At 59.1% G+C, this 56167-nt stretch carries 57 protein-coding genes, 5 tRNA genes, 2 pseudogenes and 1 other annotated feature (2 of these 65 only partly in view); of the genes and pseudogenes, 17 read left to right on the plus strand and 47 right to left on the minus strand.

What is annotated here, in order from left to right:
- From ACESY8_RS03550 to ACESY8_RS03560, 3 genes and pseudogenes are all read left to right on the plus strand, one after another.
- Nucleotides 1-140 carry the end of an RNA polymerase sigma factor gene (locus ACESY8_RS03550; protein ID WP_054338481.1) on the plus strand. It extends 418 nt beyond the left edge of the window, so the window shows 140 of its 558 coding nt (coding positions 419-558); its start codon lies off the left edge, out of view; the stop codon is at nt 138-140.
- A 551-nt stretch (nt 141-691) separates the two neighbouring features.
- Nucleotides 692-799 (plus strand): annotated as a pseudogene (locus ACESY8_RS03555) (RCC1-like domain-containing protein); the annotation flags it as partial.
- Between the two features lie 105 nt (nt 800-904).
- A complete protein-coding gene (locus tag ACESY8_RS03560) occupies nt 905-1597 on the plus strand; it encodes an RCC1 domain-containing protein (RefSeq protein ID WP_225123334.1) in 693 nt (230 codons plus the stop codon).
- Between the two features lie 56 nt (nt 1598-1653).
- Here ACESY8_RS03560 and ACESY8_RS03565 read toward each other — a convergent pair whose 3' ends face one another.
- Nucleotides 1654-2874 (minus strand): ricin-type beta-trefoil lectin domain protein, encoded by a 1221-nt coding sequence (locus ACESY8_RS03565; protein ID WP_165924373.1) that lies wholly within the window; start codon nt 2872-2874, stop codon nt 1654-1656.
- Nucleotides 2875-2956: 82 nt separating this feature from the next.
- On the opposite strand from ACESY8_RS03565, the pseudogene ACESY8_RS03570 reads away from it, so the two are divergent.
- Nucleotides 2957-3503, plus strand: a pseudogene (locus ACESY8_RS03570) (glycosyltransferase); the annotation flags it as partial.
- A 24-nt stretch (nt 3504-3527) separates the two neighbouring features.
- On the opposite strand, the gene ACESY8_RS03575 reads toward ACESY8_RS03570, so the two are convergent.
- Nucleotides 3528-3938, minus strand: coding sequence for a phage holin family protein (locus ACESY8_RS03575; protein ID WP_054338479.1), 411 nt, complete (start codon nt 3936-3938; stop codon nt 3528-3530).
- A 121-nt stretch (nt 3939-4059) separates the two neighbouring features.
- On the opposite strand from ACESY8_RS03575, the gene ACESY8_RS03580 reads away from it, so the two are divergent.
- Both ACESY8_RS03580 and ACESY8_RS03585 read left to right on the plus strand, forming a co-directional pair.
- Nucleotides 4060-5967 (plus strand): RCC1 domain-containing protein, encoded by a 1908-nt coding sequence (locus tag ACESY8_RS03580; RefSeq protein ID WP_434307973.1) that lies wholly within the window; start codon nt 4060-4062, stop codon nt 5965-5967.
- A 108-nt stretch (nt 5968-6075) separates the two neighbouring features.
- Nucleotides 6076-6822, plus strand: coding sequence for a hypothetical protein (locus ACESY8_RS03585; RefSeq protein WP_054338475.1), 747 nt, complete (start codon nt 6076-6078; stop codon nt 6820-6822).
- 141 nt (nt 6823-6963) lie between these two features.
- Here ACESY8_RS03585 and ACESY8_RS03590 read toward each other — a convergent pair whose 3' ends face one another.
- Complete coding sequence (locus ACESY8_RS03590) at nt 6964-7884, minus strand: RCC1 domain-containing protein (RefSeq protein WP_204681180.1); 921 nt, start codon at nt 7882-7884, stop codon at nt 6964-6966.
- Nucleotides 7885-8173: 289 nt separating this feature from the next.
- Here ACESY8_RS03590 and ACESY8_RS03595 point away from each other — a divergent pair, with 289 nt between their 5' ends.
- The 3 genes from ACESY8_RS03595 (at nt 8174) to ACESY8_RS03605 (ending at nt 10738) form a co-directional block, all read left to right on the plus strand.
- Entirely contained in the window at nt 8174-8887 is a 714-nt protein-coding gene (locus ACESY8_RS03595; RefSeq protein ID WP_009261353.1) for a hypothetical protein, read from the plus strand.
- 370 nt (nt 8888-9257) lie between these two features.
- Nucleotides 9258-9740 (plus strand): sigma-70 family RNA polymerase sigma factor, encoded by a 483-nt coding sequence (locus tag ACESY8_RS03600; protein ID WP_204681181.1) that lies wholly within the window; start codon nt 9258-9260, stop codon nt 9738-9740.
- 686 nt (nt 9741-10426) lie between these two features.
- Nucleotides 10427-10738 carry a hypothetical protein gene (locus ACESY8_RS03605; protein WP_498794622.1) on the plus strand — a complete coding sequence of 104 codons (312 nt, stop codon included), beginning with the start codon at nt 10427-10429 and terminating at the stop codon, nt 10736-10738.
- 30 nt (nt 10739-10768) lie between these two features.
- Here ACESY8_RS03605 and ACESY8_RS03610 read toward each other — a convergent pair whose 3' ends face one another.
- The 3 genes from ACESY8_RS03610 to ACESY8_RS03620 all read right to left on the minus strand — a co-directional run bounded on the left by ACESY8_RS03610 (nt 10769) and on the right by ACESY8_RS03620 (nt 13851).
- Nucleotides 10769-11047, minus strand: coding sequence for a helix-turn-helix domain-containing protein (locus tag ACESY8_RS03610; protein ID WP_054338469.1), 279 nt, complete (start codon nt 11045-11047; stop codon nt 10769-10771).
- Nucleotides 11044-12795, minus strand: coding sequence for a type IV secretory system conjugative DNA transfer family protein (locus tag ACESY8_RS03615; protein ID WP_204681183.1), 1752 nt, complete (start codon nt 12793-12795; stop codon nt 11044-11046). Before ACESY8_RS03615 ends, ACESY8_RS03610 begins: the two co-directional genes overlap by 4 nt.
- A gap of 132 nt (nt 12796-12927) precedes the next feature.
- On the minus strand, nt 12928-13851 hold the full coding sequence (locus ACESY8_RS03620) for a DUF3991 and toprim domain-containing protein (protein WP_054338468.1): 924 nt from the start codon (nt 13849-13851) through the stop codon (nt 12928-12930).
- A 76-nt stretch (nt 13852-13927) separates the two neighbouring features.
- Here ACESY8_RS03620 and ACESY8_RS03625 point away from each other — a divergent pair, with 76 nt between their 5' ends.
- Nucleotides 13928-14194 (plus strand): AbrB/MazE/SpoVT family DNA-binding domain-containing protein, encoded by a 267-nt coding sequence (locus ACESY8_RS03625; RefSeq protein ID WP_054338467.1) that lies wholly within the window; start codon nt 13928-13930, stop codon nt 14192-14194.
- Nucleotides 14188-14526: a type II toxin-antitoxin system PemK/MazF family toxin gene (locus ACESY8_RS03630; RefSeq protein ID WP_009261518.1), complete on the plus strand. Its 339-nt coding sequence runs from the start codon at nt 14188-14190 to the stop codon at nt 14524-14526. Before ACESY8_RS03625 ends, ACESY8_RS03630 begins: the two co-directional genes overlap by 7 nt.
- Before the next feature lie 46 nt (nt 14527-14572).
- Here ACESY8_RS03630 and mobP3 read toward each other — a convergent pair whose 3' ends face one another.
- Together mobP3 and ACESY8_RS03640 are read right to left on the minus strand one after the other, a co-directional pair.
- Nucleotides 14573-16015: a MobP3 family relaxase gene (gene mobP3, locus ACESY8_RS03635; RefSeq protein ID WP_434307972.1), complete on the minus strand. Its 1443-nt coding sequence runs from the start codon at nt 16013-16015 to the stop codon at nt 14573-14575.
- A 14-nt stretch (nt 16016-16029) separates the two neighbouring features.
- A complete protein-coding gene (locus tag ACESY8_RS03640; protein WP_371822961.1) occupies nt 16030-16389 on the minus strand; it encodes a hypothetical protein in 360 nt (119 codons plus the stop codon).
- 156 nt (nt 16390-16545) lie between these two features.
- Here ACESY8_RS03640 and ACESY8_RS03645 point away from each other — a divergent pair, with 156 nt between their 5' ends.
- Together ACESY8_RS03645 and ACESY8_RS03650 are read left to right on the plus strand one after the other, a co-directional pair.
- A complete protein-coding gene (locus ACESY8_RS03645; RefSeq protein WP_055180532.1) occupies nt 16546-16845 on the plus strand; it encodes a nucleotidyltransferase family protein in 300 nt (99 codons plus the stop codon).
- On the plus strand, nt 16835-17179 hold the full coding sequence (locus tag ACESY8_RS03650; RefSeq protein ID WP_054338463.1) for a HepT-like ribonuclease domain-containing protein: 345 nt from the start codon (nt 16835-16837) through the stop codon (nt 17177-17179). The genes ACESY8_RS03645 and ACESY8_RS03650 overlap by 11 nt, the downstream gene beginning before the upstream one ends.
- Nucleotides 17180-17544: 365 nt before the next feature.
- On the opposite strand, the gene ACESY8_RS03655 is transcribed toward ACESY8_RS03650, so the two are convergent.
- From ACESY8_RS03655 to ACESY8_RS03690, 8 genes are read right to left on the minus strand one after another with little or no spacing between them, the layout of a single operon-like run.
- Nucleotides 17545-18360, minus strand: a complete 816-nt coding sequence (locus ACESY8_RS03655; protein ID WP_498794623.1) for a hypothetical protein — start codon at nt 18358-18360, stop codon at nt 17545-17547.
- Nucleotides 18357-19814 (minus strand): ankyrin repeat domain-containing protein, encoded by a 1458-nt coding sequence (locus tag ACESY8_RS03660; protein WP_498794624.1) that lies wholly within the window; start codon nt 19812-19814, stop codon nt 18357-18359. Before ACESY8_RS03660 ends, ACESY8_RS03655 begins: the two co-directional genes overlap by 4 nt.
- The gene (locus tag ACESY8_RS03665) at nt 19801-20061 is read right to left on the minus strand and encodes a DUF6103 family protein (RefSeq protein ID WP_498794625.1); all 261 of its coding nucleotides are present in this window, start codon (nt 20059-20061) and stop codon (nt 19801-19803) included. Before ACESY8_RS03665 ends, ACESY8_RS03660 begins: the two co-directional genes overlap by 14 nt.
- Nucleotides 20062-20063: 2 nt before the next feature.
- Nucleotides 20064-20663, minus strand: coding sequence for a hypothetical protein (locus ACESY8_RS03670; RefSeq protein ID WP_498794626.1), 600 nt, complete (start codon nt 20661-20663; stop codon nt 20064-20066).
- A 16-nt stretch (nt 20664-20679) separates the two neighbouring features.
- Nucleotides 20680-21747, minus strand: coding sequence for a M23 family metallopeptidase (locus tag ACESY8_RS03675; RefSeq protein ID WP_498794627.1), 1068 nt, complete (start codon nt 21745-21747; stop codon nt 20680-20682).
- Nucleotides 21744-22535 carry an adenine nucleotide alpha hydrolase family protein gene (locus tag ACESY8_RS03680; RefSeq protein ID WP_498794628.1) on the minus strand — a complete coding sequence of 264 codons (792 nt, stop codon included), beginning with the start codon at nt 22533-22535 and terminating at the stop codon, nt 21744-21746. Before ACESY8_RS03680 ends, ACESY8_RS03675 begins: the two co-directional genes overlap by 4 nt.
- Nucleotides 22532-24373 (minus strand): VirB4 family type IV secretion system protein, encoded by a 1842-nt coding sequence (locus tag ACESY8_RS03685; protein WP_498794629.1) that lies wholly within the window; start codon nt 24371-24373, stop codon nt 22532-22534. The genes ACESY8_RS03680 and ACESY8_RS03685 overlap by 4 nt, the downstream gene beginning before the upstream one ends.
- Nucleotides 24366-24950, minus strand: coding sequence for a hypothetical protein (locus tag ACESY8_RS03690; protein ID WP_498794630.1), 585 nt, complete (start codon nt 24948-24950; stop codon nt 24366-24368). The genes ACESY8_RS03685 and ACESY8_RS03690 overlap by 8 nt, the downstream gene beginning before the upstream one ends.
- A gap of 309 nt (nt 24951-25259) precedes the next feature.
- Between ACESY8_RS03690 and ACESY8_RS03695 the strand changes: the two genes are divergently transcribed.
- On the plus strand, nt 25260-26504 hold the full coding sequence (locus tag ACESY8_RS03695) for an IS110 family RNA-guided transposase (protein ID WP_055271879.1): 1245 nt from the start codon (nt 25260-25262) through the stop codon (nt 26502-26504).
- Nucleotides 26505-26581: 77 nt separating this feature from the next.
- On the opposite strand, the gene ACESY8_RS03700 is transcribed toward ACESY8_RS03695, so the two are convergent.
- The 30 genes from ACESY8_RS03700 to ACESY8_RS03845 all read right to left on the minus strand — a co-directional run bounded on the left by ACESY8_RS03700 (nt 26582) and on the right by ACESY8_RS03845 (nt 51940).
- On the minus strand, nt 26582-26854 hold the full coding sequence (locus tag ACESY8_RS03700) for a hypothetical protein (protein WP_055271878.1): 273 nt from the start codon (nt 26852-26854) through the stop codon (nt 26582-26584).
- A gap of 60 nt (nt 26855-26914) precedes the next feature.
- On the minus strand, nt 26915-27313 hold the full coding sequence (locus ACESY8_RS03705) for a hypothetical protein (RefSeq protein ID WP_498794631.1): 399 nt from the start codon (nt 27311-27313) through the stop codon (nt 26915-26917).
- A 108-nt stretch (nt 27314-27421) separates the two neighbouring features.
- Complete coding sequence (locus ACESY8_RS03710) at nt 27422-28309, minus strand: conjugal transfer protein TrbL family protein (RefSeq protein ID WP_498794632.1); 888 nt, start codon at nt 28307-28309, stop codon at nt 27422-27424.
- 14 nt (nt 28310-28323) lie between these two features.
- Nucleotides 28324-28665, minus strand: coding sequence for a DUF3852 domain-containing protein (locus tag ACESY8_RS03715; RefSeq protein WP_498794633.1), 342 nt, complete (start codon nt 28663-28665; stop codon nt 28324-28326).
- Between the two features lie 71 nt (nt 28666-28736).
- Nucleotides 28737-34259, minus strand: coding sequence for a SpaA isopeptide-forming pilin-related protein (locus ACESY8_RS03720; protein WP_498794634.1), 5523 nt, complete (start codon nt 34257-34259; stop codon nt 28737-28739).
- 110 nt (nt 34260-34369) lie between these two features.
- Nucleotides 34370-35188 (minus strand): hypothetical protein, encoded by an 819-nt coding sequence (locus ACESY8_RS03725; RefSeq protein ID WP_186964064.1) that lies wholly within the window; start codon nt 35186-35188, stop codon nt 34370-34372.
- A gap of 130 nt (nt 35189-35318) precedes the next feature.
- The gene (locus ACESY8_RS03730; RefSeq protein ID WP_498794635.1) at nt 35319-36116 is read right to left on the minus strand and encodes a class D sortase; all 798 of its coding nucleotides are present in this window, start codon (nt 36114-36116) and stop codon (nt 35319-35321) included.
- Nucleotides 36113-37030: a cell wall anchor protein gene (locus ACESY8_RS03735; RefSeq protein WP_498794636.1), complete on the minus strand. Its 918-nt coding sequence runs from the start codon at nt 37028-37030 to the stop codon at nt 36113-36115. Before ACESY8_RS03735 ends, ACESY8_RS03730 begins: the two co-directional genes overlap by 4 nt.
- Nucleotides 37027-37692, minus strand: a complete 666-nt coding sequence (locus ACESY8_RS03740; protein ID WP_498794637.1) for a hypothetical protein — start codon at nt 37690-37692, stop codon at nt 37027-37029. The genes ACESY8_RS03735 and ACESY8_RS03740 overlap by 4 nt, the downstream gene beginning before the upstream one ends.
- Nucleotides 37689-38057, minus strand: coding sequence for a hypothetical protein (locus ACESY8_RS03745; RefSeq protein ID WP_498794638.1), 369 nt, complete (start codon nt 38055-38057; stop codon nt 37689-37691). The genes ACESY8_RS03740 and ACESY8_RS03745 overlap by 4 nt, the downstream gene beginning before the upstream one ends.
- 22 nt (nt 38058-38079) lie before the next feature.
- A complete protein-coding gene (locus ACESY8_RS03750; protein ID WP_498794639.1) occupies nt 38080-39093 on the minus strand; it encodes a DNA adenine methylase in 1014 nt (337 codons plus the stop codon).
- On the minus strand, nt 39077-39400 hold the full coding sequence (locus ACESY8_RS03755) for a hypothetical protein (RefSeq protein WP_087359992.1): 324 nt from the start codon (nt 39398-39400) through the stop codon (nt 39077-39079). The genes ACESY8_RS03750 and ACESY8_RS03755 overlap by 17 nt, the downstream gene beginning before the upstream one ends.
- Before the next feature lie 109 nt (nt 39401-39509).
- Nucleotides 39510-40508, minus strand: coding sequence for a hypothetical protein (locus ACESY8_RS03760; protein WP_186964071.1), 999 nt, complete (start codon nt 40506-40508; stop codon nt 39510-39512).
- A gap of 6 nt (nt 40509-40514) precedes the next feature.
- Nucleotides 40515-41684 carry an antirestriction protein ArdA gene (locus ACESY8_RS03765; protein ID WP_498794640.1) on the minus strand — a complete coding sequence of 390 codons (1170 nt, stop codon included), beginning with the start codon at nt 41682-41684 and terminating at the stop codon, nt 40515-40517.
- On the minus strand, nt 41677-42528 hold the full coding sequence (locus ACESY8_RS03770; RefSeq protein ID WP_186964073.1) for a DUF4314 domain-containing protein: 852 nt from the start codon (nt 42526-42528) through the stop codon (nt 41677-41679). Before ACESY8_RS03770 ends, ACESY8_RS03765 begins: the two co-directional genes overlap by 8 nt.
- Nucleotides 42529-42720: 192 nt before the next feature.
- Nucleotides 42721-43431 carry a hypothetical protein gene (locus ACESY8_RS03775; RefSeq protein WP_186964074.1) on the minus strand — a complete coding sequence of 237 codons (711 nt, stop codon included), beginning with the start codon at nt 43429-43431 and terminating at the stop codon, nt 42721-42723.
- Nucleotides 43432-43448: 17 nt separating this feature from the next.
- Nucleotides 43449-44384 (minus strand): hypothetical protein, encoded by a 936-nt coding sequence (locus ACESY8_RS03780; protein WP_498794641.1) that lies wholly within the window; start codon nt 44382-44384, stop codon nt 43449-43451.
- On the minus strand, nt 44381-45067 hold the full coding sequence (locus ACESY8_RS03785; RefSeq protein ID WP_186964076.1) for a hypothetical protein: 687 nt from the start codon (nt 45065-45067) through the stop codon (nt 44381-44383). Before ACESY8_RS03785 ends, ACESY8_RS03780 begins: the two co-directional genes overlap by 4 nt.
- A 7-nt stretch (nt 45068-45074) precedes the next feature.
- Nucleotides 45075-45350: a hypothetical protein gene (locus ACESY8_RS03790; protein WP_138308692.1), complete on the minus strand. Its 276-nt coding sequence runs from the start codon at nt 45348-45350 to the stop codon at nt 45075-45077.
- Between the two features lie 158 nt (nt 45351-45508).
- A complete protein-coding gene (locus ACESY8_RS03795; RefSeq protein WP_009261467.1) occupies nt 45509-45937 on the minus strand; it encodes a hypothetical protein in 429 nt (142 codons plus the stop codon).
- A gap of 161 nt (nt 45938-46098) precedes the next feature.
- A complete protein-coding gene (locus tag ACESY8_RS03800) occupies nt 46099-46761 on the minus strand; it encodes a hypothetical protein (RefSeq protein WP_186964077.1) in 663 nt (220 codons plus the stop codon).
- Between the two features lie 428 nt (nt 46762-47189).
- A tRNA-Lys gene (locus ACESY8_RS03805) sits at nt 47190-47265 on the minus strand.
- Between the two features lie 3 nt (nt 47266-47268).
- Nucleotides 47269-47343: transfer RNA gene (locus ACESY8_RS03810), tRNA-Gln, on the minus strand.
- Between the two features lie 65 nt (nt 47344-47408).
- Nucleotides 47409-47484: transfer RNA gene (locus tag ACESY8_RS03815), tRNA-His, on the minus strand.
- A 25-nt stretch (nt 47485-47509) separates the two neighbouring features.
- Nucleotides 47510-47586: transfer RNA gene (locus ACESY8_RS03820), tRNA-Arg, on the minus strand.
- Nucleotides 47587-47589: 3 nt separating this feature from the next.
- A tRNA-Gly gene (locus ACESY8_RS03825) sits at nt 47590-47663 on the minus strand.
- Nucleotides 47664-47848: 185 nt separating this feature from the next.
- Nucleotides 47849-48655: an ABC transporter ATP-binding protein gene (locus tag ACESY8_RS03830; protein ID WP_007489484.1), complete on the minus strand. Its 807-nt coding sequence runs from the start codon at nt 48653-48655 to the stop codon at nt 47849-47851.
- Nucleotides 48656-49570, minus strand: coding sequence for an ABC transporter permease (locus tag ACESY8_RS03835; protein ID WP_007489483.1), 915 nt, complete (start codon nt 49568-49570; stop codon nt 48656-48658).
- A gap of 66 nt (nt 49571-49636) precedes the next feature.
- Nucleotides 49637-50671 (minus strand): ABC transporter substrate-binding protein, encoded by a 1035-nt coding sequence (locus ACESY8_RS03840; protein WP_009260161.1) that lies wholly within the window; start codon nt 50669-50671, stop codon nt 49637-49639.
- A 70-nt stretch (nt 50672-50741) separates the two neighbouring features.
- Nucleotides 50742-50989 (minus strand) — a binding site (T-box leader).
- A gap of 45 nt (nt 50990-51034) precedes the next feature.
- Nucleotides 51035-51940, minus strand: coding sequence for a DMT family transporter (locus tag ACESY8_RS03845; RefSeq protein WP_007489479.1), 906 nt, complete (start codon nt 51938-51940; stop codon nt 51035-51037).
- Between the two features lie 70 nt (nt 51941-52010).
- Between ACESY8_RS03845 and ACESY8_RS03850 the strand changes: the two genes are divergently transcribed.
- Nucleotides 52011-52637: an HAD family hydrolase gene (locus ACESY8_RS03850; protein WP_009260160.1), complete on the plus strand. Its 627-nt coding sequence runs from the start codon at nt 52011-52013 to the stop codon at nt 52635-52637.
- A gap of 47 nt (nt 52638-52684) precedes the next feature.
- On the opposite strand, the gene ACESY8_RS03855 is transcribed toward ACESY8_RS03850, so the two are convergent.
- The gene (locus tag ACESY8_RS03855) at nt 52685-55144 is read right to left on the minus strand and encodes an ATP-dependent helicase (protein ID WP_434307924.1); all 2460 of its coding nucleotides are present in this window, start codon (nt 55142-55144) and stop codon (nt 52685-52687) included.
- A gap of 221 nt (nt 55145-55365) precedes the next feature.
- On the opposite strand from ACESY8_RS03855, the gene ACESY8_RS03860 reads away from it, so the two are divergent.
- Complete coding sequence (locus tag ACESY8_RS03860) at nt 55366-55929, plus strand: GNAT family N-acetyltransferase (protein ID WP_054338864.1); 564 nt, start codon at nt 55366-55368, stop codon at nt 55927-55929.
- On the plus strand, nt 55922-56167 hold the start of the coding sequence (locus ACESY8_RS03865; RefSeq protein ID WP_054338863.1) for a sodium-dependent transporter. Its footprint extends 1071 nt past the window's final position; 246 of the gene's 1317 nt are visible here — the first part of the coding sequence; it begins with the start codon at nt 55922-55924; the stop codon falls past the right edge of the window. Before ACESY8_RS03860 ends, ACESY8_RS03865 begins: the two co-directional genes overlap by 8 nt.

A 56167-nucleotide genomic window follows, 5' to 3' on the forward strand; every position in this document is an offset into this window, starting at 1 on the left:
TGGAAGGGCACTACATACTGAACCTGCCCGCTGCGGAGATGGCCCGGGAGTTGAACATAAAGCCGGCCAGCCTGCGTATGGCCCTCACCCGTGCCCGCAAAACCGCATATCAGCTCTTACAGGATAAAAGCAGACAGTGAAGGAGCGGTTCACGCTGATATGCTCCCTCCATGATTCACAGTGTTTTATTTCACTGCCCCTCATAGAGGGAGCATATCAGCGCAGGCGCTCCTTTTGCACTCTGGCGCGAGGCGGGTTGCCCTAAACAACCAAAATGCTGTTGCATTTTGTAAAGGATACAGTCTTACTAAATAGAAATGTTATCGTGAAATGGATGCCATTCCCGTGCACAGCCAACATTAGGATCAGGCGGAAATGAGAGAAACGGCTGACGGACTCAATTACAAGTATGCTGAACCGAGGTGATACGTGCGAGGCTATTTACTCTTCCATTCTACAGCTTCAGTTTTGAGATGACAAAAGACACGGCTTGCAGCCGTGTCTTAACCCGAAATTATATTGTAGTAGAGGTGATATGTATATGCTTCAGGAAAGCATGCGTACATCACAAAAATGGAGGTTGGGCACGCTCCTGCTCCTGGGTCCTCTGATCGCCCTGTTGCTCTCGTCCTGCACCCCACGTAGCCCCTTAGATGAGACGCCTATACCCATAGGCACAACAGAGCCGAGCATGGAAGTGCCTGCCCCCGTCACACCCCCGGCGGTTCCGCTCGCCTGTGGCTCTGAAACTTATTTTGCCATCAGAAAGGACGGAACTCTTATCGGATGGGGGAATAATGAGAACGGTACACTAGGCGGCTCTGATCTCCATATCCCAGTGACAGAACCGCGAGAGATTATGACAGATATCCGTGCGGTATCATCCGGGCAATGGGTTACGCTTATGATTGACAAAGAGAATACTCTTTGGGGAATAGGGATGGATTACTTCGGGCACCTTGGCCCGGATGAAGACAAACAGCAGCCAGTTCGCCTCATGGAAGATGTGGTTATGGCGTCCACTTCCGCATGGCATTGCCTTGCCTTGAAAGGCGACGGCAGTTTGTGGTGCTGGGGCATGGGCAGGAATGGTGTCCCTGGCGTATATGAGCTCGTTTCTCAAGAGTATACCCCGCCGGAAAAAATTATGGACGATGTGCTGTATGCGGTCTGCTACAGGAATGGCGGATATGCTATCAAGGCAGACCATACTTTGTGGGAGTGGGGGGTCGTATCATCGACCCCAGAAAAAATTCTTGAAGACGTTCAATATGTTCAGAACTGCATGGCGATTTTAACCAATGGGGATATGGTAACCTGGACATATACGGAAGATGGGGAGAGAACAGAGCCAGAGCTGCGTCTGCACGATGTAGCCTGCGGAATGACCGGCGTCGCGGTTCAGACAGACGGCACTCTTTATGTAGAAACAGTCAGCGATAGTGGAAGCACTTATGAAGCCGTAATAGAGGACGTGGAATATGCGGTTACTGGTGCTGAATATACGCTCGTGCTCAAACAAGACGGAACGCTTTGGACGTGGAATTCGGCTGGAGAAGGCGATGTGTCACAGATCATGGATGGGATAGGTTTCTAGCAACAGGGATGGTGCCCACATATTCTCGATATGCGGGCACCATCATCTTTTGGGCCTTAGTATTTAATGGAGACGATCTGGCAGAGAGGCCTAGGCGTATCAGGGCCAACCCGGCTTCCGGAAGAAGTGTACACTCTCAAACAGGAAGACCCACCGCCGTCCAGCATGATGCCAACGTAGTTCGTAGATTTTCCGTCCGTAATTCCGAGGTGCTGCTGAATAGCGGTTCGGAAATCACGGAGGTACTTGTTGTTGTTATCCTGGGTAACAAAGAGATAAACTTTCTTGGTAGACGTATTGGCAACCATGGCGGTCCAACCAGTGGAGAGCGCATCGGGAGCATGGGGGAAGTCCCATTTAGTTTCCCAGTTAGCGTCTCCAAGGTAAAGCATTCCGCCGCCCTGGGCCCATGTGGGCTTGCCGCCAAGGTAGCTGATCAGCTGGCTTTGCGTAGATGCGCTAATGCACTTGATCTGGCCGCCGATATAAGCGATATTGCCATGGCCGCAGGTATTGCGGGTTCCAGCAGCCCCCGGGCCTACCGCCGCCCCGTTATTCAGGGCAATGTTAAGGGTGTCACAATCCGTCTTGTCACCATTATTGTTGAAGAAGCCGCCATTGCAACCGCAGTAAGGCACAGGGATGCCCTGGTCTTTCTTCTTGACGTTGACAAGCTCGATCGTGCTCGCGGGGGTCTCGACAATATGGAGTTTGATCCCATTCTTTGTATTGGTGGAATAGGTATACGGATAGGAGGACGCCGTAGAGACGGATTTTAGAGTCCACTGCTGAGTCTTATCGGAAGTCCCCAGGTTCGGCTTGAAGTATACCTGGCTCCCGGAAGTGCCCGCGGCAGTCAGATAATAGTTCTTGGTGCTGGCACCGTTAAGCCGGATGCGGTACACGTTGCTTACGCTAGTCTTTTCGAATACCAGATAGGTGTCAGCATTGGTCGTGTAGAGGTCGCAGATCCAATGGTCGTAGCTCCAAGGGTCGTAGTTCCGGTTGGCATTCAGCTTATACGTCAGACCAGAATTGGAGGCAACCTCTTGCTGCGCCGTAGAATTTGGATTTGTAATGGACCAGACCTGATCATTGGAACTCGTTGCCGGATATACATTGATCTTCTTCCGAGCACCCGCCCCATAGCCATTGATGTTGAGGTAGAGCGAGGAGTTGACTCGGCTAATGATATTGTACAATCCCATAAATACTCTCCTTTTTTGTTTTCTACGAAAAGCAATCAACTGGGATATTGAAACAAACAGCTTCCCCACGCTGTATGCTCCAGATTCTTTCCGCGTACAAATGATAAAGAGTGCCCAGGGACTTTTAAGTAAACCGTGGTCCAAAATGTTTTTTGTTAAACGAGTTACTGTTGAAGCATTTTACCAGTTGATGAACTTCCTTGGGGCAGAGACGGTATTCAACCATGCCGATTACCGGCTAATGTCCAAGCGCGCTCTGGAGGGCCTGGCTCAGTTTCATGAGGTGAACCTATTCCTTCGAGGTATTGTACCCATGATCGGTTACCGTACTGGAACCGTGGAATATGAGCGTGGAGAACGCTTTGCCGTGAAGAACAAGTATCCCCTGAAAAAGATGCTCTCCTTCGCGCTAGAAGGTATTACCAGCCCTTCCACCAGGCCCATCCGGTACATCACCATCCTGGGCTTTTTGGTCTTTCTGGCAAATACCCTCATGCTGGCGTACTCTGTGATCCGCTGGGTTGCTGGAGATACCAATAGTTGGCTGGGTTAGCGTGATCTGCGCCGTATGGGCCATCGGGGGCCTGATCCTGCTCTCTCTAGGGATCATTGGCGAGTATATCGGCAAGATCTATTTAGAGGCTAAGGGGAGACCCCGCTTCTTGATCCAAGAGGTGCTAGAGGATTGTAGCGACTGAACGTATTGATAGCTGCCCGGGCCGTTACTCCTGCTTTGAACCATCCTTGTTGTCTCTGTATTTCTCAAAATGAGACAAGAAGTTCTGAAGCTTTTGCGGCAAAGGCAGTCCTACCTTTCCCACGTTTTCCATAATGCTCATTGCTTCGTTGGCCATATAGAACACGGTGGTAACAGTGCGCAGGACATCTTCGGAGCCCAGCAAAAAGCGGTCAATAATGTTGCTTAGGGACACCAGCGCAAAAATAGCGATCTTTTTGGCTATTCCATGGGTACCCACATCGCTGGACAGCCGTTTATTGTGGATGGCAACACAGACGCCGGTGATATAATCGATCACCACAAAGGCTACCAGCGTATAAAATAGGCCGTCCATGCTTCCAAATACACTCCTGCCAAGATTGCCGAGCCATGATAAGGCCATTTCTGTTTCCATTTCATGCACCCTTTCGTTGCTTTTCTTATACTGGTATGGTATATAAAGACTGGAAAAGGACGCAAAAGTAAATAGGCCCAAAGCTCATCGGATTACCTAACTGCCAAGGAGGCGTTTTCAAATGAAAAGATTTGTAAGCTCAAAGCGATTTGAAGCTGCCGCAGTCGCCGGCGCACTATTCCTGTCCCTGGCGTCAGGATGTGCGGCAGAGGCGCCCCAGCAGTCCCCGGATAAATCATCCTCCCTTTCGCTCCCGATATCCCCGGAGCTCTCCCTCATAGCCGGAAGCGGCGGGGACTGGTACACCATCGAGGACGGGAATCTGGCGGCCTGGGGAGAACTGCACGGCGGCACAGACTACAGCCAGCACGTCACCCTATTCCAAGGGGCCCAGTCGGTCTGGGGCTATCGGTTTGGCCAGATGGTTCTGGATGAAAACGGCGAGCTGTGGACAACAGGGGCTTCCGGCTACGACGAGCCGCGCACCAGAGACGGGTGGGAGTATGTGCTCTCCGATGTGGTGACGGCCAGCGGCAATGTCTGGAATGGTGCGGCCGTCTGTTCAGATGGGAGCCTGTGGACCTGGGGGAAAAACGACCAGGGACAGCTGGGGAATGGTGAGCTTTCTGAGGATGGCACGAACTACCCGCCCCAGCACATTATGGACGGTGTCCGCCTGATTCGCTTGGGCAGCTATGTCGTCACCACCGGCGGGGAGCTGTACGGAATCGGGCTATGGGGAGGCTGCACGGAGCCCAAACTGCTCTGCCGGAACGTGGCCGACGTGGCAGAGGCTGACCTAAATCGGATCCAGATACTTACCCAGGAGGGGGAACTGTACCTGGCCGAAGTCCCTGACCAGGCTGGACAGCCCATCCAGCTGCCGGACACCCCCGATGTGTACGATGTCAGCGAGGTTTTTGACTGGGGCTACCGCAGCGGGGACGGAACATGCTTTCTGTGGAACAACGATGCCACCGAGGCGCTTCGGATTGAGCTGGAGGTTGCACGGATTGCCTCCAACCTGGACGGCTTTCTGGTGCTGACCGAGGATGGAGACTATGTGAGTGTCAAGATGACGGATAACAGGCTGGCGCTTACCCCCTTGTTGGCGGCGGAATCGGCCGAGACTCCGGAGCCGCCCCCGGATGGGGCGCTGTCGGTGGCCCAGGTTCCGGTCTCCGGCCTGGCGGACTGCTTCGTGATCCGGGAGGATGGTACCCTGGTGAAGTTGGAGCGGGACGGCGGCGAAACGGAGCTCCTGCCGGGCATGGCGGCGGTCTACGCTGGCCAGTGGGCCACCTATGCCATCGACCGGCAGGGGACCCTTTGGGGAAAAACGGGGGAGTCGGGCTGCTGGTTGCCGGGGGCCTATCACGGCTCCTACGTCCCTGACTTTGTGCCCTTGATGGAGGGGGTGTCCTCCATCACCCAGTATTCGGAGACCTTTGTCATGGTCAAGCGGGACGGTACCCTGTGGGCCTGGGGAGATCCCTTGGGGGAGGAGAGCTGGCGGGAGCCGGTGCAGATCGCGGACCAGGTGCTGTCCACCGCCTGCGAGGTCGTTCCCGGCGGCCTGTTTGTGAAGGAGGACCACACCCTATGGGAGTGGCAGCCGGTTCAGCGGGAGGACGGCACGCACGACATTTCCCAGCGGCAGATCATGGAGGGGGTGCGGAACGTCTGCTGGGGGCCGGGGAATAGTTTCTTGGTGCAGAAGGAGGACGGCGCCGTCTGGCGGTACGGGACGGAGCTGGCCGAGGGCACGGGGACGCCCGTCCTGGAGGATGTCCGGAGCCTGAAGGGGCGGTTCCTGCTACAAAATGACGGCACTCTGTGGGAGGTGGCGGAGTCCCCGGACGGGGCGGACGACTATGAACTCCGCAGGCTCGCGGAGTATGTCTCCTCCGTGGAATGGATGTACGGCTGGAACTGCCTGCTCTATACAGACCGGGACGGGGTCCTGTGGATCATGGAACCGGATGGTTCCCAAAAAGAAATTGCAGAGAGGATATGGGTTCCAACATGAAATTAAATAGAATGGGTGCTTAACTTAAAAAAGCGTTTACTTTAGGGACTCATTTATATCTCTATGAAAGTAGACTTGGCCGAGTCAAAAAATATGGAGGTATGAAATATGTCCTTGAATTCCTATTACACCCCAAAACTGCCTGATGCAATGTATGTCTACGATACTCCGGCTACAAATATCCAGCTACTTACTCTAGACCAAAAGAAAAGCCTTGTTGATTCTACTTATTATGGGATTAACGGTGGATGGTTTAATTTAGGTGAGCCTGGAGAAATTGGTCGTGGACTACTCAACATTACCTACTGTGACGGCGGACCTGTTGGTAGTGCAACATATGGAGATCCACCCAGAGATGGAACCGCCCAGACCGTCGGTGATGCGGCAATCTTTTATAATGGGGTAAACAAGACGCTCAAGGAGGTTATCGCTGAAAGTGCGACTGACATTACCGGTGTCACAAATACGAAGTCCTGGGCCCAGGGTGGCATCGCACTGTCTCTTGGCAAACGGGAGTGGACGAATAGAAAAAGTGTATCCGCAAACCAGGCTGCAAATGCTTGGACAGCGCTAGTGGCAGATTTGACGACCACGAGAGTTCATCTAATTGTTACCAAAGATCCTTCTGCGAAGAAAACCATTACTCAGCAGGATTTCCGGGATGCAATTATGGAGTATTTCGATATTCCTGAGAGCTCTAGTGTGAGTTCGCGCTATAAAGGGATCCTTTTGGACGGAAGCGATTCTACCCAGATGAAGGTGCTGAACGATTACGGCAACAAGGTAACTATATATAACTCAAAAGCAAATCGTTCTCTTTGTAGCATTGTCGCTCTACGAAATAAGAATATTTAAGTGTATAAACGTAACAGCAGGAGGGGCACATTGCTCCTCCTGCTGTTCATTTATAGGTACTATAACACAACAAATGATCGATTTCTTTACGGCAATCCTTCAAGAAATAAATGCACACACCAGTTGCAGTAAGTAGTTTCCTTAATCTGTATTGCGGGATTGCTGCTGTGAATACCAAGACTCTGGAACCCAAATATCATCGCACAGATGTACCGCATCGGCAGAGCCGTCGCCCTCCTGGGGATGCATCCAAAGCCCGCCATCCCAGTCCAGGGCTAAAATTCCTTGTTCACCATTTACTGCGCAGGCCACATTGTTCATGAGCATGCTTGGGGTATCTGAGGCCAAGTACCAAAGTGTGTGGTCCCCGGTAACTGCGAGATCCGCAGTGAAGTAGACCACATTGTCCATCCACTTCTCCAGCGGCTGATATTGATACCCCTCCCACCAGCCCATCCGCCAGAGACTGGAATCCTCTTTCTGCACCAGAAGCCGGCGACCAGTGGAGGCCATGTCTGTGACGCCCTCCAAAATAGGCTGGGGAGTCAACCAGCATTCGTTCCGGTCTACTTCCAGAGGCAGGAGCGATCCCCAGACGTAGAGGGTGCCGTCTATGTCCAGGGCATAGTGGCCGCTGGAATATGCCGCTATCTTTACAATACCTTCCAGGATCTGTTCCGGCTGAAATCCCTCCGAGCCGCCCCAACTCCACACCGTGCCATCAGAGCGAAGGGCGCAGGCGCTCTCGGAGGAAACGGCGGCCATAACCACGTCGCTCATCAGAAAGAGAGGGTCATACGCATCCTGCGAAGCCGCCCTTTCAGGCAAAAGACCGAACAGCCCGGAGCCCACCCCCCAGAGTGTGCCGTCGGAACACAAAATCAATGTGACCCAATCCCCGGCATAGACGGCTGCCACATCCTCCATCATGACAACGGCATCTTCATAGCTCGGTAAAGAATCCGGATAGTTGATCAGTCCGCGCAGATTTTCTCCCCAGCCGATCAGTGTGCCGTCCGTCTGTATTGCATAGTAGGTTATGTAGCTGGAGGCGATGGGCATGGGGGCGATCCCCTCCATCAGTGTCCGGGGGATGGGAGCCGGCGTGGCCGCGGGCAGCGGCTCGGACGAAGGAGACGGAACGGAATCTGACCGGCTGATGGTACATCCGATAAAAAATGCGGCAATAAAAGCACACATAGGTAGGATGCACCAAAGGCGGTTCAAGCGACAGTGAAGTTTCATAGTAGCCTCCTGTTTCTAGTTTACTTTTCACGGGCAACAATTTCTTTCATATTACGTAGGCGCTTACAAGACATCAAAATCTGTTTATTTTAACGGAGGAAAAGAAATGTATACCTATCATAAAGCTACAGAGAATGGTATGACGTTACACATTATTGAGACGGATGCCAGCAATATTAGGCCCGTTCAGCTGCTCAAGACGTCTAATTTAAAGGGTTCCAATGAGTATGGAATCAATGGCGGGTGGTACACCAGTACGAAACCCGATGATAATAATTGCAATATTCTAAACATTGCAGTTAGTGGCGGCCGTCCTGTTGGCGGAGGAGTGAACAATAAAAATGAACCCCGTGACGGAAGCGTAAGCACAGTCGGCAAGCATGCCATCTTCTACACTGGCAGTTATATGGGCTATATGGAGGCCACTAATTATGAGGATCTTCCTGGTGTTAAGGGAAATTCGAGAGCCTGGGCTCAGGGCGGCGTAGCGATGTCTCTTGGTAATCAGAACTGGGTATCTGTTGTTAATAAAGCCGTTGATGTCAATAGCGATCACGAGGGCTTGAGTGCAATCGTAGTGAACCTGGATACGAACAAGGTATATCTAATCGCGACTGCCAAGAATGTAAATTATGTTGAGTTTAGAAGCGCGATCCAGTCCTATCTGGGGCTCAAGGATTCCGCTGCTACCAATGATCCTGCATGGAAGGGCCTCTTTTTGGATGGCGGCGCTTCTACACAATTGCGCTGTGCGGAAGCCGAGATTACTACGGGGCGGTTACTGTGCCAGGTCATCGTTCTGAAATCGAAAGCAAACTAAGCATACAAAGATATGACTTGGCAGATTCCATACCTTAGAGAAGGTGCTGTTTTTATATAAGACAAGCTTTCATCAAATCTGCAACAAAATCAACACTATCAGTTTCATCAATTGAATCCACTTTACAGGAGAGAGGGCATGAGTCTACTCATGCCCTCCCTCTTACTTTTGAACCATTTTACAGCATAGAAGTCTGGTTGCATAATTGGAATTTCCTTGTCTAATAGAGTGTACAAAGTAGAATTTTTTTGAAACTAAGTTTACTTTTGGGGCACAATCCGCTCTTTAACTCTCATCTTTACGAAGATGGGATGTGTAAGCGGTGTTCAGTGAACGTATACTTCGTGCCCAGTCTGGAAGCCAAGAAGACATGCTTTTCATCATCCAGAAATTTGAACCTCAGCTCAAACATTATAGCAGACGACTACACTCGGAGGACGCACAAAGTGAGCTAACCCTGCGGTTTATTGAAACTATACATGCGATGAATCTTGACTCGCTTCGCTCTCAAGGAGATGGTACGATCGTCGCCTATTTAGCCCAGTCTGTACGAAATGCTTACATCTCATTGCTTCCATTCAAGAAGATGGTCGAGCCGCCGGTATCTTGGGAAGAACTTACAGAAGCACAGCTTCTTGGATTAGTGGCACCTATCAGAGAACGCGAAGTACTTGACTTTTCTGAACTCTTAGACACATGTCCAGAACTTACTAAAAAGGAGAGAGAAGTCCTTACCCTAATCTACTTCCATGGATATACATCAGTCGATATTGCAAGGATTGTCCATACAACAAAACAAAATATCAATCAGGTAAAGATGAGAGCGTTAAAAAAGCTTCGGCGCTATCAATAGGCAATAGTGAGAACCACTACGCAACAAATTCGACTCCCAATTTTGTGCCTATACCGGCTCACCGGCAACAGGGAACTAATCTATATGGGCGATATCTTATAAGCTTCAAGGGGGCTTCCTTTTGTGCTTTAGAGGGTGGAGGATCACCACATAATAACTATTGAAAAACCCGTTGCACTTTTCAATGAAGATTGTCTTTATACATAGAAACAATTTTTGCGAGGTTAACGAAAATACCTCCTAACAAACTTCGTGGGGGTAGTAGAATTCTTGAATCTGGCAAAGAAGAGCATGGGTTTATCCCTAAAATCGGCGGGGGAGACCTTAACTTCAATAATAGCATGACTTATTACGGTCATATTACTAATTACGAAGGCATTGGAAGCGTGTCCGGAGAGTTAGAATTTTCTGTTGCAACAAGCTAAAAAATGTACTCTGGCCCCGGGTTTAAAACTCGGGGCCAGAGCGGCTATTGAGGTGAATAAATATCGAAAACCAATCGGAAAATCGTACTTTCTATTATTATCATTCTGGCGCTATGCTTATTTGTCCTTTTTGCCTTGCGTCAAAGTAAAACTACTTCTTTAATCCCCAATGAAGTTTCTGAACTAGTTAACAATTATATGGAGGCGTATCGGAAGGGAACGGAATACGCAGTAGAATATACACACTTTGAGGATGAATTTGTGAGAGAAGCATACATAATATCGGGAGATAAATTATTAGATTATAAGATTGAAAATGTAGAAAAAATAAATGATAACCTTTATGCTTTTACAATCTTAGTAAAGACGGAACAATCGACTTTTTACTCTGGTGATATATTTGAAAGAGTATTCAATTTCGTCGCTCGAATAGATGACGAATGGTATTTCCTAAATGGAGTTTCTCATATTCCAGCGGACTTGCAGGAAAATCTGGACATAGAGAAATATACCAATACTGGAGAAAATATAGTAGAGCGAGACGATATTGTAGACATCATCAATTTTGAATAGATTTAGCAAAAACGCGGAGCATCATAATGATCACAGATGTTGCTTACAATACTTCGAAAATACATAAAGGTTAGATGTGCACCCACCATTTTCCCGAAACCTCGCTCGCTTTTCTACTCGGCCCTGACGAACAAGTTCGGTCAGGGCCCGCTTTATTGTGGAGCGGGAAAGTCTCAGATCCTTTGCCATGGTGCCAATGGCGTACCAGCTCTCGCCATCCTTGTTTGCCCGGTCGTGGAGGTACACCAGCACTTGCTTGGCCCTGGCACTCAGCTCCGGGTCGCCGTAGATCTCACTAAAATAGCTCATGGCACGGTTTCCTCCTTTTTCGGCGTGCGGTAGTTGTTCTGGCGGGCAGGCGCAGGAAATGCCCGGTATATGACATCGGTCAATTCTGCCTTGCTGGCGTAGTAGACCTTTCGGGCGGCCTGCTGGGGTACCTGGTAAGGCTCCCCGAAGGTGATCCCCCACTCCAGGAACAGCCGCAGGCGGGTCTGCATGGGGTGTGTGCCTGTTTTCATGACGATGAAATGCCCCTTGGGGATGGACTTGAGCTCGTCCGGGGTCATGAGGGGCCGCTCGATCATCTGGAGGCTCTGGCTGGGGTCGTTCTTCCCCCTGGAGATGGAGCCGCTCAACACGGTGCGGCTACCCAGAGCCTTGGACAGCACTTTGGCGGTCTGGCTGTTGGGGGCGAAGCCGCCGAAGATGGTGTCCTGGCAGTTATCCGTCAGGATCTCCGCCCCCTCCTTGCCGTAGTTCTTCTCCAACTGGGCCAGGGATTGGATGATGGGCACCAGAGTCAGCCGCCGGGAGCGGCCGGCGGAGAACAGGGGCAGAATGTCGAAGGCGGGCATGGTGCCCAGCTCGTCACAGAAAAACACCACCCGGCTGGGCAGCTTCCCGTCGTGTTCATCCGCCACAGAGAACAGCTCCCGACTCAGGGTCTGGATCATCAGCCCAGCCATGAAGTTTTTGGTCTGATCTTCCTCCGGAAGTATCAGGAAGATGGCGGATTTCTTTGCGGCAAAGCTCTCGGCGTCTATGGTGCTGTCGAAGCACAGCACCTGCTCCAGCTCCGAGTCCAGAAAGGTGTTCAGCCGGGAGAGGACGGTGGACATAACGGAGGCCATAGACTGCTCGGCGGCAGTGAGGGCGGAGCCGGAGAACCACTTGGCCTTGTGTTCCTCCGGCAAGTGGTCCATGAGGAGCTGGAACTCATTCTTGCCGGGCAGAATGCTGGGGGCCAGCAGCTCCTGCACCAGTTTGAATACGGACACGATATGACGCCGCTCCCGCAACTCCCCGTAGATCCTTTTGGGCGGCAAATACTCTGCCAGCAGCAGGATTACGGCGGTGAGCACGCCCTCCGCCGCGTCGTAAAAATATTGATTTTGTGCAAAGTTCTCCCCATCCGGGTTGATGACGGTCTTGGACAGGATTTTGGCGTACTTCTCCGCCTTGGCCCGGGCGGCCAGGTTGGTGGGCTCCTTCCGGCATACGTCCATGTAGTGGTTGATCAGGGTGAGCAGGTTATAGCCATCTGAGCGGGTGGGGTTCCGAAGATCCACCACCGCCACCTGGTAGCCATAGCAGTCCCGGGCGATGGCCCCATAGTTCCGGGCCAGATCTCCCTTGGTGTCACTGGCAAAGAAGCTCATTCCGCTGGCACAGGCGTATTCCAAATTGGGGTATAGGAAGAAGGCGGTCTTGCCCACGCCGGAGGCGCCGATCATGAGGCAGTGGATGTCATCCGAATCCACCAGGGCCGTGAGCTGCCCCTTCTTTCCGCTACAGCCCAACACCAGCCCCTGTGCGCCTGGGAGGCATTCCCCCCTCCGCCACAGCGCGGTCTGGAAGGGGACGGAGCGGAAGGTCTTCTTGATTTCCCCCGGTGTAGCCCAGCGGGCGGTGCCGTGCTGGCCGTCACCCACAGTTTTACTCTTGATGCTGTCCAGGCTGCCCCGGCCGGAAAAGGTGGTGGTGGCGACCAGGGCGCCGAACACCGCCGCCAGCAGGAGAATCAGCATCCAAGTATCGTTATTCACTGCGATCATCTCCCTTCTGTTGTCTGTCCTCTGTACTTAGATTTACTTCAAATGTGACCTTCTGGGCGGGCCAAAATGAACCGGCCCCCGGTTCAGCGGCAGGGCGCACTCTCCCCCTGGCGGGCGGTGCGCCTCTGCGGCCTACATACTCTGCCCCATGGTCATTGCAGGGCTGGTCACAGTCTGCCCCTGCACCAGGTCGTCGTTCCAGTCCTTATGCACAGGGAGCAGGATACCGCTGTGGTATCCTGCTCCCTGTAACTCTTCCTGGATGCGCTTGGCCGCCGTCTGTCCGGGCTCGTCGTGATCCAAGCAGAGCACCACATCCCGGAGGCGGGTGTTCTGCTCCAGCATCCAGTGCATGGCCTGGCCGCCGGTGCCGCACAGGGCCACATAGCTGTGCTCCTGCCAGCCCTCTAGGTACAGCGTGAGGAAACTCAGCAGATCAATCGGGGCCTCGAACACATAGAGCAGGCCGTCCTGTCCCATGTGGTGGAAGCTGTACCGGGGCTTGCTGCCCTCTACGTTGACCTTGAAGGACTTACCCTGACTGTTGGCGCTCCGCTTATGGGCGTGGCGGGGGACGCCCTGCTTATCCGTACCCACAAAGACGCAGTTGTGGTATTGGGCATCCTCGTACAGCAGTCCGGCCCGGGCAAAGTGGGTGATCACCTCCCGACTGATGTGGCGATGTTTCATTAGATATGCGTACACCCGGCGCATATCGGTGTGGAGCGGCGGCAGGGCGAAGGGCTTGGGCGGCTCCTCCCGCTTTGGCTGCGCGGCGGGATATGCCTCCCCCAACTCTTTTCCAAGCAGGAGCTCCATAGCATCCTGATAGCTCATGCCGTAGTAGTGCTGGACGAAACTGACCGCGTGGCCGCCCCGCCGGGCAATATGGTCGTACCATTCGCTGCCCCGGACAGTAATATGATGGATCCTGGCCAGCCGGGACTCCCGCCCAGCGCGGAGCAGCTTCTCCCCCCGCCGCCGTAAAAGCTCCTCCAGATCCACGGAATTGGCCCGCTCTTTCTGCTCGTCGGTAAAGTGAATATAGGTTCCCATGTGGATTTCACCTCGAATCAAACGGTCGACTTCGGTTTATACTTCGTATATACTATCGACAGAGGAGGTGTCGTTCATGTACGCGACAATCCAAAAATGGGACAACAGCCAGGGCCTGCGAATCCCCAAGGCGCTCCTAGACGCAGTTGGTCTGAAAGAACACGACCGTGTGGAGCTGGTGCAGATGGATGATGGTATCAACATCCAGCGTGCCTCTTCCATCCCGCACCGCACCCTGGAGGAACGCCTTACCGCGTTCTACGGAAAGCCCATTGACCAGATCGACCGAATTGAGGCCGAAGAGCTGGATTGGGGGAAGGCGGAGGGCTCTGAGGCATGGTGACGATTTTTGAACAGGGGGACATCGTCTATCTGGACTTTGATCCCCAAGCCGGCCATGAACAGAAGGACCGCCGCCCTGCCCTGGTGATCAGCAACAACTTGTTCAACCGGGTCAGCAGCCTGACCATGGTTTGCCCCATCACCCACACAGACCGGGGCCACCCGTTCCACCTCCGGCTGGATGAGCGTACCAGGACGGACGGGGTCATCCTGTGTGATCAGGCCCGGATGCTGGATTTGAACAGCCGCCATGCCTCCTTTGTGGAGCGTGCTCCGGAGGATATCTCCTCAGAGGCGGTAGATATGGTCATAGGATTTCTGGAGCCGAAGTAGCAGAAGAAACCACGGAGGACTACCAGTTCAATGGCAGTCCCCCATCTTATCTTTGAGAATGCTGGGGGATTTCCTCATGGTCATCGGCCTTGTGTCCCAGGGCCATACGCTTCTCCCGGAGCATCCGGCGCCGCTTCCGGTCGATGTGCAGGCCAGTCTGGATGGCATCGGAGGCGGACTGCTCCCGGAAGATGCGGCCCATACTGTGGAACAACTGGAGGACACATCGGGCGGTATCCGCGTGGGATACCGTCCGATGTGTCTGTGTACGCTGGTGGTGCGCGGCCTCCTGTTGTGGGTGATGTGCCCCATGCGGCAGGCCCGATTGTGCAGGCGGTGTGCCCGACGGTGTGGGCATGTGTACCATCTCATCTGCTGTGGGATGCTCCCCCCGCCCCAGCTGGAGCGCCTCCCGGATGACCATGTTGCGCACGGCCTTGAACTCTTTCTGTTTGGAAAGAGGCAGGCGCTCCGGCATCTGCTCGGAGTAGGTGCGGCACACCTCTTCCCGCATCTGGTTCCACAGGTCATAGGCGGCCGCCACACACTCGTCCTTTGCCAGCTCATCCACAATGGAGTCCACCAATGCTTTGGTCTTGGGTGGCAGATAGCCGTAGACTTTTTTGCCCTTGGTGCTCTGCAACCGCTGGGTCAGCTCCAGCACCAGCCGTTCCAGGTTTTCATTTTGGAGCTGTCCGGTCTCCATCTGTGCAATCAGCTCTGCTATGGTGCGCTCCGCGTCCCGGCTTAGGGTGTCCCGGTATTCGGTTTTCTGTTCGTAGACGTGGAGCAGATCCTGTTGGAAGATCCGCCGGCCGAAGGCGGACTTCACCTGCTGGATACCCTGCCTGGTGAGGTAGCCCTCCTTGGGATCGGAGGAGAACACCACCATGTGGATGTGGACGCTGTCCTCCTTGCGGTGGAAGGCGGCGTACCAGTGCAGGTGCTCCAGCGGGATCTTGTACCCCCTGGCGATCTCCGGCGCGCAGGCGCACACCAGCAGCCGCCAGCTCTCCGCGTCGTTGTAACCCAGCCGTTCCGCGTCCTCCCTGCGGATGGCCACCACCGGCGTCCACACACTGCCGGTGTACTCCGCCACCTCCCGGACGGCCTGGGAGAGATTGCGTACCTTGCCCCCGGCGCACCACAGGCCGTGCTCACCGTTCAGCTGCACGCCGGGGCGGTGGGACACGTAGTCCAGGTAATTCTCCATCCGGCTCATGGGCTCCGCGAAGTCCTCCTGCACCTGGCGGATGAAAGTGTTGGCGTTTGCCTGGGTGGGCGCGTTGCAGTAGTCCTCATACTCCAGCAATTCCTCCGCGCCCGGAAAGTCCCGCAGCAGACGTTGGATATAATCGTGTTGCTTTTTCGTGGCGGGCTGGTCACTGTGCTCGCCCCTGATCACCTCCACGCCGGGACGGGTGGCGATGTAGCGGGCCCGGTTGGACAGCTTGGCTGTATCCCTGCCGCCCTTCAGGTAGGGGGACATGAAGCGGACGCGGCTCATCCGTCAGGGTAGACCTGTCGCTGGAGATCCAGCGCGTCGTCAAAGCGGATCTTCCCGTTGGTACGCAGCACCTCGTCCACCGCATAGGCCCGCAGCTCCCGGCGGTTCACCGGATCAGCGCGGAAGTGGGCGGCCACGGTGTGGCCCATCATGTTCACCTCCACGCAGAGCTTGAACAGCAAAGTGCGCAGCCGGTTTTCATTGTCTGCCAATGTACCCCGCAGGGTGTCCGCCAGGGCGCGGGAGAGGTACTCCGAGGTATCCTCCGTGGCCAGGTAGCCCATGTAGAACCGCAGGGCCTTTTCAATAAATTCACTGCGCGTTTTGCAGTTGTCCTCCTCCAGCCAGCTGTCCATCCGGCGGATCACACCGGGTGTCAGCCAGACGGCGGTGCGCTTTTTGTTTTCCTCTGCCACTATCATCATCTCCCCTTTCAGAAATACCTTGAATCAAGTCCACTGGTAGGGTAAAATAGACTTACCGGATCCCCGTTTTCTAGGAGGTGTGCTTCCGTGAGTAAAATCTATACTGTGCCCGAACTTCAGAGTGTGCTTTCCCCGATCTTCCGCGCCAATGGGGTAAGAAAGGCGACGCTATTCGGCTCTTATGCCAAAGGCGTGGCGACGGCACGCAGTGATGTGGATCTGTTGGTGGACAGCGGCCTGCGGGGCTTAGCTTTCTTCGGCCTCCTGGAGCAGGTGACGGAAGCGTTGGACACCCCGGTCGATTTGATCGACGTGTCCCAAGTGGAGACCGGGTCTGAGATCGCGCGCGAGATACAAAAAAGTGGGGTGGCACTCTTTGAGCAGTAAAGATCAGCTCGTTCTGAAAAAGATCAAACAGCACATCGAGTCCATTCTGCGCTATTGCCAGGGTGTTCACAATTTTCAGCAGTTCCAGAGCGACTCTATGTTGGTGGAGGCGACAGTATTTAATCTGATGCAGATTGGGGAATTGGCAAAAGTGTCCCTCAGCGACGAGGCAAAGGCACAGCTTACTGCCATCCCATGGCCGCAGCTGTACGGCATGCGCAACCGCATTGTGCACGGGTATGCGGGCGTCAATATGAACATTGTCTGGGACACGATCCAGATGGATCTGCCCAAACTGCTGGAGGAGCTCCAGAGTATCCAGAGCGAAAATTGAATCAGGTACAAAACCCGCAGGCGGAGCGTGCTCACTCCGCCTGCGGGTTTGTTTTGCCCAGAAAACAGGCTGACACAGCGGAACCCGCTGGCGCAGTAAGTGTTTATCTGAACCCGACCACCCCAAACAACCAGAACCTCCAATTCCGACCACCTGGTCTGAAACCCGGGAAAGCCCCGCACTGCGGGGCTTTGTGGGCGGGAGGCGGGCGCTTGCGACCACCTCCCTTTATCCTCGTACTAAAATCGAACGCCCCAAACTGGGGCGAAACCGGCCCCAACGGGGAAGTTTTCTGGCTGGGCGGGGCCCTGCCCGCCCTCCTCCTGAAACCGGCACACAGGGCGCACACGGGGCCGACGGCGTGCTCACAGCTGGGCCAGGCTGGGGGCCTGGCGGGGCTGCGGTTCCTCCACCAGATACCGGGCCCGGAAATCTGTCAGCGCCATGCCGGTCTGTTCCAGGCAGTAGGCGTCCATCTTTTCCAGCAGCGCGGCCTGCTCCTGCTTGGCCAGCGGATACCGGAAGGCGAACTCATTGCCGTCTCCGCACACCAGGATGACGTCTAGTGCGGAGCACGGCCGGCTGGCGTTCAGTTCATAGGCGGCGTACACGTTGAGCCAGTCGTCGTTTTCCGCGGTCGCCACGTGGGTGCCAAAGACCGCGTCCGGGTCAAAGGTCACCGGCATATAGAACTGGAGCAGCCCATCGCACTCTGAGAGCTCATCCGCAAAACTCACCTTGTCCACGGGGATGCGGCGCGTCCCAGCCGTGAGCTCCGGCGGCTCCACCTCCTTCTGCACCAGCAGATGGTTGTACTGCTGTACCAGTGTGCGGCCGGTACGGAGCTGGCAGCAGGCCTCCATCTCCCCGCGCAGGACGTCCCGCTCTTCCCTGTTGAGCAGATACGTGAATGGGTGCTCCTCCTCTCCAAAATTCCGGCAGAGGGTTATATCTATGTGGTCCGCCACATCCTGAAGCGCAAAATCATAGGCAGTATGGAGGTTCAGCCAATCACACAGTGAACTGGTATCCAGCTCCTGGCCAAACATCTCCTGCTGAACTTCTTTGCTGACACAGCCGAGCTGAAAATCCAGCGTGCGGCCGATGCGCAGGATCTCCTCCGGGAATATAAGATCCCCCGGCCGCAGATCCCTGCGGTGGGTCAGTACGGGAACACTCACAGGCTCATCCCTCCCATCGTCATTCCGCGCTCCATACCCTTCGCCTCGCCCTGTGGGCAGGGCCCACTCATTTCGCCGGAACTCCTCTCCCCGCCGAACCCGCTGTGCTGGGCTTCGGTGGGGGCCTCGCCATCGTTCTGCTGCTGTATCTGGCCGTGTTGGAGCTTCAATACCTCCAGAATCTCCTGGGCCTGCGCGTCCAGAAGGATGTTCCGTTTTGCCGCCCACTCCGCATAGCCGTCCAGCTCCACGCCATTCTCCAGCAGGGTTTCCGCCGCTGACGACGCGTGCTCCCGCAGGCACACATCCAGGGCTTCATAGTCATCCTGGCGCACCTGGAGCACAGACCGCAGCAGCTCCACCGCCATCCACTCGCTGCCCCTGGCGATCAGAGGCCGCAGGGCGGGCGCGGCGCTGCCCTGCGGCTGGAGCCCCTTCCGGATCAGGTTGGTGAGGGCGTGCAGGTCACAGGCCCTGGCGGTGTCATAGAGCAGACCGATGGGGGCAGCGGCAGTCTGCTCTGGTGGAGCCCAGCGGATGAGATCCCTGCCCATGGCGGGGTTTTGCAGGTAGGCATACCGCAACACCTCACCGGGCAGGGCGGGGGACGGATTGGCCACCTTGTCCATTGTCTGATCCAGCATCATCTGCACCCGCTGGAGATCCCCGGTGTCCACCGCCCGTTTGCAGGCATCCAACCAGACGTCCTCCGGGTAGGGTGACTTTGTCCCAAGCATCAGTCTGGCCATCCGTTTGCCCACTGGGCCTGGCCTGCCTGCCGCTGCGGCCAGCAGGCTGCCCCGCTCTTCCGGCTTCGTGATCTGAACTGCCAGGGAAGAAAACGCATAGAGCTCCCCATCCCGGATGGCCAGCACCGCCCGATCCGCCGTGCTCATGCGCAGGGGGCGGGCGCCCACCTCGTCCATATAGGCGGTGATGCTGCCGGTCATACGGCGCAGGAGCTGCTCCGTATTCGTCATCTGTGCCTCCTGCCGCATCCGCTGTTCCAGCAGCGCATCCATGAGTACCCGCTGCTCCTTCGGACTGAGATGGAGCACCACGCCCTCCGCTTTCGTGCCGTCTTCCATCTGCCGGTATCTGGCATAGGCACCTTGCTCACCGTGAAACGCCTTGGTAATGGCGGAGGAGATGAGGAACATCCGGTCCATGTCGGAGCCGCTCTCGCCCAGGGTCTTGCCCGTGGCGAAGCTTTTGATCACAGGCTTGCCGTCCCCCCCGTACCACTTCAGGTACACATCCAGGTAAATCCCCTCGCTGTCCCCGTAGTCCGTAGTGCAGAAGAGATCCGCATTCCTAGGGATCACCCTTCTGTCCTCCCAGTCGGCGTCCAGCAGAAAATACTCGTCCGGCAGATAGCCCATGCCCTCCAACCGGTGCTTCAGCTCCTCATAGACCTCCTGTCCAGTGCGGCCGCTCAGTTCAATGGTCTCCATATGTCGCTTCCTCCTTCTGCATCTGTGTAGCCTTGGATGCCGCCGGCCGCCGACGCCTGTCCCGGTCCGGCCGGCACCGGGCGTCTAGGTAGGCCCGGGTCTCCGCCGGTACATAGGCCTCGTACAGCTCCTCCAGCGCCCGCTGGAGCTCCTTCTGGGGTGTGCGCTTGTTCTTAGCGGCAAGAAAATACCGGAGCGCGTCCAGCCGCTCCGGTTCCATGCTCACCGTCAGTTCTGTTTTTTCCATAGTCAGCTCATGCCTCCCATCGCCTGCATTGTGTTTTTCGGAACCTCGGATGAAACTGCAGGCTGCCCGCATAGGGTGTTCCACCGGGCCTCTGCTTCACGCAGATACCGCTCCGCCAGCTCAGGGTGTTCCCCCAGCAGAGGGCGGATGTGTGGGAAGCCGTAGTGTTCCTCTGAAACGCTGCGGTCATAGCTCCCCAGCACATAGTGGAGAGGGACGTCGTCCATGGGGAAGAAATCCCCCCGAATGGTGCAGGTTCCACGCTCCGGGTCAATGGACTGGATGACGCCGCCACGGAGAGCAAAGTCTCCAGGACCGCCATAGGGTTCTGTAGCGGCAAAGAGCACCGTGTCTCCTACGGACAGCTCCCTGGACAGCAAAGCGTCCCGCATCTGGTCGATCAGCGCCTCGCGGCTTGTGGAGAGCAGCTTGGTCTCCGGAGCTAGCAGGGCCTGTGCCTGCCGGTAAAGTGACGCCGCCTGCTGCTCCGTCACCACCGGCCTCCATGTACCATCTGTCCGGGTGATCCGTTCGTTGTCCGGCAGCCCCGCCGCCGTTTCATAGGCGGCAATAAGGCAAGCCGTATTCTGGATTGAGTTCATATTCTCTCACTCCTCGTTATGTAGTTGGCAGGTAATATCTTGGATCTGTCCTCTGGCCGTTGACGCGCACCTCGAAGTGGAGGTGGGGGCCGGTAGACCGGCCGGTGCTGCCGGACAGAGATACGATGTCGCCGGCCTCCACCGTTTGGCCCACCCGCACCAGCAGTTGAGAGTTGTGGGCGTAGAGAGTGGACAGGCCGTTACCATGGTCGATCATCACATAGTAGCCGTAGCTGCTGTGGTACTGGGCGGCGGTGACGGTGCCGGGCAGGGCGGCCCGGACGGGGGTGCCGGTGGGTACCGCCAAATCCATGCCGGTATGACCCCGGGTCTCCCCGGTGAAGGGGTCCCTCCGGTAGCCAAACTCCGAGGTGACCCGGCTCTCCCAGCCCGCCCCAATGGGGGAGCAGAAGCCGTCCGCCCCGATGAAGGGCACGTCGGTGCCGGGGATCCAGCCCTCCGTTCCAGTAGATGCACCGTACTTCACGACATTGTAAACGCTGTCCGCGTTGGCCTGCTGTTCCGGTGTGGCTTCCGCTCCGGTAAGATGCCGGATGTTTTGCCAGACCTGCTGGAAATCTGAGATTGAGACGGCCACGGTATAGGTCTCCTGGGTCTCCACCTCATTCCCCTCCTCATCCACGGTGGTCACCGTGCGGGTGCGCTCCTCATAGGTGACAAAGCAATCCACAAAGGCCTGCCCGGCGTGGGCCGCCGGGTCATCCGCGCCGAAGTACAGAGCGAAGAACACCGCCTTGACTCGGACATCATCCAAGCCGTCCCCGTCCTCCATCTGCCCCTCTACGGTCTGCATGGCGGCATCCAGCAGGACAAAGCTGTCCCGCATCTCCTGGATGTATGCCTGATACTCCTCCGGGGTGCCCTCCGGGACGGCCCCGCCGTGAAAGCACAGATCCACCACAGTGCGGTTGTGCTCCGCCCCTCCTGAGAAGGTGGTGCAGAAGAAGGCCAGAAGGAGAATGATGGGAGAGAGTGCGGCTGTCAGCACCCACCCCACGGCCTTCCGGCTCTTTTCGTTGGTAAGGATGGACGCGGCAGCCTTGACTAAGATGGCGGGGCTCATGTGGCGCACCTCCCGCAGGAGCAGGGCAGGTTGTCCTCCGGGAACACCTGAGAGAGTGCCAGCTGCTCCTCGTCGTGCTCCAGGAAGTCCCGCCAGGCCCAGTTCCGGCCCAAACCTTTGATAGAGGTTAAATGAGGCCGTGCCCTGTCCTCCATGGCCAGGGCACGGCCTAACAGCTCCGGATATTTATGGTAGAGGGTGCGGATCTCCCGCCGCTTCATGCTGGGGCAGAAGAAGCAGGAGGACTTCCCCGGCAGGGGAAGCCCTGCCTCTTGGATGGCCTGGATACACCTGTCCCGATCCCACCCCCACTCCATGAGGGGGTATTCCTTCTGGTATTTCCGGTCCGCTTTGTCCCGCTCCCGCACCCGCTCCCGGCGCTCCGGTTCCCCGGCATCATAGCCGATGAACTTGACCACCCGGCCGCCGCCGGCCCATACCGCCCGGCAGCGGGGGTCGTGCCGGCAGAACTTCTCCTGGGGGAACACCTTGTGCTTGAGGGAACACTTTTTGTAGCCATAGGCAATGGAGGGGAGGGAACCGGAGCGGAGGCATTCCTGCTCCAGGGTGAGCCGCTGGCCGTCCTGGGTGGTGTACCATACCCGGGTGATGGGCGGCATCCTGTGCTCCGCCAGCCAGCGGTCCATGATTTCCAGATAGGCATAGGTGTGGGGCTGTTCCCCGCCGGGGTCCGCGAAGAGGATGAGGTCTACCGGAATGCGCCTCTGCCAAAGCCCTAGCAGCATGGCGGTGCTGTTCATTCCGCCGCCATAGCCCACCACGTTCATCCTTCTCCTCCTGTGATCAGCGCGTGCTTGTGGGGCGGGGCATGGACGTCCAGCAGGTTGCGGTCCGCGCCGGACTTGAACAGGCAGACGCCGTTATTGGGGGAACTGATCAGATCGTACTCGGCGCTCTCCAGCTGGAGGTTATCCATGTAGAACTTCTTGTCCACCTTTCCCCCGTGGAAGAGGAACTGGTGGGTGGGGATGGCAAACAAGGGGCGGGTCAGCTCCCGCACGCCCTGGATATCGAAATCCTCCAGATTTTGACTGGCCAGGATCAGGGCGGAATCGCGCTTTCGCACCCGCTTGAGGCAGTTGCGGATGTACTCAATGGTGGTCAGGTTGGACAGCCAGAGGTAGAGCTCATCCAGGGCAGCCACAGTGTTCCCCTTGGTGAGGAGCTGGTCGCTGAGGTAGGACAGCAGGTTGAACAGCAGGGCGTCCTTGACGGAGGAATTGGCGTGGATCAGGTCCTTGACGCCAAACACCAGAAACCTGGTGCTGGTGATGTTCGTGCGGCCATTGAAGTAGACGCTCTCCGCCCCCCGGCACATGGAGTGGAGCCCCAGCAGGAGCTCCCGCAGCAGTTCCCTGGGATACAGCGGGCTGTCCTCCTGGTCATAGTGCTCGTAGGCGTCCTCCAGGACGGCGTACAGATCCTCCGCAATGGGCCAGTCCTCCGGCTCCAGGGCGGAGAAGTCCGCCTTGTCCGAGATGCCCCACTTCCGGTACAGCCGCTCCAGCATCAGCTCCAGGGTATCGATCTGTTGGTGGGTGAAGGGCTTGTAGGCCCGGAAAAAGTCCTTGAGGAAGGAGATGTGCTGGGACAGGGGAGATTGCTGGCGGAAGGCATTGGGCACAGTTGGATCGTCATCCCTGTCGTCGCCAACATCCCACCGCTTGGCCTCCAGGAAGTTGATGCGGTACTGCCCGCCCATGAGGTCCGCGTAACAGCCGCCCAGCTTGTCGCAGAGCCAGGTCAGCTCCTGCTCCGGGTCCAGGCAGATCACCGTCTTGCCGCTCTCCAGCAGGTTGCAGAGGAGCAGCTTGAGCAGGTAGCTCTTGCCCTCGCCAGAGTTGCCCAGGATGAGCACGCTGGAGTTGGTCTTGTCCGGTGTGCGGCGGTCCAGGTCCAGCAGGATGTCCGCACCATAGTGGTCATTGCCGATGTAGAACCCATGGGGATCGCTGCGGCCGGAGTAGTTGATGGGATACAGGTTGGCGGTGGAGCTGGCGGGCAGCACCCGCTCAAACTGGGCGCCCAGGGCGTTCCGCCCCGCCGGGTTGGCGGAGAGGAAGCCCTCCTGCTGGCGGAGGAGCAGAGGATCTGCACTGAGCTTGGCCCGGGTGAGCTCGGCGCCCACCTCGTCCCGCAGCAGCCGCAGCTCCTCGGGGCTTTTGGCGGCCAGCTCCAAGAACACGGCGCAGTGGATGAGGGGCTCCCGGTTCTTCCGGGCGCCGGCAATGATGGCGGCCACATCCTGGAGGTTGGCCTCCGCCGTGACACTCCGCTTCAGGTTGTCCTGATTGCTCCGATCCAGCCGGTTCTTGTTGACGGCCTTATGGTAGATGGCGTCCTCCTCCGCCGCTGTCACCTGGCGGGCATAGAGATGGAGGGTGACGCCGGCCCGGTTACAGATGTGGGAGAGCAGGGCCAGCTCCTCGGTGGCGGCGGGGTAGCCCCGGAGGGCCAGGACGCAGCGGTACAGCCCGCCCAGCACATAGGAGTCCGTGTTAAACTTCACGGCTGCTGGGGCAATCAGGTCCAGAAAGTCCTTGGGCTGGAAGAGCTGCGCTGGTTTTTCCACCGGTTTTTTCCGCTTCTTCTGTGCTTTAGCCATGCTCTGTCACCCACCTCTCCCCGTCCACCTGGTCAAAGTGCTCGGTGACCACGTCCTGCTGGTAATACACCGCCAGGATGCGCTTCACATCCTGCTCCCCGGCCAGGCAAACGTGAAAGCCGTGATCCTGGATCTGCTTCTCCAATCGCCGGGGCAGCTCCCGATCCTCTGCGGCCTTGCTGTCCAGCCGGCAGACCAGGACGAACTCCCGGGAGGCGGCGGTGGAGGACTGGCGTGCGTCCAAGTGCTCCATATCCTGCCGGAGCAGCTCCCGCAGGGCGGGAGACGGTTCCTCCTCCAGCCTCCTCTGGTAATACTGCTTGTTTTTCAGAAATGACTCCCTGGAGTCCAGGGCCAGCAGCTCCAGGGATGCCATCCCCTGGAGAAGCCCGGTGAGGGCCCGCACCCGGCCCCGGATACCCTTCGGGGACAGGATGGACAGGTTGTCCGGCCGGAGCAGGTAGAAGAGCAGTTCGTCCCTGCCGCACACCGCGCCGTGCTCCGTCAGGCGGGTGACGCCCATGAGCTGCCGGGTAGTCTGCCGCTGGCGCAGGAGCTGCTGTTCCTTTCTATTCATTGTTATGACCATTCCTTTCCGCTACGCTTCAAGGCACCAAAGGGAATGAAACCCGGGACCACTAACGCAGCAAGTCCAAATTTGTTAAACTGTACTTGAGGAAGCAGGCATACTACAGAGCACGTGGGGGTGAGTAGGCCTAGCTTTAGCTGGACTGAATTGTTATGTGTGCCGGACGCTCTTTCAAGCACCAATGAGTAGGGCTTTGCACCCTGTAACCTTATCTTTGGAGAGACGGACTACTTCAATCTTTCAATGAGCATCCAGTCCCTGCCTGTTGCCTCGAATCCTGTTTTGAGGGGATGTGCTATGCTCAAAATCGTTTACCGTGTCTGCTGCGGGATGGATGTCCACAAATCCTTTGTCGTTGCCTGTATCGCTGCTACCAATGAGCAAGGCGTGACGACCTACAAGAGCAAGCGGTTCTCCACCTTTACCGGAGATTTGCGCCGCTGTGCTGCCTGGCTGGCCGAAAACAACTGCAAAGATGTGTGCATGGAATCTACCGGAAAGTATTGGATTCCCATTTACAACATCCTGGAGCACACCTGCAATATTGTCCTCGCTCACCCCAAATATGTGAAAGCCATCCGGGGTAAGAAAACAGACAAGCGGGACGCTAAGTGGATTGCCGACATCTTCAAGCACGACCTTGTAGCCGGAAGTTTTATCCCTCCGCCAGATATTCGTCAGCTTCGGGATTTGGTACGTTACCGCTGGAAACTCACCAACTTTACTACCGGCGAGAAAAACCGGGCGCAAAACTGCCTGACAGTCTCCAATTTCAAACTGGATGATGTGTTCTCAGATGTGTTCGGTAAGGCAGCCTCCGCAATCACTGCCCGTATTCTGGAAGATCCAACGGAGAAAATTACGGATATTTCTGGTTTCCGAACCAAAGGCATGAAAGCGACTGACGAACAGGTGCTTGCCGCCGTAGACGGTGAGATGTGTGCTGAACAGGCTGAAAAGCTCCGCATCATCCGTTCCCACATGGACAGCCTGGAACTGTGCAAGCTCAATCTGGAATCCCTGATTCTGTCCACCGCTGAGAAATACCTTCCCCAGTTCAATCTTGTTATGTCGGCGCCGGGTATCCAATCCTTTGCCGCTATCGGCATTATCTCTGAAATCGGAGTGGATATGTCCGTGTTCCCCACCTCAAAGCATCTCTGTTCCTGGGCTGGGCTTACGCCGCAAAACAACGAGAGTGCCGGCAAGAAGAAAACCACCAGAATCAGTCGAGCCGGAGCCTACATCAAGCCCTTGCTGGTGCAATGTGCGCTCTGTGCCATTCGAGCCAAGCAGTTCCCGGAAGTCCGCAACCGCTATCTCGCTCTCAAAAAGCGCCGGGGACACAAGAAAGCCATTATCGCAATTGCCAGGATGCTCCTTACAGCTATCTACAATATGCTCAAGAAAAATGAGCCTTACAATCCTGAACTATACCGGCAGGCAGACCGGCCTCCCACACATCGTGAGGTTTCTGTTGAAGAAGCAATTTTTATTCTTCAACGGCAGGGTTATTTGGTGACTGCGCCCAGCGTTACTTAGAGCCTAAATATAACCTGAAATTTGCCCGCTTCCTGGGGGCTTGGTTTTATGCGTCCTTTTTCGGAATGGTACTTAGACTACAATGTTTCAACCTTCTGCCCCCATTCATAGTATTGCTGCTGCAGGAACAGAAAGCAGGCCGCCCGCCGCAGGAAGTCCAGGACGCTGGAGCCCTCCACCTGGATGGCGAGGAAGGCGTACAGCACGGTACCCACCAGGGGCAGCATGGTCCCCGTCTGGGCCAGCGCCAATACAGAGAGCAGAAAGGCCACCCCGATGATGGCCACGTCCCGCAGCTGCCACAGCCACAGGGTGGCCTTGGCCTTCAGATTGTCTGGGTAGATGAACAAGAAAACACCTCCAAAACAGGAAGGGACCCAGCCTGTCCGGCCAGGTCCCTTCCTGTGGGTTTATTCCGCTGTGCTGTCCTCATCTGCATCCTCGCCCTGACTGGTGGCATCCGTCTCGGCCTCGCCGTCAGGCTCTGCAGAGGCATCCGCATCCACCCGCTCCTCCTTGGCCTCCGCCAGGGCCCTGTGGATGCAGTCTAGGAAGAATGCGTTTTGTTTGATACCCCGCTCCTGCAAGTAGTCCTTGAACTTCTCGAACAGTTCGCCGGGCACCTGGAATGCTACCGTTCTCTTGTCTCCGCTCATCGTAGTTTCCTCCTTCTGATTATCGTAGAATGTCTGGATCAACCAGGCCATATACTGGCCCAGTGTTTTGCCGGATGCCTCCTGCTTCTCCCGCACCCGGGCGTGAAGCCCGGCGGGGATGGGTGCACAGAGGTTCTTCACATTTTCTTCCATGGATTGGCCCCCCTTCTGTTTGGTAACGCAAGTATATCGATCCCGGCGTTAAATAGCCATCACCAACAGCAACAAAGATTGTGCCGAAAACCAAGCATAAGCAACATGCTATTTGACGGCCTGGACAATGGTGCGGGTGGTGTTGACAGCAGCCTGGGCGGTATAGACGGCACTCATGATGTTGGCCCTGGTGGTGGTGTCCAGGCCGAAGGCCCCGGCGATGCGGGGTACCTCTCCGGCGGCCAGCATGAGGCCCAGCCCCAGGAGGGCTTTGTCACTGAATACCATGAGCCCCGCCACCAGAATGGTGGCCTGGAGGAAGGCGGTGAGGCACAGGCCGATGACCTGCTTGCACCACTGGGTGAAGCCGTCCGTATAGCCCCGGGGGATGGAGAACATGTACAGGGAGCCCACGGCAATCTGGATGAGCAGGATGCCGCCCCGTTTGAGATTGCTGAAAAACACCTTGATCACCGCATAGGCCATGAGGATCATGGCAAAGAGGAGCATGATGGGGTTGGTACCCAGGCCCCATTTGGCCTGGGCGGCGATGTCCATCAGGCCGGCGCCCTCCAGATCTGTGAGGATTTCATTGCCCAACTCCCCGATGCTCTTTCCCGCCCCTGTGATTTCTATGGCGAAGGTACCCTGGAGGGAGACGGAGAGGGCGTACAGCCGGACGGGCACAGTAGTGAACAGGCCGATGGCAAAGAAGCCCTTGATGGCGTTGAGGGCGGGCTGCTGGAGATTGCCCCGGCCAGATGCGTACTCAATGCCGCACTCAAAGGCAGATACCACCACGCTGACGGCAAAAAGGGCCCAACCCAACTGGGAGAAGAAGCGCACCACTGACCGCACCCAGGAGAGGTCGAACAGCTCCACCCCCATGTTTCCCATCTGGGCGAAGAAGGCGCCCAGGAAGCCCACCATCTGGCTGTAAAACCAGTCCAGGATGGACTCCATCACCGGATTGGCCACAAAGTCCCAAATAAACACTCGCCTTCACCGCCTCAGATGCCTACGATATTCCAGATGTAATTGGGGGCCAGCAGCACGAAGATCAGGCAGACGAACAGGATGGCCGCCCCCGTCCACTCAAACTGGCCGTGCTTGCGATAGTCGAAGAAGCACAGTGCCACCTTGACAAAGAATGCAATCCCCAGCACCATGGTGAGGGCGGGGAAGACCACAGTATCCACCACAGTCTTGATCTGGCCGGCGGCGTCTGTCCAGGTCTGCTCCACGGCGTCCGCCACATTGCCGGCGGAGGAGGCGAAGGCCGGGACCATGCACAGGGCGGCCACCACCAGGGCTAGGAGCAGGATTCTGATGCTCTTTTTTCTCAAAGTCACTTTCGTAGCACCTCCATAAAATTGAAGGGCCGCCCGGGTTGGGCGGCCCTCCTGAAGATGGGTTGCTGGAATCAATAGCCGGTGCGGGGCAGGGGCTCAGAGGGCTTGTAGACCCTGGTCACCCACCGGGAGGTGGCCATAATCCACTGGCCGTTGTACACACCGCCCACGTCCGCCTGGTTGACGAATTGGCTGCCGCCGGTAAGCCAGGCGTAAACGGTGGCATAGACCTGGGGCGCCTCCACCTGCCGGAAGTTGGCGGGCACCACTCCGAAAGACATCATAAATTCGGTGATGTACTCGTTGGAGGCCAGGCCTAGGGCGGCCCCGGAGACGTCCAATACATAGTTCTGCTGGGTGCTCAGGTTGTCCGCCAAGGTGCGCCAAGTGCCGCCACTCAGGTTGGTCTTGTAGACCACCTTATAATTGCCCGGCACGTTGTAGGTGCCAGTGACAATCTTGTCCAGCCGCACCGCCTGGCCGGGCAGGGTATCCCTCCAGAAAAATGAGGTAAGGCTGGTGGTGGAGTTGTTGCCGATGCCGCTGAAATCGTAGCGGATCTGTTGGCCGGGCATAACCTCCACATAGCCGGTCTTTTGGATGCTTACATTGGTGTAGAGGCTCTTGTTGGTCATGGCTGCCTTTACGATCTGCCCTTCAAACTCAATCTCCACCTCGATGGGGGTCTTGTCCAGGCCGTAAAAGTCTGCGGCCTTGGATTCCACGATTTTGTAGCGGCCCAGGGGGAGAGGCCGGGAGGATGCAACACCGTTCTTGTCCGTCTGGATGGTGTCCACCAAGTTGCCCGTCCGAGCATTGTAGATCTCAAACTCCGTGCCGGGGATGGGGGTGCCGGCGGGCCAGCCGTTGACACTGTTGTAGTCCGCGGAGGTCTTTGTTATCTGGATCTGTCCAGTGATAGGGGTGTTCTCCCACTCCACCTCGGTGGTTTCCCCAGACTCCACATAGACGGTCTTTTTCTCCGTGTCGGGAACGTACCCCTCGTTCTCTAACTCTCTGAGATAATACCGTCCGGCCTCCAGACCCTCGATCAGTACATACCCCTCGTTATCCGAAGTGTACTGGCCGATGGGGGTATTGGCGCTGTCATAGAGCAGGAAGCTCACCCCATAGATCCCCTCGCCGGTGGTGCTGTCCGTCTTGTGGATGAGGATGCCGCTGACCGGCGTGTTCTCCACCTGTATGACTGTGGTTTCTCCGTTTTTGACCTCAAAATAATGGGGAGTGTCGTCCAACTTGAAGCCCTCCGCGCTCTCGGTTTCCACGGCATAGTACGATCCATTCTCCAGGGACAGGAACACCCGGCCATTTTTGTCGGTGGTCACGGTATCCACCAGGGCGTCGTCCATGCGGCGGATCTCAAAGGTAACGTTAGGGATGCGCTCCTTGGTGTTGTCCGCGTTGACCTTGATCAGCTCCAAGCCGCCCACAGGTTCGTTATACACCGTGATGGTCTGGGTGTCGTTGGGGTTGATGACCACCGTTTGGGTACGGGTCTCCTCATGGATGGTATAACCCTCGATGGTCTTGGTTTCCGTGATGATGAATGTCCCCACCAAACCGTCAATGATGATCTGGCCGTTTTCATCGGTGCGGTAGAGGCCCATGCTGGAGGTCATGCCGCCGTTGTCGTCCACCACCGTGCCGTCCGCCTCGGTGATGGTAAACTCTACCCCCTCCAGGGGCTCATGGGTGACGGAATCCAGCTTGTTGATGACAAGGCCGCCCTTGGGGGTGTTGGTGATGACCACCGTTTGGGTGTCTCCACCCTCCCCGATGACTACATTGGTGGAGGGGGCGTCCATGACGTACCCATGGGGCGCCTTGATCTCCGTGAGCACGTATGCGCCGGGGGCCAGGTTGGTGATGCGGATCTCACCGCTGCTATCAGTGGTAAACACCCCGTTCTGGGTCAGGGTGCTGTCACCGATCACCCCGTCCAGGCCCACTTCGCACCCCGACGCGGTCGTGACGCGGAACTGGGCGCCGGCCAAGGGCTGACCGGTCACGCTGTCCCGTTTCTGGATAATTAGGGCCCCATGGGGTTCATTTTTGAAGGTAAGGGAAACGGTGCGGCCCGCCTGGATTTGGATGGTCTGGGATTGGGTGTCGATCTCGTATCCGGCCGGGGCTCTCGTCTCCGTGACAATGACGCTTTTGCCCGGCTCCAGGCCGTCAATACGGATTTCGCCATTTTCGTCGGTGACAAAAATCCCGTTGCTATCTCCGATCATGGTGCCGTCCGCATAGGTGATTTTGAACTCAGCATCAGGCAGGGTCACGCTGGGGTTGGCCGAGCACACCTTACGGATGAGCAGATTCCCGTCCGGCATGTTTTCAAAGCGGACAGTGATGACACTCTGCTCCCCGTTGTCTGCCAGGTAGACGGTCTCGGAGGACTGGATGATGCTGTACCCCTCCGCCGGATCCACCTCCTCCACGATGTACGATCCTGGCTTCAGGCCCGTCCAGATGGCCATGCCGTTGGAGCCGGTCACCTTCTGGCCGATCACCGTGCCGCCGGTACCGGAGGCGCCGCCCAGGTAGCGGAGCTGGAAGGTGGCCCCACCCAGGGCTTCACCGGTGACACTGTCATATTTCTCCACCACAATGGCGTTGAGGGGCACATTTTGGAAGGTCACCGTCCTGTCCCTGCCGCCGGTGATGTAGAACTCCTGGGTGGCGGGTTCTTTGATGGTGAAGCCAGGGGCGGGTTCCAGCTCCGTCACCTTGTACCAGCCGTCCCGCAGGCCCTCCAGCACGATCTGGCCGCTGGCGTCGGTGAAGTAGGTCCCCAGGTCGTTGAGCTCGCCGGTGTCGGTGCCATTGCTGCCGTACCAGACCTGAAATTTGGCCCCCTGGATGGGGCTGCCGGTGATGCTGTCTACCTTCTGGATAGTCAGGGTGGGCTTTTTGTGGTTCTCGAAGTAGACGGTGTGGTTCCGGTTGGGATAGAGGGTGACCATCTGGCTGGGGGCATCCAGCAGATAGGGGGCGGGTACAGATTTCTCCGTGACCTCATAAACTCCGGGCAGCAAATTTTCCAGGGTGGCCGTGCCGTCTGCCCTGGTCTTGATTTCATCCACGCTGTGGCCGTCCGCCGCCTTGACGGTGAACACGGCCCCCGCCACGGGTGCGCCGGTGTCGGCATCCTGCTTCACCACCGTCAGGTTGGGGCGGATGTCGTTCTCTAGGATGATCGTGGAGGTCTTGCCGGGGAAGAGCTCCACATGGTACTCCACCGAGTCGATGATGTGGTCTGAAACCGTATCCAGCTCCTTGACCGAATACACCCCTGGCTCCAGGCCGGAAATCAGGATTTCGCCATTTTCATCAGTGGTGCGATCCAAGTAGTGCGAACCATCCTCAATCCTGGCGATGCGGAAGGTCACCCCAGCCAGCCGGGAACCGTCCGCACTCAGCTTGATGAGGTGCAGGGAGGGCTGGACGGAGTTGGTGAACACAAACCGGGCTGTCTGGTTGGCCTCCAGATGGATAATGCGCTGGGCCTCATCGATGATGTAGCCGGGGCACTCCAGCTCGGTGACCACATAAGCCCCGGTGGGCAGCTCAGACAGGTCGATTTCGCCGTTTTGGTCGGTGGTGAACTCCGCCGGGCCCCACGAACCGTCTACCGCCTCAATGCGGAACTTGGCGTTGGGGATCACCTTGGAGGGGTTGGCGCTGTCCACCTTGACCAGCCAGATGCCGGGCTTCTGATCGTTGAAAAAGTATAGCTCTTTGATGCCGTCCCCGGCGGAGAGTTCGATCTCCTGGGGCGTGGAATCCACCAGATGTCCACTATCCCCAGTGTCCACCTCCTGGACGCGGTAGGTGCCCGGCCGGCAGTCCGTCAGCAGGATTTCTCCCAAAGCGTCTGTCTCATAGTCCCCCAGCAGCTCCCCATCCCGCCAGATGCGGAAGGTGACGCCGGACATGGTCTCATGGCTCTCTCGGTCGTACTTGATAATCTTCAGGCCGGGCAGGGCCTCGTTCTTCAGGGTGTAGGTGACGCAGTCCCCTGCCACCACAGTGGTGGTATAGGTCTGGGGATCCCGCTCCCACCCCTCCGGGGCGGACAGTTCCCGGATTTCGTATGCCCCCGGCTTCAGCTTCGTGAAGGTATAGGAACCTCCGGTGCCGGTGGTACCGGTATAGGTCGCGCCGCTCTCAATGTGCTTGATCTGAATCCGTGCCCCGGCCAGGCTGGCTCCGGTGGCCTCGTCAATCTTCTCAATCCGCAGATCGCCATAGGGTTCGTTTTCAAAGGCGACTTCGGCCACCTCACCATACTTCACAGTGACCTGCTTGACCGGCTCCTCGTCCAGCAGATGATACTCCGGGGGTACCCGCTCATAGATGGTGTAATTGCCCACTTCGGTGAGAGGGATAGTGATGGAACCGGATTCCGGCGTGGTGTAGACGCCGATGGTGTCCCCGTCCGGGCCCACCACCTCGAAGGTGGCGCCTGATAGGGTGACAGTGGTGCCCGCCTCATACTTGGTGATCTTGAGGGCGGTTTCGCTGGGAGGGGGCGTAGGCTCGTCTGGGTCATCCGGCTCGTCGGTATCCGAATAGTTAGAGATGGCGTTTCGCAGCAGGCTGGTTTGGGGATCGGTATCGCAAAGATAGCTCTGGAGCTTGCCGTATTCATCCGTTTCCTGGCAGAGGGCATAATAAACGGCGTAGCGGTAGACATCAGCAGAAAGGGTAAGCTGGACGCTGCCGCTCCGTCCCTCCACGCTGGCCGCCGGATACAGCACCTTAAATTGTCCACTGTAGCCGTCTCCGGTATTGGAGACCTTGACCTGGGTAATATCCTGTCCGTTCATGTCTGTAATTCTGGTGCCATCAGGTACGTCACCGGGATTTTGAAACTGGATATTGACGATATGGTTTACCACCCAAGTATCCGAGGTGGCAGTAAATACCTGCTGGAGATATGCTTCTCCGTCAAGGGTGACAGGGTACGCCTGCTCCCGGTCTGGAGTGACCGTAATTTGGGGTTCAGCCACATGATCCCAGGTCATGCCTTGGGTATAAATCCTGGTTGTGGCATCCAGAAGCTTTTCTCCAATTGTGCGTTCTGAGCCGGTAAGGCCGGGGGCCACGGTGATGTCGTTGATGTCCCACTCGGGGATCAGGTAACACCACAGGGCAATCTTGCCGGCGTAAAAGGCCTGATATTTGTTATCCAGCCCCAGTTCCTCCAAGGAGCGGTGGGGGTACATATTGGCAATCAGCCCCACTACCTTGGGATCGCTGGCCTTCTCCTCAGCCAGATAACGGATACTCTCCCCCTCGGGAACCGTTTGGGGTACGCCGTACTGGTTGGGGTTGACACAGTATGCCGGGATCTCCTGTTGCTTGCCCTGCGCATTTTCATATAAAAAGTAGGTATAAGATTGGGTCTGCACCTTGCCATTGACAGCCAGATAGTTCATGGAATATCCGCCGCTATAAATGTCCAGTTCGCCCAAAGCCTCTTCCGGAGTAGATGCCGCAACAGCGGATAAAGGCAGCATGCCTATGATTAGGACAGCTGTCAGCAGGAGCGATATTACTTTTTTCACAATATTTCCTCCTCGGTGGATTTAAACAAAGTAAAAAACGCCCCGAAACGGTTCGTGATTGGCCGTTTCGGAGCGGTAACACATCGTTTTGCTATTTTTGCTATGGGTGGTTACATGCCCATTACATTGTATTCGGTATAGAGGTATTTCCCATTTTTATAGACATCCCATGCCTCCACCTCAAACCGGGCCATTGGGGCGGAGTAGAAGACGCGGGTGAGCTGTTCGTCCCGCCAAGGCCAGAACGTCTGCACACCGCTGGACTCTGTAATCCCCATAGACAGGCGTAAGATGGGATCCCCCTTAGAGTTGAGCTTAAGGGTTCCAGCCTCCCATAAGTCCGGGCAGTTAGGTACGGCATTATACAAGGTATACAGCATCCGCCGGGTCTCATAGAGGTTCAGGATATGAAGTCTATCCCCAGTTTGGCTCTGGAAACGCAACACCTTCACTTCCGGCAGCTCCAGCTCTGGGAACTGGTTCCAGTCACAAGTCGGCGTGGGCAGCGGGGCCAGGGGCTCCCATAACTTCAGATCGGTAATCTCATAGGTGGTACCGTCATCGCAGAGCACCTTGTCTCCCTCCTGTAACCGGAGGGGCTCGTCCGACTGGGGGATGACGACCACCCCGGAGGGGGCGGGCGCCGCGCTTTCCTCTGTGTAAGGGGAGCTGGTGTCTACCAGGACACGGTTGGCGCCCTGGTCATACGCCACGCCGAAGTCTACCGCCCGGCCGACATCCCGGAGCTGCACATAGTTGTGGCCGTGGATGACATACGCTTCCAGATCCACCTGTTTCCCGTCCACATAGAAGGTTTGGGTGCTTGGGGCTGCAGTGAGGGCAGCCACCCCCGCCGATGCTGGCCCTGCCAGGGCCGCGCCGGCCAAGGCACCTGCCAATACTGCTGGAATAAGCTGTTTCCTTTTCATACGGTTGACCTCCTTCTTTCCTCTGCTGTTCTTGTGTTCCTTACAGCAACAACATACCGGAAATCTGGGGAAAAGTCTACAGCAAAGAGCAGTCCCCTGTGGAGAAAATGAGCCCGGAAACTCAAGCAGGTTACACAACCTCCACCGCCTGCACCTGCCAGCGGTAGGCCCTCTGATTACGCACGCAGGTGTAGAGAGTGAGCATGTTCTCGATAGAAGGGGCGGTGCCGCTGGTATCCGTCTCCTTGACCTTCTGTACACTGGTGACCTCATAGGTGCGGACGCCCAGCTTGGTGGTCCAGGTGATGGTATCTCCCCGTTCCAGGGTGTGAAGATCCCCAAAGTCATCCCGTACCCCCCGGTTGTGCCCGGCGATGGCGCAGTTTCCATCCCAGATGCTGGTGCCTTTGAAATGTCCCGCGCCCTTCATGAGCGTGGAGCTGTCTGTACCCTCATAGACCCGCACGCTCAGGCCGATGGCGGGGATTCTCAATGTCCCCAGGTATCCGCTGGAATAGTAGAGATCCGAGGTCACCGGGGTATAGCCTAGGGAGGTGGTCTGCTCCTCCTCGGTAGCCGGAGTGGAGCTGTTGGTATCTACAGAGGGCGGGAACACGATGGGTGTCCCGCTGCCGTTGACGGTGCCCACTGCCATGCCCTCCGGGGCCAGGTTGGGGGTAAGCCAGGTTCCGGTGTTCAGGGTATCCGCACTGGCGCTTCCAAAGCCCGGCGGGATGAGGGCGGCATTCTTGCTGATGTCCTCATTTTTCAGGGCCCCGCCATCTGCCGTATGTACCACCTCTACCGAGGTGGACTTGCCGTAGTCCGGCCCCTCCGGCGCGTCAATGGCGTAATCTAAAGCACCCGCCGGGGTGGCCATAGCTGCCGTCAGGCAGGCGGCCAGGCAAAGGGTGGTCAGCTTCTTCATTCCGTATCCTCCTCCTTGGATTCCCGGCGCCGTTTGACGAACAGGCAAGCGCCGATCACACCGCCCACAACAAAGACCACGCCCAGCGGGAGCAGGATGGCCGCCCAGTTGAACTGGGACAACCCGATCCCGGCCTCCTCCACAGATACGACGGGTTCCAGCGGTTCCCCCTCAAAAATGGCTACATAGCGCACCCGGTTCAGGGCGATGCGGCTGACGGTACCGGTGTAGTCTGCCGTGACGGTATATCCGGTGACATAGCTGCTGGTGGCGGTGCCGGTATAGGTGGCCACGGCGGTGTAGCGGTCTCCAATGGCGTAGCCGGACATGCCGGTGGTGTTATCCGTCCGCCAGTCAATGTTCTGGAGGGTGAGGGTACGCCCGTCCTCCTCAATGCTCTTGGGGATGTTGGCGGTGTCCTGGCTGGCCAGGTTGGGGTAGGAGCGGGTGGCGGACACCTCCCGGGTGGAGCTGCCGTAGCCCGCCGCCTCCACCTGGACAGTGTCCAGCTGAAGGGCCAGGGTACCGGACAGGCCGTCCTCTGTGACGAACTCCTTCTCCTGGGGCAGAAGGGTCAGGATGGACTCCATATCCTTGCTTTTACTCTCCAACGATACCGTCTCCGTGTGCGGACGGCTCTCATGCTCCGGCAGCTCCTGCTGGAGCAGGTCTGTCAGGGTGTAGTGGAAGCCGTCCTGCTCAAAGTCCGACCGGGGGATACCGGCAGGGTCCTGTTCCGGGGAGAGGTCATAGACCTTGCGGATCTCCGTGCCGTCCTCACTGCGTGTGACGGAGGTTGGGTAACAGACCTGCACCTTGGGCACTTCGGGGAAGGGCTCCGCCGCCAGGGCGGTGGGGAGCAGCGCCGCGGCTATCAACAGGCCGGCGGCGCATCTCAGAATGGTGTGTTTCACGATTGGGTTCCTCCTTCACATTTTGTCATATTTTGCTCCAGCCGCTCCAGGGTGCGCCGGGCCAGGAGTCGGAACTCCCAGGGCTCCAGCTCCAGGGGGCGGTAGTCGCCTTTGTCCGTGATGCCGTCCGCCCGCACCTTGAGCACCAAGGGCAGGACGGCGGCAGGTTCCTTGAGCACCGTGGGGGCCAGCCAGCCCTTGCCGGCCAGGTACACCCACCGGAGGGCGGAGGCAGGATTGTCGGGCACATCGGGCCAGAGGTATTTCCTCGCCAGCTTCTTGCGTCGCTGCTTTTTGTTGACGGGGATGGGTGCCAGGATTTTGCCCTCTATCTGGTAGCGGAGACCCAGGGCCTCCATACAGGTGCGGACGGCTTGGCGGGCCTCCAAAGTGTCTGCCCAGGCGGGCAGCGGCTCCCCCAGCTCTGTGGCCAGCACATCCTCCCCCTCCGAATCTCCCGGGAGTAGGGGCACATTCTTTACCAGCTCCAGCACGTGGAATCCGTCCGTCAGGCCCAGCACCTTCCGCTTGGTAATGGGGATGCCCCGGTAGTGCGCCAGGGCCTCCTCCAGCTCCGGGCGCTGCCGGACCGTCCAGCCTTTCTGTAGGAAGCCGCTCCGGCCCAGCCGCAGGTCGTCCATGGTGTAGTAATGCAGGTTCATTGGGCGTCCTCCTCCCGGGCCAGCAGGGCGCCCAGCCCGAACAAATCCACGCCGCAATGCTCCAGCATGTCCAGGAACTCCGCGTCATAGGATCGGAATACCTCAGACGCCCTTTTGCACGGCGTACCGCTGGACGGACGGCTGTCCAGGGCCAGACGGACAACCATGCCGACGTTCAGATCGTGGAGCAGCCGGATGGTCTCCAGCCGCTCCCTTGCAGTACCCTCCTGCCGGGTGAGCACGATGCAGCCGTGCTCTGTATGCAGGGTCAGCCGCTCCGCGTCCTCCAGTCCGGAGAGCTGGAGGGCGGCCCGGGGGATGGCCAGGGTCTTCTTGCTTGTGTCATGGCAGATGGTAAATTTCATCTTCTGTTTTCACCTCGTATTCTTAGTCCTGCGGCCAGTCCCACACCCGGGGCAGCCGCCCGGTGGGGGCGGACAAGATCCGCAGCTCCGGCCGGTCACTGGACACCAGTCCGGGGTTATCCAGCAGGGAGAGCTGGCGGTTGAGCATGGGGCCGGGGTCAAAGTTGGTCATGAGCAGCTCATGATACACAGAGTCCTCCTGCCGGGCCATGGGGTTGGGGCGGTCAAAGCCCACAATGTAAAAGTCCGGGGCGAAGAGGTCCAGAATGTCCGGATGGCTGTTATAGGACAGAACGATGTGGCTGTCCCGCGCCGCCGGGGCGCACAGGCAATCGTGGAGTCGGACGTGGTCCCGGAGGTCGAAGGAGGGGGCGTACATCCTCTCCGCCTCCAGATAGGGCGGGTCCGCGTAAATCACCGCGCCGGGCCGGGCGTACTGCCGGACCACATCGCAGCAGTCCTTGTTCTCCACCACCACGCCCTGGAGTGCGTCTGAGGCGCGTCGGAGCAGTCCGAGGAAGCGGCGCAGCTCCACGCTGCGCCCGCCGAAGCTGTTTCCGGTGGCACTGTAGCTGTACCGGATGCTCAGATAGTAGGCCGCAGCCCGCTGTACGTCCGGCAGGTTGGCCCGGCCCACCAGGAGCTTCTTCACCGCCTGCCTGTCCATGGGCGGGAAGTAGTCCTCTGTGATCTGGAGCTCCTCCTCCAGGTAGTCCATGGGGTCATACTCGTGGTTGAGGAAGCGGAGCACCACCTCGAAGTCCGCCCGGGCATGGAGGGGCAGGAAGTCCAGCTCCCTGAGCAGCGCCAGGGGCCGGTCCCTGGCACAGCGGAACAGGTTGACCAGATCCACATCCACGTCGTTATACACCCGGAGCGGGGCATACCCGACGCCCAGACCCAGAGTCACCGCGCCGCTGCCGCCGCAGACCTCCAGCAGGCGGGGCGCCTTCCTGGGGAGCAGTTGAAAGATATAGGGGAGCAGGAACAGCTTCCCGCCTACCCAGGGGAAGAAGGGCTTAGCGATCCGCCTCACCTCCCCCGGGCAGACGGAAGGCGCCCATGGCCCGGATCATGCCCGAGGATGCCATCCGCAGCCCGAGCTCCATCCTTTGGAGCTGAAGGATTGTGGTATACACCTCCCCGCTGTTTGCGGGGTAGAAGTAGCCGGTGCGGTCGCTGCAGATAGGCTCCCCGTTTACCCGCAGGTTGTGGACCAGCTTCCGCAGCTCTGTCCCGCTGGTACGGAACACCTTCACCAGCCTCTCCCCGCCCACGGCGTTCCGCTGGCCAAGGCAGTGCTTCTTCAGGTACTTCAGAAGCTCTTTTTCTTTTTCTCTCATGACGTCCTCCTCTGGGCCGTCCTCCCGAAAAAGGGCACAAAAAACAGGGGCCGCTGTCCCCTCCGGGAAAACGGCCCCTGTTTCGTTTTGATATAGATTTGATCTGGGGTTACATCTGCTGCATCTGCATAGGCGCCCGAATCTGAGCATGCGGGCCGAGAATGTAGGCCCTGCCGTCCGCTGTCTGGGTATAGCCCTTGTTCCGCAGCAAATCCAGCCCGTACTGTTCCAGGTTGAAGCAACCGGCAACTGCCGTGTCCAGCGTACTCCCTGCCGACCGCAGCTCCGCTTTCGCAACGTCCTGAAGCTGGTCTGTATATACCACATGGTAGCGGTTCAGGTGCTGAGCAACCTCCAGGGCTGCGGGCAGGGTGGTGCAGCCCTCATGCTCCAGGGCCCAGAGGTAGGTCTGGAGGAAATCTTTCTGCCCCTGGTTCTGTTCCTGGAGAATGAACCCTAGGTTCTGGCCGTCGTAGATCAGATCCTCCAGCCGGCCGGCATAGGCGTCCTCCAGCCCGGTGATGCCCGGCAGGCTGCACCGAGCTTCCAGCAGGGTGCACCCCCGGATGGTCTGTACGCCCAAAGCGTCCAGGGCCAGCTGGATCTCCCCCGGCCTCACGTCCATGATGTCGTTGTAGTCCGGCAGGGCCAGCCACACCCCATCCGGCACCGCGGAGGATGCCAGTTTCAGCCGTAGGCTCCAGCTGTAGTCCGGCTCCGGCAGGGCGATGCCGTCGTATACTTCTGGCTGCTCCCGCTCCGGGTATACCACATAGCAGCCTCCCACGAACAGGCCGGGGTGCTGTGCCTCATACTGCCTGCCCAGCTTGTCCAGGTCGATATAGTCCCGCAGCGCCAGAAGCCTTGTATCATTCTCCTCCAGGTAGTACAGGCCTAGATCCTCATAACTCTGGATGCCGCCCAACACCTCATACCCGTCCAGGCTGGTCAGCAGGCTGACCGCCTCTGTACTGTCCTGGGCGGGATGGCGCTGGAGGGCCGCGTCCAGGGCGATCCCCTCCCGCACCGTTAACATCTCCAGCCGTTCCCGCAGCCATGCCTGCTCCTCCGGCCTACCTGGGAGCTTTGTCAGTTCTTCTCTGTTCAATCGTCGTCACCCCATCCCCATGCCGCCCAGCATACGCTGGGGTGGCAGCGGTTCCTGCACCGGCCGGCCATCCACCCGGGTTAGCAGGCCGTAGTCTGTCAGCTCGCCCCCGTACTGCTGGATCAGCGCCTCGCCGTAGCCGTAGAGGTTCAGGTACCGGCACAGCAGGGCGGCATTCTCCTCCCCCATGGAGCGGCGCAGCTCCCCACGGGCCACGTCCTCCGGGGAGGCGGCGGCCCAATTCAGATTGTAGGCGTCCAGCCGTTCTGTCAGGGCCATGGCATCCTCCAGGCTGGTGGGAGGCGACGCCTCCAGTACCGCCTTGTACTTGATCAGCTTCAGCGGCTCCCGGTCCTCCAGCACGGTCAGCCGGATGGCCAGGCAGTTCAGGGTATCCAGCCGCTCCGGCGTGGCCCACGCTTCCGGAATCTGGGGCACCAGGCTGTGGAAGGCGGTGACGGTGCAGTTGGAGATGCCCACAGCCTCCATCTGGTCACGCACCTCCACCAGCTCCTGTCCGGCAGGGAGGGTGAGCTCCGCCCGTTCCTCCCCGAGCCGGAGCTCCAGCCGAAAGAAGCCAGTCGGGGCCTCCGGCGCGCTGCGGGGTTCCTGGCCCTTTTCGGGCTTCCAGTTCCCATCCGGTACCACATACCCCTGCCTGGTGAATACACCGCCCTCCGACTGACGGACCCGGCGGCCCAGGAGCCGGAAGTCCAGCAGTTCAAACACCTTGTCCGGCACATCCTTCACCTCGGGGATGGAACCGTTTGCCGCGTAAACCCGGCCCAACGAGGCGTCATCCGTGGCCTCGGGCACCACCTGGCAGTGCTCCGCCTGTTCCGCCAATGCGGCAAACATGCGCAGAGGGATGATACCGCTCCGGCTGCTTTCCAGCCTAACCAGCCCCTCGAAAGCAGTGCGCTGCCGGCTGTCCAGGCTGGCCAGCCGCTCCGCCAGGGCGTTGAGCGCCGGGAAATCCTCTCCCGACTGGAGGGTGGGAAACAGGCAGGTGAACTCCCCGTAATCCCCTATCTCCCAGAGAATGGCCGTATCCGGCGCCGGCCGCAGCCGATCCCAGGCGTCCAGCACGGCGTAGGGCTCCGCGGGAAGCGCCAAGGTGGTGTAGGCCCCGTTGTCCGGGTTGGACAGGGCCACCTCAAACACCTTATTATCCAAATGCCATTCCCCCCATCGTCGTTCCGTGTTTTATATCCTTCGCCTCGCCCTGCGGACAAGGCTCACTCATTCCGCAGGAACTCCTCTCCCCTCCGAACCCGCTGTGCTGGGCTTCGGTGGGGATCCCGTCATCGGGTGACTCCTGGACCTGCTGCGGCCCGAACCGCTCCGCCTCCGTCTGGATGCTCCAGCCCTCCGATTGCCACAGGTGGACGTAGAGCTCCCCACCGTCCACCTGGATCTCCCGCTGCTCGAACCCCTCGCCCCAGCCGTCTGACGCCTGGCCGCTGAGGTAGCCCTTTAGGCTTGTCAGTTCCTCCGGAGAGAGCCGACCGATGACCTGGCACTCGGCCACACCCCACAGCCGGCCGGCCCGGACCTCTGCCGTAATCACGGCGGAGCGCACCTTGGCGTCCAGGCTGTCCTGCTTACCATACCAGTGCATGAGCCCCCGCTCCGTCTCCTCCGGCATCCGGTTTTTTACCAAGGCGCTCAGGATGCTGCCCTCATAGTCCAGAAGCGTTCTGCCGTCCCATTCCTCACCCGTCTCATCCCAATCTCCCCACTCATTCCGGGCATAGAAGCTGGCGGTGAGGGGCATGTACAGCTTGAGCAGACTTGGTTCCGGCGGGTGGACGGAGAACATCTCCTCCCCAAGGGTCAGGATACGTTCACCTCCATCGCTCTGCCGGACATGAAACCGGCCCTCGTCATCGATGTGCTCCAGAGTACCAGCCTCCTTCAACGTGTTTCTGGGATCATCCAGCTTCCAGGTCTGGATCCGGCTGCCCGCGGGGAACTGGCCCCGTAGGAAATCCAGCCACTCCTTCGATACATCCTGCATAATGATCTGCCTCCCTTCATTTTGCCGCAAGTGTCATTCGGATAGAAAAGGGCGGCTTCCAAAGCGGAAGCCGCCCTTCAACGGGGTTCTTGCGCATGCTCTGTTTTCTCTGATGGTTCATAGCTCTTTCCCGCCCTTTCTTCTGGTAAGCACACAACATACCACAGTGTGCCCGTGATATCCAGCAGTTTTTCACATCTGCTGGATGGCCGCCTGACGCTGGCTTCGCTCCAGCCACAGGGGATGATAAGCTATCTCTGTGATACCCAGGTCTGCATTGCAGGTGATATGGGCAGCCACGGCAGGGCAGGCCGGCGAGAGCTGGAACAACGCCTCGGTGAGCTCTGAGCCCAGGCCGTCCAGGATACAGTGGGGCCCGCCGGGCTTTTCGGCAAACTCCGGTTGATCCATGGTGAGGCGGGCCATGGCCTGGGTGGCGGATATGCCTGTTTCCCGGCCGTATGTGATGGCCCGCTTCAAGGCATGCTGCGGATTGAACCGCCCAAAGTCCATGGTGTAAAACCGCTGCTCCTGCCCGGACTCCGCAATGGTGCAGGTTGCAATCCGGCTGAGCTCCTCCGGCCGCTCCGGGCCAAAGAAGCCCATAAGCCGGCCCTCCTTTGCCAGGCCGGACACCTCTGCCGGTGTGCGCCCGGCCTGAAGGTAGACGGCAGCGGCGAACAGCTCGCTGGGCAGGGCGGCGTTTTGGTGCTGGATGATCTCATAGGCGCCCTGGAGGGTTTCCTCGCTGAAATTCCGCGCCACTACCCGCAGGGCGGTGAGCATATCGATGTACTCCGTCTCCGCACACTCCCGGTCAAAGCGGTACAGCGCCTCGGTGGTGACAGGGTTCGGCCTGGGAACCAGCTCATTGAGCTGCCGGATAAATTCTGTTTTCTGCATATTCTCTCCCCCTCGGTTCACATGGATAGCCCGCCCAGGGATGGCCCCTGGCTAGGCTGATTTTTGTCGGTCAGCAGTTGTACCAGGGTCTTCAAATCCTCCGGTGCAATCCGCTCCGCCGCCCGGCACAGCCGGTTGAGGCCATTGATGGACAGATGTTCCGATGGAATGCTGCGGATGACCTTGTCGGGCAGGGTGCTGCCCACTACCCTGGAGTGTACCTGGGGGCTGTCCCGTATACCGGTGCGACACAGGAGACGTTCCAGCCTGGCCGGGCTGTCCGGCAGAACCAGCAGAGTGCTCTGCCCCTCGCCGGAGGATGCCTCCAGGAGTATGACGAACTCCCGGTCAAGATAGTCCGGGAAGGGGCCGCCCTCCTTGTAGAGCTGTTCCAGCTCCATACCGTTATCATAGACCACCCCATAGGGGGTTACGGTACCGTGCTCGTTGAGGATCAACTTCAGGGCCTCCGCCCTGCCGTCTACCTGTTCCAGCTCGTCCACGGGCATGTGGCCGCCATGGAGCGTTAGGATGTGCGCCTTTCCGATGCCCTCTAGATCTGAGAATCTTGTAATTACCGTGGCCTGCTGGCAGCAGAAGGTAAGATTGATAAAGTCCGTCATATCAAACGTACCCAGCCTGACCGCCATAGCCTGGAACTGGGCGGCCTCATAGTCGTCAAAGCTGTCCAGCCGCCGGGCCAGGTAGTCCAGCTCGTCCAGATTGGCGCCCACCTTCTCCAGGCGCTTGAGGATGGGAAAGCCGCTCTCCAGCTCGTCCACCCGGCAGTCCCGTTTCAGGGGTGCTCCCAGTTCCATAGCGGCCAGGCATTCCAGGGTGCGCTCATATTCCATGACGGGGATGGGAAAGGGGATGGTCACCTGGCCATACTCCGGGTGCGCCACGTTGCTCAGGACACAGCGCAGCACCGGCTGTCTGTTCTGTGTGGTCACATCTGCTGCCCTCCCATCTCCTGGCCATGGCGGGCAATGTAATCCGCCAGCGGTCTGGGGTTCTCCTCCCCATACAGGTCATAGACCATATCGTCCACCGCCTTGCGCACCGCCGGGTCATCCGTCAGGGTCTCAAAGCGGAAGCCGGTCCCATCCTTTGTGGGCAGCTCCTCCCGGATGGTCCGGAGGTAATCCTGCGGGGCTGTGAACTCCATGTGTTCGCCGTTGGCAAAGGACACCCGGCCCACCGGCCTGTCCAGTGTCTGCTGGCGCAGGTCATAGCAGTAAAGATAGCACTGGTATTCCCCGGGGCTGGGGGTACACCGGAGGCAGAAGCGGTAGTCGCCCATCTCCGCCAGATACCCATAGCTCCGACCGTCCTCCGTGATGGCCCCGCCGTTCTGCCGGCAGAATTGGCCCATAGAGGGCAGATCCTTCAACGGCCCATCCTCCCGCACGGCGTCCACAAACTGCTGCAGGGCCTCCTTGAACTCCGGCGTGTTGAACTGCTCCCCATTGTGAGGCCACCAGGTATGGTAAAACCCCTTGCCGCTGGAGCCAAAGTCCATCCGGACATGGCCCACTGTACCCAATGATCTGTCTGTCTGGTCATCTGAGTAGAATAAGCTGGCCTCCTCACGGGTGGCCGGCCGCAGGGAAAAGCAGTTGCTATTTGGTTTCACCGCGAAATCACTCCTCTTTCACTTCTTGTGTCACCTGCCTGTCCGGGGCATTGAGCCGCCGCATCTCCGAGCGCAGGCACTTCCCGTCCTTTCCCCAGCAGAAGAAGCCGTTGGCGGGGTAGGGGCAGCCCACGCAGAGGGGGGAGCGGGTGCATACCGGCCTGGGCGGCGGTTCCGCCGGGTGCTCCGGGGCGTACGACTTGTGGGCGCAGAAATGAAATAAAATCTGGGCATAGAAAAAGGCGGCGCCTGATTTGGCGCTGCCCTCACATGGACGGTTCAAGATTTGCTCCCTACTTTCTATTAGATATTGCGCTGCCGCCGGCAGTTAGCCTCGCCCTGGGTCAGAGCGGCCTTTCCACTCCAGCGGAAGTAAACGGTCCTTCTCTGTCGCAAGGGCGAGGGGCTGTCCAAGGACAGCCCCTCCTGTATGCTTCCGTCTTAGGGCTTGGATAGCCCGCACTCTGCGATCCAACTATCCAGGTTCAGGCTTTCCGCCATGAGAAGGGCCAGCTTGTGCATCGCCGCCCGGTCTTGGGCATCCTCCAGCCTGGCCGTCGTCTCAAACAGGCCCCAGAGCAGTTCGGCAATCATCTTGCCGTCGTAAGGCTTCAGCAGTTCGCTGTTGGGCAGAGCGTCCTCGCTGCTCCCGCTGCGCAGAAGCTGCCGTTCTCTTTCAATCAGCTCCAGGCTGGCCTGCAGGCTCTCCCGGGGCACTCCCCAGGCTTTGGCAATCAGCTTCACGCCTGCCTCCATGGGAGCCTCATCCCCGATCTTGTCCGGCCCGCCCAGCGCCAGGGCATTGATTGCCTCCTCAGTTATCTGCTGAAGCAGCTTCTCCGGCGCGGGATGCTTCTCAATCTGTTTCATACGTGTGTCCTCCTCGTTATTTTTTGGTGGGCTTCTGACCACAACAATACCCGCTTTTGCGGGATAAAGCTATCACCATACGTAACGAAAAAAATGCCGCAAACCAAGCGATACCAACAATTTCTGTATAGAAAAAAGCGGCGCCTGATTTGGCACCGCCCTCATATGGACTGTCCAAGCTTCTGACTTTCGCTCTGCATCTGATCCTGGGTTCTTTCCGGCAGCTGGGCTGTGATCTGATCCAGGAGGCGCCGGCATTGGAACTCCTGCTGGTAGGAGGCGGGGCCCTCTCCATAGAGGAAGCCCTGCACCGCCTGGCGCAGCCCCTCCAGCTGCTCCCGGTCAAAGACCCGTTCCCTGGCCACCAGCCCGGAGCGGAGGGCGAAGTCCTCCCTGGCGCCCTGATAGTCCTCCATGTAGTAGTGGCCGTTGTTGACCCCGCTCCGGTCATAGTCCCGGGCCCAGGTGACGAACTGGGCCCCCAGCAGCGTCTCTGTCCCGGCCAGCACTGTGCCGTTGAACTCTGCCAGCACCCGGTAACCGTCCGCCAGGCCATCCGCCTTCAGAGGTGCGGCATTCTCCAGAAGTGTCATGTACTCCATCACCGTCCCCGCCGCCTCCGTGACCTGGGCCAGGGCGGCCTTTGCCCTGCTGGTGTCCACCCAGGTGGGGTCATACCGGACGACGCCGCTCTCCGTGACCCGGCACAGGATGCGGCCGTTCCACTCCACCGGGAGCAGGCCGTCCTCCTCCAGCGAACGGGGCAGCAGCTCCCGCCGTCGCAGGGCGTAGGACAGCTCTTCGAAATAGGTTTTGGCGGTCATATTCATATTCCTCCTTTGGACTCAGCGTCCTTTTTCGATTATCGTTCTGTACCCCTGCCCGGGAATTTCACCATACCATCATCTCTATAAAAATCTATTCAGCAAAGCGGACACAAAAGTGTGCGCCCTTTTTGAACTTCCTGGGCAACAAAAAAGCGCCGGTCTGATGGTTGTGAAACCAACAAACCGACGCGCTACTTTTTGTATATATTTTTTCCTCCATTTGGCGGCCTTGGAGCCTGAAAAAGGGCGCAGGGGAGGGTTAACCGGTATTTTATGGAGCAATCCGGGGGGCAATGTCCTTCTGTGGCTCCATAAACCTCGAAAATATCTTTTTTTCCAGAACGCAAATTTCAGGAAAATAAAAAAGCCACACCCTCTGATACTCTAAGCGTTCCGCTTAAAATATCCAGATTGGTGTGGCTTTATGGTGACCCGTCGGGGATTCGAACCCCGGACCCACTGCTTAAAAGGCAGTTGCTCTGCCGACTGAGCTAACGAGTCATTTGGCTGGGATGGCTGGGCTCGAACCAGCGAATGCGGGAGTCAAAGTCCCGTGCCTTACCACTTGGCTACACCCCAATCTGGCTGGTTCTAAAAGCAAAGGACCGGAGCGGACGCTCCGGCCCTTCCGCCTTAAGGGCTTATGGGGTGGGTGACGGGACTCGAACCCGCGACACTCGGAACCACAATCCGATGCTCTACCAACTGAACTACACCCACCATATCGAATGGCTTTAGAAAACGATGGCACGCCTGAAGGGACTCGAACCCCTGACCCACTGCTTAGAAGGCAGTTGCTCTATCCACCTGAGCTACAGGCGCTTATGGAGCGGGTGATGGGAATCGAACCCACGCGACCAGCTTGGAAGGCTGGGATTCTACCATTGAACTACACCCGCATGGGCGCTGATCTCTTTGGCATGTCAGCCAGAAAATAATAGCATATCTCCGCATTCTTGTCAATGCTTTTTTCGAAAGATCTCGCACTTTTTCCACCGCCATCGGCCTACTCCCGTCGCAGCCGGGGATACATGGCCCCGCTGCCGCAGACACGGAAAAAATGCCGCCTTTGGGCGGCATTTTTCTAGTCGTTGGAGAGCAAAATGCGGTCGTTGTCCAGGTTCTTCCCCGCGCCGGCACGGAAGCGCTCCAGCAGATCGTCCACGGTGAGGCCCTTACGCTCCTCTCCGCCGATGTCCAGCACCACCCGTCCGGCATCCATCATGAAGGTTCGGCTGCCCAGCTCCAGGGCGTTTTTCATGTTGTGGGTGATCATGAGGCAGGTAATGCGCTCCCCCTCCACGATTTCCCGGGTGAGGCGGAGCACCTTCTCCGCCGTGGCAGGGTCCAGTGCGGCGGTGTGCTCGTCCAGCAGGAGCAGCTTGGGGGGCACCATGGTGGCCATGAGCAATGTCAGGGCCTGCCGCTGACCGCCGGAGAGGAGGCCCACCGGCTGGCGCATCCGGTCCTCCAGGCCCATGTCCAGCCGGGCGAGCTGCTCCCGGAAGAACGCCTTGTCGGCCTTGGAGACCCGGCTGAAGAAGGCACGCTGGTGCTTGGCGGTGCGGAGATAGGCCAGGGCCAGGTTCTCCTCGATGGTCATGTGGGGGGCGGTGCCCCGCATGGGGTCCTGGAACAGACGGCCGATCTGGCGGCTGCGGCGGTAGGCGGGCAGATAGGTGATGTCCGCCCCGTCCAGGCGGATGGAGCCCTCGTCCACAAAGAAGTCCCCCGCCACGGCGTTGAAGAAGGTGGACTTGCCCGCGCCGTTGGAGCCCACGATGGTCACGAAGTCTCCCTCGGCCAGAGTCACGGACAAGCCGTCCAGGGCCTTCTTCTCGTTGACGGTGCCGGGGTTGAAGGTCTTGGAGACCTTGTTCAGTTCCAGCATTTACTTCTCCCCCTTTCGCCCGGCCAGGGCGCGGCGCTTTCTGGTCTGGAAAGCCCACCACTGCCGGATGGAGGGGGCCGCGATGGCCAGGGCCACCACCAAGGCGGTCACCAGCTTGAGGCAGTCCACTGGCACCACCTTGGTGTAAAGCACCAGAGCGTAAACGAGACGGTAGAGGATGCTGCCCGCCACTACCGCAATGGCTCCCCGGAACATGGCGCCCCGGCCCACGATGGTCTCACCGATAATCAGGCAGGCCAGGCCGATGACCACGATTCCGGTGCCGCTGTTGATGTCAGCTGTCTTCTGGGCCTGGCCCACTACTGCGCCGGACAGGCCGGTGAGGGCGTTGGCCACGCACAGGCCGATGGTGATGGTGAAATTGGGGTTGATGGAGGAGGAGCGCACCATGTCCCGGTTGTCGCCGGTGGCGCGGATGCTGAGGCCCAGCCGGGTGCCCAGGAAGGCCACCAGCAGCACACCCGCCAGCACGGTGATCCCCCCGGAGAGGAGGATGGGGTTCCAGTCGCCGCCGATGCCGGTGGCGCGGAAGAGGGTGAAGATGGTATCCTGCTTGAGCAGGGACTGGTTGGCCTTCCAGCCCATGGCCATGAGGTTTACGGTATACAGCCCCGTGTTGGTGACGATGCCCGCCAGGATGGAGGGCACTCCCAGCTTGGTCTGGAGGAAGGCGGTGACAAACCCGGCGCAGGCCCCGGCCAGCATGGCGGCGGGGATGGCCAGGAAGGGGTGTCCCGCGGCGGTGAGGGTCACCGACACGGCACAGCCCAGGACGAAACAGCCGTCGGTGGTCAGGTCGGCGATGTCCAGCACCCGGTAGCTTAGGAACAGGGCCATGGCCACCAGAGCGTACTGGAAGCCCAGCTCCAGGGCGGTTTGGGCGACGTAGAGCACGGAAAAACGCTCCTTTCACAGGCCAGCGCCCCCGGCGGGAGCCGGGGGGCTGGCTTTGGTTTGATCTCAGTCCTCAGTGGTGGTGACGGTGGTGACCTGTCCCAGGCTTTCAAAGACGGCGGGGTCGATGGCCAGGGCGGCGGCGGTCTCGGAGTTGACGGTGATCAGGCCGCCCGCCACCTGGTAATAGTCCTCCAGGCCGTCCATGCCCCCGGTCATGGCCTGGTAGGCCAGATCGGCCGTTTCGGCACCCAGGTCGGTGTAGTTGACGCCGCAGGTGGCAAAGGCGCCGTTGCGCACGAAGGAGTCGGCCCCGGTGTAGTGGGGGATGCCGGCGGCGATGAAGTCCTCATAGATGGCCAGCTCGGCGGCCATGATGATGTTGTCGGTGGGGGTGAAGACGGCGTCCACTCCGTCGGCAATCAGGGAGCTGGCGGCGGCGATGACCTCGTCGTTGGTGTTAGCGGTGGCCTCGGTGTAGGCCACGCCCTTGGCGTCCAGATAAGCCTTGGCATCCGCGATGGGCACCTCGGAATTGGGCTCGGACAGGGAGTAGAGCAGGCCCACAGACCCAATGTCCGGATTCTGGGTAAACATCATGTCCAGAATCTGATTGGTGTCCAGGGCGTCGCTGGTGCCGGTGACGTAGTCCATGCCGGTGAGCTCCACGGTCTCCGGATAGGAGATGGCGGCGAAGATCACCGGGGTCTTGCTCTCCTCAGCGGAGACGGCGGCCACCTGGGCGGCGGTGGTGGCGATGGGGATAATGGCGTCCACACCGTCGGCAATGGCCTGGTCGGACAATTGGCGCAGGACAGTCTGATCCCCCTGGCCGGAGGTCACCTCATACTCGATCGTGATGCCGTTTTCCTCCGCGATGGCGTCCAGCCGGGCGGTAATCGCGTTGGCGATCTCGTCCAGGGAGGCGTGGTCCATCTGCTTGATCACGGCCACCTTATAGGTTTCACCGGCGGCAGGGGTGTTGGAGCTGCCGCCCGCCGGGGTGTCGGCGGTGCCGGAGGGGCCGCCGGAACAGGCCGTGAGGGACAGGGCCAGCGCGGCCGCGGCGGAGAGAGACAGGATTCGATTCAGCTTTTTCATGTTTGGTTCCTCCCAATCAAAAATTGGGGCGGCAGATGGTGCAGGATGTAAAAAAACGCTTCTGCCCCATTGCTGGGACAAAAGCGTTTCAACACTTCTGCGATACCACCCAAATTGACGTCAATGACGTCCACTCGCTTCACGCACCATCATGCGTGCCCGATGGATAACGGGTGGGATCCCGTCGGCATCTACTAGGTTGCCCGTTCAAGCCGCCCTCGGAAGGCCATTCGCCGGTCTCCTCTGATCCCGATTCCACCCTCCGGGACTCTCTTTGCATCGGAAACGCCGGGTACTTCTCTTCCTCACTGGTTTACCATGTGTGGTTGTTGTACCGTATTATACGCACCTGTTCCGGCTTTGTCAACTCTTTTTTTTGCGCAGGAAGGAGAATTTGGTCTCGGAGCACACCACGGCGATGAAGATCAGCGCAAAGCCCACGAACATGAGGGGGGTGGGCCGCTCATTGGCGAAGAGGATGGAGAAGAACACGCCGAAGGGGGCCTCCAGGGAGAGGAGCACGGCGGCGGTGGAGGGGGCGGTGTACTTCTGGCCGATGTTCTGGAACAGGAGGGCGCCGCAGGAGGCGCAGATGACCAGGTACGCCAGGCCCATGATCAGGCTGCTGTCAAATACGCCGGGCGTCAGCGCCGGGCGGGTGATCAGTACCCCCAGCCAGGAAAAGAGGGCGAAGGAGGCAAACTGGAGGGTGGTGAGGATGAAGATGTCCCGTCCCTCGGAGTACCTGGACACGGCCACGATGTGGGCGGCGAAGAAGAAGCCGCCGATGAGGGTGAGCACATCGCCCATGTTGAAGGCGGAGGCGTTGTCCCCGGTGATGGACACCAGGGCGATCCCCCCGATGCACAGGAAGGCGGCAATCAGGTTGAACCGGTCGGGGCGGCGCTTGGCGATGAACCAGTACAGGAAGGGGACGATGACGCAGTAGACGGCGGTAAAGAAGGCGTTCTTGCCGGAGGTGGTCTGCTCCAGGCCGAAGGTCTGGAAGGTGTAGGCCAGAAACAGGCAGAAGCCCATCACCGTGCCGCCGATCAGGTACTGCTTATCCAGCACCTTCCACCGCCGGATGAACACCACCGCCAGCACCAGGGCCGCAAAAGAAAAGCGGATGGCCAGCAGCCAGAAGGTGGGCAGCACGTCCACGCTGGACTTCATCACCACGAAGGAGCTGCCCCAGATGATGGTGGCCAGGATCAGCAGCGGGCTGGCGAAGCGGGCCAGGACGCTGCTCTCTTTGTGTTCGGTCATGGTTGTACCTCTCCTTTGACTATGATAAAATCAGGTTTACACACATTCACCGGGAAACGAGGGTTCGAGCATGTACTTATTCGACTTTGACGGCACGCTGGTGGACTCCAACGGCGTATGGGTGGAGATTGACAACGGCTTTCTGGCCCGCCGGGGGCTCACCCCCACCCGCGAATACAGCGACACCGTGGGCCACTCCATCTTCCCCATCGCCGCCCAGTTCACCAAGGACTACTACTGCCTGGACATGACGCCGGAAGCCATCATGGCCGAGTGGCTGGACATGGCCCGGGACGCCTACGCCCGCCAGGTGCCCATGAAGCCGGGTGCGGAGGCGTTCCTGGCCCGGTGCGCCGCGGCCGGGGAGCCCATGGCCCTTCTCACCGCCTGCGTACCCGAGCTGTGCCGGGCCGCCCTGGCCCGCCACAGGCTGGAGGGGTACTTTCGGCAAATCATCTTTGTGCAGGAGCTGGGCCTGGAGAAGCGCAACCCGGAGGCCTTCACCCGCTCCCTGGCCCTGCTGGGGGCCGAGGCCGGGGACTGCACCCTCTTCGAGGACTCCCCCGGCGCCTGCCGGGCGGCCCAGGCCGTGGGCATCCGGGCCGTGGGGGTGTTTGACCCCTTCTACGCCTCCTACGAGGCGGAAATGCGGGGGTTCTGCGACCGGTATATCACCAGCTTCACCGAGCTGCTGTAGGGGGCGGGCGGCCGCAAGGGCCGCCCTTATAGGTCTGGGGCTGCGGCTCAGACCTTCTTCATGTACTGGGAGGCGGACTTGAGCATCAGCTTCTTGGTGCCCACGCTGTCGAAGGCGATCTCCACCAGGGCATCGCCCCCCATGGGGGTGACTTTGGTGATGAGGCCCCGGCCGAAGGCCTTGTGCTGGACGCTGTCGCCCATGCGGAACCCGGGCAGGGCACCACCGGCGGGGGCCCGCCCAGCCGCAGGGCTCTTCCAGTCGGGGGCGGGCGCGCCGGCAGAGGCCGGGGCGGCGGCGGAGCCCATGGAGAAGCCCCGGTCGAAGGTGCGGCGCACCGGCGCGCGGCGGGCGGGGCGCTCGGCCTCCCGCTCGGCCCGCTCGGCGTAGGGCAGGCGCCCCGACTTCTCCACATACTCCGGCGGGATCTCCCCCAAAAAGCGGGAGGGCCGGTTGGAGTTGGTGCGGCCGAAGAGCATGCGCTGGGAGGCGCAGGTCATATAGAGCTTCTCCTTGGCCCGGGTCATGGCCACGTAGCACAGGCGGCGCTCCTCCTCCATCTCCTCGGCCTCGCCGATGGCGCGGATGCCGGGGAAGATGCCCTCCTCCACGCCCACCACGAAGACCACCGGGAACTCCAGGCCCTTGGCCGAGTGCATGGTCATCATCACCACGCAGTCCTCGCTGGGATCGTGGCTGTCCAGGTCGGTATAGAGGGCGATCTCGTCCAGGAAGCCCGCCAGGGAGGGCTCATCCACCGCGTTCTCCAGGTAGTTCTGGATGGAGGAGAGCACCTCGTGGACGTTCTCCAGCCGGGTGCGGTCTTCCACGGTGTTCTTCTGCTCCAGCATGACGGCGTAGCCGGTGCGCTGCACCAGCTCCTCGTAAAAGTCGGGCAGCTCCATCTCGCCGGAGAGCTTCCGCAGCTCCGCCATCAGCTCGGCGAACTGGGACAGGCGGGGGGCGGCCTTCTGAAGCTCCGGGAAGTCCTTCGCGTGGCTCACCACATCCCACAGGGAGCGGCCCTCCGCCTGGGCGATGGCCTGGGCCCGCTCCACGGTGGTGGCCCCGATGCCCCGGGGCGGGTTGTTGATGATGCGGGACAGGCGCAGATCGTCGTTGGGGTTGTTGACGGCGCAGAGGTAGGCCATCATGTCCTTGACCTCCGCCCGGTCGAAGAAGCGGATGCCCCCGATGATGCGGTAGGGGATGCCGTTGCGCTTGAAGGCCTGCTCAAGCTGGTTGGACTGGGCGTTCATGCGGTAGAGCACCGCGTGCTCCCGCCAGCCCCGGCCCGCGGAGAAGCCGGCGAGGATCTGGGCGGCCACGAACTGGGCCTCGTCGTGCTCGTTCATGGCGGTGTAGCAGTGGACCTTGTCCCCCGCCTCGTGCTCCGTCCACAGCTCCTTGCCCTTGCGGCCCTCGTTGTTGCGGATGACCGCGTTGGACGCCTCCAGGATGTTTTTGGTGGAGCGGTAGTTCTGCTCCAGCCGGATCACCCGCGCCCCCTTGTACTGGGACTCGAAGGAGAGGATGTTCTCGATGGTGGCCCCCCGGAAGCGGTAGATGGACTGGTCGTCGTCGCCCACCACGCAGATGTTCTCGTACCCCCCCGCCAGGGTGGAGGCCAGCAGATACTGGAGGTTGTTGGTGTCCTGGTACTCGTCAATAAGTACATAGCGGAATTTTTTCTGGTAATACTCCCGAACGTCATCAAAATTCTGGAGCAGGCGGACGGTGTCCAGGATGATGTCGTCGAAATCCAAGGCGTTGGCCTCCCGGAGGCGGCGCTCATACTCGGCGTAGACTTTGGCGATTTTCACCAGCCGGTAGTCCCCCGCCTTCTCGCACTCCTGGACGTAGTCCTTCCCCAGCTTCATGGCGTCCTTGGCCCGGGAAATATAGCCCAGGATGGAGCGGGGGGCGAAGGCCTTCTCGTCCAGGTTGAAGTCCTTCACAATGTCCTTGATCACCCGCTCGGAGTCGGCGGTGTCGTAGATGGTGAAGGAACTGGTGAAGCCCAGCCGGTCGATGTCCCGCCGCAGGATGCGCACGCAGGCGGAGTGGAAGGTGGAGGCCCAGATGTCGTTGGCCGACGGCCCCAGCATCCGCTCCAGCCGCTCCTTCAGCTCGCCGGCGGCCTTGTTGGTGAAGGTGATAGCGATGATGGACCAGGGGACCGCCGGGTCTACCCGGCACAGCCGCTCCTGCTCCGCCTTTTGGGCGGGATCGGGGTTCTGGACGTAGCCCTCCAGAAAGGCCAGGTCTGCGGGGGCGGCCCAGGCGGGCGCCTCGTCGCAGTCCGACCCGCGGCCGTACTTCATCAGGTTGGCGATGCGGTGAATGAGCACGGTGGTCTTGCCGCTGCCCGCCCCCGCCAGCAGCAGCAGCGGCCCCTCGGTGGCCAGGGCAGCCCTCCTCTGCTCCGGGTTCAGGTTCTGGTAGTCCAGGGCGATAGCCGCCCGCCGCGCCTTGCAGAAGCGCAGTTCCTCTTCTCTGTTCAGCATGGTTTTCTCCTTGGCAATGGCGGAGCCGCCCCTGGGTGGACGGCTCTTGTCTCAATACCTCTATTGTAACGAAAACTGCCCCCCAGGTCAACCTTCCGAAATGGAATCTTTTGCATGTGAAAACCGCATTGCCCACGGCCAAAATCTTTTTGACTTTATAGTGCAAAAGCGTCTCCGGTATGGTATAATACCTCTCCAGGCAGATTGGAAGGAGGTATCCCATGCACCGCTTTGTGTTCCGCTCCCCCCGGCTGGGCTTTCTGGCGGTGGGCCCCGCCCTGGCCCGGCCGGCCGCCGCCTTTTACCGACGCAACCGGGCGGCCTTCGCCCCCTTTGACCCGGTGCAGCCGGAGGACTTCTTCACCGAGGAGGGGCAGGCCGAGCGCCTGGCAGAGGAGCTGGGCTGGGCGGAGGCGGGGCGGAGCTTCCGCTTCCTGCTGGTACAGCCCCGGCACCCGGGCAAAATCATCGGGGCGCTGGGCTTCAACGAGATCATCCGGGGAGCCTTCCAGTCCTGCTTCGTGTCCTACAAAATCGACGCCGCCCTCTGGGGGCGGGGCTACGGCTCCGAGGCCATCCGGTACGGCACCGGCTGGGCCTTCCGGGTGCTGGGGCTCCACCGGGCGGAGGCCAACGTCATGCCCCGCAACGCCGCCTCCCTGCGGGCGGCGGAGAAGGCGGGCTACCGGCCGGAGGGGCTGGCCCGGCGCTATCTCAACATCAACGGCGTGTGGGAGGACCACATCCACATGGTCAAGCTCAATGAGGAGGAATATCATGCATAAATCCGGTTCCGACGGCAAGTTTACCAGCTCCATCGGCTTTGTACTGGCCGCGGTGGGCTCCGCGGTGGGCATGGCCAACATCTGGCTCTTTCCCTACCGGGTGGGGCAGTACGGCGGCGGCGCCTTCCTGATCCCCTATTTCCTGTTCGTCGCCCTGTTCAGCTATGTGGGCCTGTCGGGGGAGTTCGCCCTGGGCCGCCTCACCGGTACCGGCGCCATGGGCTCGCTGGACTACGTG

The organism is Clostridium sp. ATCC BAA-442 (assembly GCF_964239415.1).
In the GTDB taxonomy this organism is placed as follows: domain Bacteria; phylum Bacillota; class Clostridia; order Oscillospirales; family Oscillospiraceae; genus Flavonifractor; species Flavonifractor plautii.

Coding starts and splice junctions, on each gene's coding strand:
- ACESY8_RS03575 (WP_054338479.1), bottom strand. CDS start 3,938: ATGGAAACAGAAATGGCCTTATCATGGCTCGGCAATCTTGGCAGGAGT.
- ACESY8_RS03770 (WP_186964073.1), bottom strand. CDS start 42,528: ATGCAGGATGTATCGAAGGAGTGGCTGGATTTCCTACGGGGCCAGTTC.
- ACESY8_RS03705 (WP_498794631.1), bottom strand. CDS start 27,313: ATGGAAGAAAATGTGAAGAACCTCTGTGCACCCATCCCCGCCGGGCTT.
- ACESY8_RS03695 (WP_055271879.1), top strand. CDS start 25,260: ATGCTCAAAATCGTTTACCGTGTCTGCTGCGGGATGGATGTCCACAAA.
- ACESY8_RS03675 (WP_498794627.1), bottom strand. CDS start 21,747: ATGAGCCCCGCCATCTTAGTCAAGGCTGCCGCGTCCATCCTTACCAAC.
- ACESY8_RS03620 (WP_054338468.1), bottom strand. CDS start 13,851: ATGGGAACCTATATTCACTTTACCGACGAGCAGAAAGAGCGGGCCAAT.
- ACESY8_RS03830 (WP_007489484.1), bottom strand. CDS start 48,655: ATGCTGGAACTGAACAAGGTCTCCAAGACCTTCAACCCCGGCACCGTC.
- ACESY8_RS03685 (WP_498794629.1), bottom strand. CDS start 24,373: ATGGCTAAAGCACAGAAGAAGCGGAAAAAACCGGTGGAAAAACCAGCG.
- ACESY8_RS03660 (WP_498794624.1), bottom strand. CDS start 19,814: ATGGAGACCATTGAACTGAGCGGCCGCACTGGACAGGAGGTCTATGAG.
- ACESY8_RS03795 (WP_009261467.1), bottom strand. CDS start 45,937: ATGAAACAGATTGAGAAGCATCCCGCGCCGGAGAAGCTGCTTCAGCAG.
- ACESY8_RS03690 (WP_498794630.1), bottom strand. CDS start 24,950: ATGAATAGAAAGGAACAGCAGCTCCTGCGCCAGCGGCAGACTACCCGG.
- ACESY8_RS03560 (WP_225123334.1), top strand. CDS start 905: ATGATTGACAAAGAGAATACTCTTTGGGGAATAGGGATGGATTACTTC.
- ACESY8_RS03640 (WP_371822961.1), bottom strand. CDS start 16,389: ATGGACAGCTGGCTGGAGGAGGACAACTGCAAAACGCGCAGTGAATTT.
- ACESY8_RS03745 (WP_498794638.1), bottom strand. CDS start 38,057: ATGAAATTTACCATCTGCCATGACACAAGCAAGAAGACCCTGGCCATC.
- ACESY8_RS03590 (WP_204681180.1), bottom strand. CDS start 7,884: ATGCCCATCGCCTCCAGCTACATAACCTACTATGCAATACAGACGGAC.
- ACESY8_RS03625 (WP_054338467.1), top strand. CDS start 13,928: ATGTACGCGACAATCCAAAAATGGGACAACAGCCAGGGCCTGCGAATC.
- ACESY8_RS03840 (WP_009260161.1), bottom strand. CDS start 50,671: ATGAAAAAGCTGAATCGAATCCTGTCTCTCTCCGCCGCGGCCGCGCTG.
- ACESY8_RS03680 (WP_498794628.1), bottom strand. CDS start 22,535: ATGAACGTGGTGGGCTATGGCGGCGGAATGAACAGCACCGCCATGCTG.
- ACESY8_RS03755 (WP_087359992.1), bottom strand. CDS start 39,400: ATGAGAGAAAAAGAAAAAGAGCTTCTGAAGTACCTGAAGAAGCACTGC.
- ACESY8_RS03600 (WP_204681181.1), top strand. CDS start 9,258: ATGCTTTTCATCATCCAGAAATTTGAACCTCAGCTCAAACATTATAGC.
- ACESY8_RS03730 (WP_498794635.1), bottom strand. CDS start 36,116: ATGAAGAAGCTGACCACCCTTTGCCTGGCCGCCTGCCTGACGGCAGCT.
- ACESY8_RS03595 (WP_009261353.1), top strand. CDS start 8,174: ATGTATACCTATCATAAAGCTACAGAGAATGGTATGACGTTACACATT.
- ACESY8_RS03855 (WP_434307924.1), bottom strand. CDS start 55,144: ATGCTGAACAGAGAAGAGGAACTGCGCTTCTGCAAGGCGCGGCGGGCG.
- ACESY8_RS03610 (WP_054338469.1), bottom strand. CDS start 11,047: ATGAGCTATTTTAGTGAGATCTACGGCGACCCGGAGCTGAGTGCCAGG.
- ACESY8_RS03775 (WP_186964074.1), bottom strand. CDS start 43,431: ATGCAGAAAACAGAATTTATCCGGCAGCTCAATGAGCTGGTTCCCAGG.
- ACESY8_RS03845 (WP_007489479.1), bottom strand. CDS start 51,940: ATGACCGAACACAAAGAGAGCAGCGTCCTGGCCCGCTTCGCCAGCCCG.
- ACESY8_RS03630 (WP_009261518.1), top strand. CDS start 14,188: ATGGTGACGATTTTTGAACAGGGGGACATCGTCTATCTGGACTTTGAT.
- ACESY8_RS03725 (WP_186964064.1), bottom strand. CDS start 35,188: ATGAAAAGGAAACAGCTTATTCCAGCAGTATTGGCAGGTGCCTTGGCC.
- ACESY8_RS03740 (WP_498794637.1), bottom strand. CDS start 37,692: ATGAACCTGCATTACTACACCATGGACGACCTGCGGCTGGGCCGGAGC.
- ACESY8_RS03850 (WP_009260160.1), top strand. CDS start 52,011: ATGTACTTATTCGACTTTGACGGCACGCTGGTGGACTCCAACGGCGTA.
- ACESY8_RS03580 (WP_434307973.1), top strand. CDS start 4,060: ATGAAAAGATTTGTAAGCTCAAAGCGATTTGAAGCTGCCGCAGTCGCC.
- ACESY8_RS03670 (WP_498794626.1), bottom strand. CDS start 20,663: ATGAACTCAATCCAGAATACGGCTTGCCTTATTGCCGCCTATGAAACG.
- ACESY8_RS03585 (WP_054338475.1), top strand. CDS start 6,076: ATGTCCTTGAATTCCTATTACACCCCAAAACTGCCTGATGCAATGTAT.
- ACESY8_RS03800 (WP_186964077.1), bottom strand. CDS start 46,761: ATGACCGCCAAAACCTATTTCGAAGAGCTGTCCTACGCCCTGCGACGG.
- ACESY8_RS03615 (WP_204681183.1), bottom strand. CDS start 12,795: ATGATCGCAGTGAATAACGATACTTGGATGCTGATTCTCCTGCTGGCG.
- ACESY8_RS03665 (WP_498794625.1), bottom strand. CDS start 20,061: ATGGAAAAAACAGAACTGACGGTGAGCATGGAACCGGAGCGGCTGGAC.
- ACESY8_RS03860 (WP_054338864.1), top strand. CDS start 55,366: ATGCACCGCTTTGTGTTCCGCTCCCCCCGGCTGGGCTTTCTGGCGGTG.
- mobP3 (WP_434307972.1), bottom strand. CDS start 16,015: ATGTCCCCCTACCTGAAGGGCGGCAGGGATACAGCCAAGCTGTCCAAC.